Source organism: Paraburkholderia sp. DHOC27 (genome assembly GCF_003429005.1).
In the GTDB taxonomy this organism is placed as follows: Bacteria; Pseudomonadota; Gammaproteobacteria; order Burkholderiales; family Burkholderiaceae; genus Paraburkholderia.
Window position 1 is genome coordinate 56695 of sequence record NZ_QVQV01000004.1, and the last position, 57671, is coordinate 114365.

The window sequence follows — 57671 nt, forward strand, 5'->3', positions numbered from 1 at the left end:
AAGGAACTCAAATCGGAGACGCGTCCGCTCGATCTGGTCCGCCAGATGTCAGGCGGTCAGCGCCAGGCGGTGGCGATCGCCCGCACGCGCCTTTCCGAAGCGCGCCTCGTCATCATGGACGAACCCACTGCCGCGATCAGCGTGCGCCAGGTGGCCGAGGTGCTCGACCTCATCAAGCGTCTTTCCGAACATGGCATTGCCGTCATATTGATCAGCCACCGCATGCCCGACGTGTTCACCGTTGCCGACCGCGTGGTCGTGATGCGGCGTGGACGCAAGGTGGCGGACAAGAAGACCGAAGCATCCTCTCCGGAAGAAGTGACCGGCCTCATCACCGGAGCCATTGCCACTGCCTGAACCCGACTCGCAAGGGAGTCCCGAATTGAACGATCCGCAGGAAGGGCCCACGCCCATGTCGGCGCTGCTTGATAACCCGCAAGCCGCGCGCACCCACACCCGCTGGTCGGGTCTGCTCGCAAGCCAGGTGTTCTGGGTGGTGGCCGCCACGATCGTTGCCTGTGTCGTGCTCTCGTTCGTCACCTCCACCTTCGCGACGCCGCAGAACCTCTTCAACGTCACGCGTAATTTTGCGTTCGTCGCCATCGTCGCGCTCGGCATGATGGCCGTGATCGTGACGGGCGGCATCGATATTTCGGTGGGCTCGACAATCGGCCTGTCCGGCATCGTGCTCTCCGTCGTGATGAACGCCGGCTATCCGATCTGGGCCGGCATCGGCATGGGGCTGTTGACCGCCGGCATCGTCGGTCTGGTGAACGGCCTGCTGATCGCGTATCTCGACATGCAGCCGTTCGTCGTCACGCTCGGCATGCTGAGCGTGGGCCGCAGCCTCGCGCTGGTGTTCTCGGGCAGCCGGACCATCTTCGATTTCGGTCCCGACGGCAGCAAGCTGCTCGCGCTGGGCGGCGGCAAGACGCTCGGGCTTGCCAATCCCGTGTGGTTCCTGCTGGTGCTCGCCGTGCTGTTCTGGTTCGCCTTCGCATTGACGCGCTGGGGCCGCTACGTGTTCGCGGTGGGCGGCAACCGGCATGCGGCAAATCTCACCGGCGTACCGGTGCGCCGCATCGTCTGCTCGGTCTACGTGCTGGCCGGCCTGATGGCGGGCGTCGCCGCGATCCTCGAAGTCGGCTGGCTCGGCGCGGTGACCACAGGCCTCGGCACCGGCGACGAATTGCGCGTGATCGCCGCCACGGTGATTGGCGGCACCAACCTGATGGGCGGCGTGGGCAGCGCGTTCGGTACCGTGGTGGGCGCGGCGCTCATCGAAGTGATCCGCAACAGCCTGATCCTGCTCGGCGTGGATTCGTTCTGGCAAGGGACGGTGGTGGGCGCCTTCATTATCGTTGCCGTGCTGTTCAACCGGCTCGGCGGTGAGCGGTCGACGGATTGAGTGGGTGAAAGACGGAAGTCAAACGGGAGTCGACCGGAGCAGGGAGCGGGTGGTTCGGCGGGTGAGAAAGCTGGTGGTTGGCCGGGTGGATAGCGCGTGACTCACCGCGTGACGCAGCGAGTGACATAGCAGGTGAATAGCGGGTAGTTCAGCGGGTGTTCGGCGTATGCAAGTGCGGACGATTCAGCGTGCAAAGGAGCGGCTGGACAGCAGGCAGACGGGCAATCGCAACAACAGGCTTCAGGCGCACCGGCCATCTCGTGGACGGTGCGCGCGAAGGCGGCCGGAACGGCGCGGAACGGCCGGACGCAAGGCTTCACGAGCAGGCGCGAGGTTCCGCAGGAAGGCACAGGGCTGGGGCCCGACGGGCTTCACTTGGGGTTATCACGACAATCGTGCGAGCAGACAGGGCACCGCGTGGCCGGCGCCGCACCTTGCACGGACCGCATCTGGCGCTCCCGCGCTCACTGCGGTCGACACAGGAGGCGACAATGAAGAAAATGTGGATGTGTCTTGCTGCAGCCGGAGGGCTCGCCGTTTTCGGCTCTTCCGCCTTCGCAGCCGATAAGACCCTGGCGCTGGTCGTGAAGGGGCTCGACAACCCCTACTTCGACCTGATGCATCAGGGCTGCGATCGGGCCAACAAGGAGCTCAACAAGCAGGGCTACACCTGCTACTACACCGGCCCTGCCACAGCGGCGGACGAAAGCGCCGAAGTGCAGATCATCGACGACCTGTTGACCAAGGGCGTGGCCGGCATTGCGGTCTCGCCGGCCAACGCGCCGGCCGTGGCGGAAGAACTGCGCCGCCGCAACGTCCAGATTCCGGTCATCACCGCAGACGCCGACCTGCTGCCAAAGGACGCGTCGCTGCGCAAGAGCTATGTGGGCACGGACAACTACGAACTGGGCGTCAAGCTCGGTGAGCAGCTGAAGTCGCTCATGCCGAAGGGCGGCAATATCTGCCTCGTGATGGGCAATCCGGCAGCCGAGAACATCAACCAGCGCGCCGCCGGAACCCGCGATACGCTCGCCGGCAAGAAGGGCACCGAGAAGCTCAATGGTGAAAACGGCTGGAAGGAAATCAGCGCGTGTCCGCTGTACGTGAACGACGACGCGGCCAAAGCGAATCAGATGATGCAGGACACGCTGACCGCCAACGCCACCGGGCTCGATGCCTTCGTGCTCGAAGGCGGCTGGCCGCTGTTCGCGCCGCAGGCGTATTCGCAGGTGGTCGCGCCGATCATGGACAAGATCAACAGCGGCAAGTTCGTGATCGTGTCAGCCGATACGCTCGGACCCGAGCTGCAGGCGCTGAAGGATCACAAAGTGAACGTACTGGTCGGCCAGCGTCCGGAGGAAATGGGCTATCAGGCCGCGATGGTGATGCGCGATCTGGCGGAAGGCAAGACGGTGAAGCCGGTCATCCATACCGGCCTCGACACCTGCACCTGGAAGAACGCCGATACCTGTCTGAAGCATTGACGGACAGCGGCGTGCGTTGAGCGGTTGGCGGCGGGAGCGGCGGCAGGGTCTTGACCCCGCTGGCTCTCGCCGCGCTACGTCGCGGCTGCGATGGCGTTTGCGTTGCGCTCGTGCGGCGCCATTCACACGTTCAAGCCGCCACGCGTCGGCGATCGAACCAGAACGACAGCCCCACACTCGCCAGGATGACCACGGTTGCGATCACCGTGGCGTGCGTCACGGGCTCGCCCAGTAGCAGCGAACCGAGCGCCACCGCCACCACCGGATTGACGTACATGCAACTGCTGGCGATGATCGGACTGGTGTGCCGGATCAGATAGCCATAAGCGACATAAGCCGCCATCGTGCCCACGAACACCAGGTAGATGAACGCCAGCAGCGGCGCAAAGTGCAGGTCCAGCATGCGCTCGCCAGAGGCCAGTGCGACCAGCGTCGACATGGCGCCGCCCAGGCCGATCTGCAGCGCGGTGGAAAGAAACAGGTCGGATGGCAAAGCCAGACGCCCGGCCAGATGGGCGCCGCCGGCCCAGAACAGCGCGCCGCACAGAATGGCCAGACTGCCGCCCGCCGATCCCGCCGCGTCGCTGCCATGACTCAGGATGGCGATGCCGATGAGGCCGAGGCCCACGGCGAACCACTCCCCTCGCCCGATCTTGCGCCCGGCCACGGCGGCGATGACCGTCGCGAACAGCGGCACGGTGGCGACCATCACGGCCGCCGTCCCGGTGCCCACCGTACGCATGCCGTAGGCCAGCATGCCGCTCGACAGCCCCACCAGCATCGTGCCGACCAGGCCCGCGTTGCGGATTTCCGTCATGCTGGGCCGCACCGGATCGCGCCGGATCGCGAAGACGAACAAACCGATCCCCGCGAACAGGTTGCGCATGCCCGACATCAGCAGCGGCGGAAAGCTGCCGAGCGCGACGTGCACGGCGAGGTAGGTCGAGCCCCAGACCAGGTAGACCACGGCCAGCGCGAGCGCAATGCGGCCGTTGCGGGATTGGGGCAAACGCAGCGGAAGACGCGACGGAAGACGCAGCGACAGGCGGGAGAGGAACGGCAGCGCCATCGACTCAGCCCGCCCGGTCCGGTCGCGGCGTTGCCCGGCAGATGACCGGAAGGCCGGAGGGCGGACACCGCGTCACGGACGCGGTCAGGAGGGTAAGGCTGGAAGACATGGCGGTAGAACAGGCAGAAGAACGGGAACGGCAAATTCGGGCGGTGTGCAACGCAGCATTATGCAGGAACAGTGCGGGGCTTCTATGAAAGAATCGTAAATTCTGTGGTCAAAAACCACAGTCGACGCAGCGCGTGCCGCGGGTACGGCGAAGCCGTGTGTACGCGCGATCGCCTGGACGAAACAAGTCCGGCATTTTCCAGTAACGCACAACTTGAACGAACTTGTCGTGGAGTCCTGAATGGATGACTGCGCTTGACTCTCGCGCTTGTGTCCCCCGCTTGCATCCCCCGCTTGCCTCCCCCGCTCCACTTCTCGATTCGTCGCCACCTGATCTCGTGCCATCGTCAGAACTGAAGCGAAAAATTGCCCGGGCGTGAGCGTGCTAACATGGACTGTGCGCTTCGTTGCGCCTGTCGTCGCATCTCATCGTTCCCTCCTTCTCACTGCTTTCCAGGTCATCCTCCGACACGCCATGCATCACGCTCTGTCCCGTACACCGAATCGTCCGCGCCTGCATGGCGCGGCGGCGTGTACACGCGCGTGGGCATCGTGCAAACGGATCGGCCAGCACGCTGGCCACTATCCGCACCCGCTTTCCGCCGCCCGGCGTCCGCACTGAACGAACCTCCATGCCGGGGCCGCGTCAGGCGGGCTCCGGGCCGATCTCATCCGCACGCTGTTCCTGTCATGCAGATCGAAATGGAGAACCGTCATGAAGAAGACCAAAACCTGTTACCTCACCGAACTCGACGTCGCCCGTCTGGAAAAACACGTCGCCATGCGCGGCACCGATGCACGCTTCCAGGACATGCTGGACGATCTGTTGCTGCGCGCGGTGATCGTGGATGCGCATGACATCCCGGCAGACGTCGTGACGATGAATTCGCGCGCCACGCTTGCCGATGAAGCCAGCGGCGAACACGTGACGTGGACCGTCGTGTATCCGCCGAATGCGGATTTCGCCAGCGGCCGCCTCAACGTATTTTCGCCGGCGGGTCTCGCGCTGCTCGGCGCGAAACGCGGCGAGAAGATTCGGTTCGTGCCGCCGAGCGGCGCGCAGCAGACCCTGAAAATCGAGCAGATCCTGTTTCAACCGGAAGCCGCCGACGACTTCACGTTATAAAAATCCGCGCGCTGCAACGCTTCGCATCTAGCACAGCATGAGCGACACATAAGCGACGCATAAGCGCCATCACGCAGCTTACATGCTGCGTCGCAACATCCCGCACAGGCCTTTTCGGGACATGCGTTCCCGGCCGTAAGCCGACCCATAAACCGGCAGCGTCGTTTTTAAGACCGGTTGCAAAGCAGCGCGCGGGCGGTGTATTGTGTGCGCTGCTAACGCGGGGGTCCTGCGTCGCACAGGGGTTGGAGGTCTGTGCTGCGTGGGTGAGAAATACCCTTTGAACCTGATCTGGATAATGCCAGCGCAGGGAAGCGTACGGAATTCACCACAGCAGCACCATCGCCACATCCTCCGGCGAATTCCGACAACTTCCATCTCGTCTCCTGCTTAGCCGCCCCACATCAGGAGAAATGCATGAACGCCAATCCGAAGTTTATTTCCGCGGACGCTCACGTCGATGCTGCCGCCGTCGCCCCTCTGCCGAATTCCCGCAAGATCTACGTGACGGGCTCACGCCCGGACATTCGCGTGCCGATGCGCGAGATCACCCAGTCGGATACGCCGGACAGTTTCGGCGGCGAAAAGAATCCGCCCGTGTTTGTCTACGATACGTCGGGGCCCTACTCCGATCCTGATGCGCACATCGATATTCGCGCGGGTCTGCCGGCGCTGCGTCAACGCTGGATCGAAGAGCGCGGCGACACGGAAGCGTTGAGCGGTCTGACGAGCGAATACGGCCGCGAACGCGCCGCCGACGCAGCGACCGCGGACCTGCGTTTTCAGGGCCTACACCGCACGCCGCGCCGCGCGAAAGCGGGCGCCAACGTTTCGCAGATGCACTACGCTAAGCGCGGCATTATCACGCCGGAGATGGAATACATCGCGATCCGCGAGAACCAGCAGCGCGCTGCGTACCTGGAGTCGCTCAAGACGAGCGGCCCGAATGGCGAAAAGCTCGCCGCGATGATGGGCCGCCAGCATCCGGGGCAGGCGTTCGGCGCAAGTGCGTTCGGTCCGAATGGCCTGACGGCGATCACGGCTGAATTCGTGCGCGAAGAAGTGGCGCGCGGCCGCGCGATCATCCCGAACAACATCAATCACCCGGAAAGCGAGCCGATGATCATCGGGCGTAACTTCCTCGTGAAGGTGAACGCGAATATCGGCAACTCGGCGGTGACGTCGTCGATTGGCGAGGAAGTCGACAAGATGACGTGGGCGATCCGCTGGGGCGGCGACACGGTGATGGATCTCTCGACCGGCAAGCACATCCACGAAACGCGCGAGTGGATCATCCGCAATTCGCCGGTGCCGATCGGCACGGTGCCGATTTACCAGGCGCTGGAAAAGGTGAACGGCAAGGCCGAGGACCTGACGTGGGAAATCTTCCGCGATACGCTGATCGAGCAGGCCGAACAAGGCGTGGATTACTTCACGATTCACGCGGGCGTGCGTTTGCAATACGTGCCGCTGACGGCAAAGCGTATGACGGGCATCGTCTCGCGCGGCGGCTCGATCATGGCGAAGTGGTGCCTCGCGCATCACAAGGAAAGCTTTCTGTACGAGCACTTCGAGGACATCTGCGAAATCATGAAGGCCTACGACGTGGCGTTTTCGCTCGGCGATGGCCTGCGTCCGGGCTCGATCTACGACGCGAACGACGAAGCACAACTCGGCGAACTGAAGACGCTTGGCGAGTTGACGCAGATTGCGTGGAAGCACGACGTGCAGACGATGATCGAAGGACCGGGTCACGTGCCGATGCAACTGATCAAGGAAAACATGGACCTGCAACTGGAGTGGTGCGACGAAGCGCCGTTCTACACGCTGGGACCGTTGACCACGGATATTGCGCCGGGCTACGACCACATCACTTCGGGGATTGGGGCGGCGATGATCGGCTGGTTCGGCACGGCGATGCTGTGCTATGTGACGCCGAAGGAACACTTAGGTTTGCCGAACAAGGACGACGTGAAGACAGGGATCATCACGTACAAGCTGGCCGCGCATGCCGCCGATCTGGCGAAAGGGCACCCGGGGGCGCAGGTGCGGGACAATGCGTTGTCGAAGGCACGCTTTGAATTCCGTTGGGAGGATCAGTTCAATCTTGGGCTGGATCCGGACAAGGCGCGTGAGTTCCATGATGAGACGTTGCCGAAGGATTCGGCGAAGGTTGCGCATTTTTGCTCGATGTGCGGGCCGCATTTCTGCTCGATGAAGATTACCCAGGATGTGAGGGAGTTTGCTGCGCAGCAGGGAGTGTCGGATGACGAGGCGCTGAAGAAGGGGATGGAGGTGAAGTCGATTGAGTTTATGAAGAAGGGGGCGGAGATTTATCAACGGCAATAAAGGTTTTTTGCGGCGTGGCGCTGTGGGGGTTTTTTGCCTGCGGCGCTCGTTGGTGATTTGGCCTTTTCTTGCATTGTTTTTTGGCCTTTCCTTGATTTGTTATTGGTCTATTTGTGTTGCCCCTGTGCGGGGCAGCACCTACTTTTCTTTGCCGCCGCAAAGAAAAGTAGGCAAAAGAAAGCGGGCTCACACCGCCAGCCAGTAGGTGTCCACCTCGCCACGTTCGCGGCATTGGTCCGAGACGAGATCAGCCCTCGCATTTCCTCCCTTTGTGACCAAGCCGTCATCCGCTCCAGCGTTGCGCTTCGCGCCCCGCCGTTGGGCATAACCACTTGCCGCGCCGGGGTCTGCACGGCGCCTGCAACACGCAGAAGTCTCTGAACCCTCGCGCCACTTCGTTCGGATTACGAATTATATTGGTGAGAATACACGAGACGGACCTTAGCGCCTCCGCTTTCCAATGCAAGCCGGTCCGCGACGCACGCAGTGCGGAGTGGGATGGATGATTGCCTTGTCACGAACGGGGAAGGTGCGAGAGCACGTCTCGTCTCGGACCAACGCCGCGGGAGCGGCGAGGGAGACACCTACAAGCTGGCGGTGTGAGCCGCTTTCTTTTGCCTACTTTTCTTTGCGGCAGGCAAAGAAAAGTAGGTGCCGCCCCGCACAGGGGCAACGCAAATAGACCAATAAGAAATCAAGGAAAGGCCAAAAAGAATGCAAGGAAAGGCCAAAGAGAAAGCAAGGAAAGGCCAAAAACAAAAGAAGAAAAAGCCAAAAACCAAAACAACCCCAGCGCGCCGCAGGCAAAAAAAATCAAGAAATACACGGTAACCACTTTGCAACCTGCAACCCACCACTCCAGCGTAAGCTAAGCAGATCATCGAGGAGCCTGCCATGAGTCCCCTTTCGGCCATCACCCGCTTTGCCAGCGCCGCTGCCGCGCTCGCCCTGTCTGGCTGTTACTACCCCTACGGATACTACCCCTACGGCGCCGGCGGCTATTACGCTACCGTGCCGACGGCATCCGCCCAGTCCGCGGTGCCCGTTACAGCAAGCGGCGAGCCCGCTCCCGCTCTCGATCAGCACAACCCCATCCCCGCGCCACCTCCGCCGTCGGTCACGACGTCAGGCTCGTACACGGTGCCGTCCATGAACGCTCAGGTCGCTGCGCCCTCGGCCTCATATTCCACGCAGCAAGTCTATGTGCCCGCGCCCGCGCCGGCCTACCCCGCGTACTATCCGTACGCCTACCCGCCCTACTATGGATACGGCTATGGCGGCTACCCTGCCTACTGGGGCCCATCGGTGTCCATCGGCTTCGGTGGATACTGGGGCGGTGGCTGCTGCTGGGGTGGCGGCTGGCACGGCGGCGGTGGATGGCACGGTGGCGGCGGTGGACACTGGCATTGATCGGCCCCGCGACGCGTCGCATCGGCGCAGTCGCGGCGCGTAACTGAAATCACCCCGCGCGTACCATCCTGGTCTATCCCCAAGTTGCGATAACGTGAATCTCTTCTGAAGCTCAGGCCGCCTGGACGAGGCGCCTGCATCAGCCGCACGTCTTCGCGCTGGCAGCTTGAAGCGGCTCAGATCCGCCCGAATCACCTGCCTCGTTTCCAGCTTGCCGCGCGCGCGTCCTCATGCGCACCCGTAGCTCCTGGCCCGCTCCCCGCCGCATCCAGCTCTCCCACCTGACCGCGACGCCATACCGGCGTCACCTTGTTGTCATCTCCCGGCTACCTGCACGCCATCGCGCTGTCTCCCATACGCCAGCGGAGCGCCGAACAGGCTCTCCGCAGCCTCTCGCCCGTAGTTTCCCCGTCTTGACTGCGCCAGCGCGCGTCCTATGCTGGGAGCTGCCGCATACATTACCTGTTTAATTAGCGAGCCCGCGCTGTTGGACCAGCAGCGCTGCCGCCATCCGTCCTGCTACGCCCGACGCGTCGTCTGCCTCGCAGTCTGCGCGCCGATTCGAACAACAATGAAGGAGACGTGATGTTTCACCAACTGTTGACCCCCATCGGCAATTCGCTCTTGCCATCCTTCCTCGTCGCCGCGCTGCCCATCCTCACGGTGCTGGTGCTGCTCGGCCTGGCGCGGCGCCCTGCATGGCAGGCCAGTCTCGCCGGGCTCGTGGTGGGGTTGCTCGTGGCCATCTTCGGCTGGCAGTTTCCGGCCGGGCTCGCCATCAATTCGGTGATCGCGGGCGCGGTGTTCGCCTGCTGGCCGATCATGTGGATCGTCGTCACCGCGATCCTGCTTTACAACATCGCACAGCGTTCGGGCCGCTTCGCCGCCTTTCGCATGTGGATGATCGACAATCTGCCGAACGACCGGCGCATCGTGCTGGTGGTGATCGGCTTCTCGTTCGGCGCGCTGCTCGAAGGCATCTCGGGCTTCGGCACGCCGGTCGCCATCACCAGTTCGCTGCTCATCATGCTCGGCTTTCCGACGCTCGAAGCGCTCACCTTCACGCTCATCTTCGATACCGCGCCGGTCGCCTTCGGCGCGCTCGGTGTGCCGATCACCGTGCTGGCCGCGGTCACCCATCTGCCGGCGGACAGTCTCGCCAAGATGGTCGGCCGTCAACTGCCGTTCTTCGCTTTCCTGCTGCCTTTCTACGTAATCGCCGTGTACGCGGGCTTTCGCAACATGCTGCGCATCTGGCCGGTGCTGCTGGTGGCGGGCGGCAGCTTCGCCATTACGCAGTTCGTCGCCTCGAACTACGTGAACTACAGCCTCACCGACGTGCTCTCCTCGCTCGTTTCGCTGATCGTCACGGTGTCGTTCCTGAAGATCTGGAAGCCCGCTGCCGATCCGCGCTTCGCGGTCAACGTGGATCGCGTCAACGAGGTCCGCGGCAAGATTGGCGGCGCGCAGGGCTGGTACCCGTGGATCATCGTCTCGGTGGTCGTGATCGTCTGGACCATCGCCAAGGTGTTCACGATCGGCGACGTCAAGGTGCCGTGGCCGGGTCTCGACAAGGCTGTCTACATCACGCTGTACAAAACGCCGTACGGCGCCATCTGGGACTTCCAGCCGCTTGCCACCGGCACGGCGATTCTGGTCGCGGCGATCATCACCGCGTTTCTGGTGCGCATTTCGCTGCGCGAATTTGGTTGCGCGATCATCGATACCTGGGTGCAGACGCGCATCGCCATCTTGACGGTGGCGACCATCGTCGGGCTCGCGTATCTGATGAACTATTCGGGGCTCACCTACACGCTCGGCCTGGGGGTTGCGTCGGTGGGCGCGTTTTTCCCGCTCGTGTCGGCGTTCCTCGGCTGGATCGCGGTGTTCCTGTCCGGCAGCGATACCTCGGGTAACGCGCTGTTCGGCAACCTGCAGGTGGTGGCCGCCAATCAGCTCAACCTGAACCCGGTGCTGATGGCCGCGACCAATTCGTCCGGCGGCGTGATGGGCAAGATGATTTCACCGCAGAACATCTCGACCGGCGTCGCGACCACCGAACTCAAGGGCAAGGAAGGCGTGGTGTTCGCCAAGACCTTCAAGCACTCGTTGATCCTGACGGTCGTGCTCGGCATCCTCGTGTGGCTGCAGCAGAACTATCTGCAGGGCATGATTCCGCATTGAGTGCGTATGCCTGATTGACGAGAAGGGCGCGCCGCTGGCGCGCCCTTCTCGTTTTACGGCCCGGTTTCCTTTTCAGCGTGTCAGCACGTTACTTTTTCTCACATCGCCGTGAGAATTGCTCGTTTTACGCCACCGCGCGCTACGTCTACGCTGTAGGGCATTCAGACGGGCCGGCAAGGTGACCTTGCTGTTTCATTCCAGCCTGAACCATTTCGCGAAGCTGCGCTGCTACCATCCTTGCACGTCCCGACTCAACCGCGCGGGACGCGCCTTCCATGACTTCCAGAAATCTCATCCAACTCGTGATTCTCGCCGCCCTGTGGGGCGCGTCGTTCCTGTTCATTCGCATCGGTGTCGCCGAGTTTGGCGTCGCGCCGCTGATGGCACTGCGGGTCGGCATCGGCGCACTGTTTCTCGTCATCGTGCTGCTCGCGCGGCGTCCGCTGCGCCAGTCGGCGACGATCCTGCGCACGCGAGCCCTGCCGCTGCTGATGGTGGGCATCCTCAACTCGGCGGCGCCGTTCTGCCTGCTCGCGTACGCCGAGTTGACGCTGCCGGCGGGCGTCTCGTCCGTAATCAATGCGACCGCGCCGCTGTGGGGTGCGCTGGTCGCCTTCCTGTGGCTGAAGGATCGCTTGACGGCGCTGCGTACGCTTGGGCTCGTGGTGGGTTTCATTGGCGTGTTGCTGCTGGTCTGGGACCAGATCGCGGCACCCACCGCCAGCGGCGCAACGGTCATGGGCACGACGCTCGCCGCGGGGGCCGCTCTCGGCATGACGCTGCTGTATGGTATCGCCGCCAACTATACGAAGCGCTATCTCACCGGCGTCGACGCGCTCACGGTCGCAGCCGGCAGCATGATCGGCGCGACCATCGTCCTCTTGCCGCTTGCCGTGATCTACTGGCCGTCGACGACCGTGTCACTGCATGCATGGAGCGCCGTGCTCGCGCTCGGCATCATTTGTACGGGCGTGGCCTACATGCTGTATTTCCATCTGATCGCGGTTGCCGGTCCTGCGCGCGCCATCACCGTGACGTTCATCCTGCCGATCTTCGGTATTTTGTGGGGCGCGCTGTTTCTCCACGAATCCGTGTCCGCCGGTATGCTCGAAGGCTGCGCGGTGATCCTGATCGGCACGGCGCTCGCCACGGGGGTGATCAAGCGGCTGCCGTGGATGGGGACGCGCAAGCATTCGCACGCGGATACCTGAATGCCGGCGCGGCTCGACCGCCGCCATGACAGCGCGTCGCCATCAATGACCTGCAGTGAGCTGAACTGGCTTCAGAAAAAAAATAGCCCGCGCTCCGATGGGGAGCGCGGGCGAAACCGTCGCCCTACGAGGATAGGCGACGGGGCCACCGGGGCCGCGCGAAACGCGCAGGCCGAGTTAGGTCACGCCGGTTGTTCGACCGGCGCCATTGCTGACTGATGTGAGTCGGATACAGCGGCGCTCGCCGTTACCTCTGGCGGTTGCCACTTGCGGCTGCCTGCTGCGGTCTGACTACTCTTCGCAGCAATGCCTGCATCCGTCCCCTTGATTACTTATAAGCAGCTTGCGTGCCAAGCTATGACAATCGACACGCCGCTCGCTAAATCATTGATTCGTCGATATTTTATTTTTCAATCTGATGCGCGGCGGCGTGTTTCGCTGCTCGTTACGCCGTAACGTCACGTTACGCGGCCTTGCGCGGGAGGGTGACATCGCCCTCACCGAACCCGCCATTTCACACGCGGTTCGGCGCGCGTGACACGCGACGAGTCGTGCACGGAAAGCGCTGCGCCGCAGAGAATTGCGAGCACGACGAGGCTCGCGGCCCACATCCAGTAGGGAATGACGTCGAACATGGCCGGTCTCCAATCGTGTGGTTGATTCGACCGGTCAAGCAAACTCCGTGCGCGCATGCGCGAAAGCTGGCGGTGGGCCGGCAAAGGCCGTCGCCACGCGGCGCGCGCATAAAAAAACGCGCCTGAGAGCGACTCAGGCGCGTTTTTTCTACAGCTTTCTTTACAGCGGCAGCAACCCGATCAGCGCAATTGATCGACCACCAGCCCCATGATTTCCTTGGCCGGACGCGAGGTGTCGATATTGCCCTTGTCGTCGACCACGGCCACGCGCGTCTGATCCGGCGTAACCGCGCGTACGTTCAGCAGATACGGCTTCGCGACCTTCTCGGTCTTGCCGTGGAACACCTGGCTCCAGAAACCCTGCTCGGCGGAGCTCATGTCTTTCGGATCCACGTAGCTGACGGTGTACAGCCCGCGCGTACGGTCGCGGCTCGCCACCGTGAAGTTGCTGCGATCCAGCGCGATGCCCACCCGCACCCACGCGCGATCATATGGCTCGCTGAGCGTGAGTTCGTTGGCCGTGAACTGGCCCGAGGTGTTCTGGACGTCGGTCTGATCCGGCGTCGGCGATTGAACGGACATCGCGACGTTTTCGGCGGCCGTCTTGGCTGCGGCGGTGTTGGCACCGGCAGTAGCGGCAGCCGGCGCGGCCTGCGCACCAGCCGGCGACAGCGGCGCACCCGAGGTATCGCCCGCGGTACGCGTATCCGACGCTGCCAGCGAGGCCATCAGGCGCTTCAGGTATTCGGTTTCGAGGCCCGGGTCATTAGGCTTCGGTTTCCACGTGGTAGTGTCGTTGTTGGCGCCGGACAGGGCTTCCTGCATGCCCTTCTGGCTGATGAACACGTACGTGCCGCCATTCGGCGCTGCTTCGAGGCGGGTGCGGTACTTGTTGCGCTCCGATGCCACGTACGAGTTGCCCATTGCCTTGGACAGCGTGTCGCGGATCAGGCCGTCGTTGATCGAGGCGTGCGTCTCGTTCCAGTCGGTCTCCATCACGCCCTTGTCGCGCTGGTCGACCACCAGCAGGAAACCCTGCTCCTGCCAGAAACGGCGGATCTGTGCCCAGGCCTGATCGGGCGTCTTGTTGTCGATGACGAGCCAGCTCTCCGAGCCGTCACGCTGGATATGCATGCCATTCACGGGCGGCAGCACGCTCAGATCGGTAGTGGGCGCCTTCGCCTGCACTTGCTGGAGCGTGGACAACGAGGTTGCGCCGCTTTGAGGCGGTAGCGAACGCTGATCGGACGTCTCATCGATCAGGTTTGGCGGGACTGCCAGTGACACTTGCTTCGATTTCGAATCGCTCTTGTAGTCAATCTGGGTCGGCGACGAGGTACCACAGCCGGCGACCAGCCCGCCCGCCATCAGCAATGCAGCATACCGCTTGGTAAGACGAAGATCAGTCATGTTCGGGGAATCCTTCCGCTACGCCACGGCAAGTTTCCGTGGATCAACCCGTCATTTTACCGATCCCGGACGCGCCTGTGCAAAAAGCCGGTTTACGGCCCATTCGGACGGGCGGAAGTTGCATGAAAAAGAGATGCCGCGGCGGCGCGCTGTGCAAGCGCCGTCCGGGGAGTTTGAAGGCAGCTCCGGCCACGCCGTTTTGATATGCCAAAAATGTTTTTCCGAGGACCGTTGAAGACCCGTATTTAACAATTGGCAACCTTCTTGGGGGCCTCGCCCCGCGCCGCGAACCGGCAACTATCTCATTGTTTTTCCAGGCCGTTTTTGCGTTTGATCAGAACCTTGCTGGGTCTTTGCAGGCCTCGCTCCGGCGACTTGCCCGGCAGCCCGGACAAACCCCGGTGATATCTTGAAATGGTCGTCTTAAAAAAATAACCAGCCATTCCGAGGTACGCATCATGATCAATCGTCATCGCAGTCAGCGCGTCGCACTTTGGACCGCGCTCGCGAGTGCGTCAGGCACCGCGCTACTGGTCGCACTTCCCGCGGCCTCCGCCTACGCGGAACTCGGCGGCACGATGCCGGGCAGCCCGGCAAGCGCTGCCCCCGGCACGTCCGCGGGCAACCCCGTGCCGTTATTGAACGGCGCCGTGCTGAAACGGACCAGCCTCGACGCGGGCGGCACCACCGTCAACGAATACGCGTCGAACAGCGGCCAGATTTTCGCCTATACGTGGCAGGGGCCCACCATGCCGGATCTGCCAGCGCTGCTCGGCGCCTACGCACCCTCATGGCGGGCCGGCGCGATCGCGGCCAACGACGCCGTCGGCTTGGGCGGCGCCGGTCTGCACGAATCGCGTGTGACCCGCTCCGACGTGGTCGTCGAAGCGGGCGGCCAGATGCGCAGCTACGTGGGACGGGCGTGGCTGCCCGCCGCCCTGCCGCCAGGCGTCACCCCCGACGCGTTGCAGTAAGGAGGCCGCCATGTCAATTCACATCTCGCGGCTGGGTTTGATGGCTGGCCTGCTCTGCGTTGCGCTCTCGGGCTGCGGCGGAGGCGGCGGCGGAGGCGGAAGTAGCGCCGGCAGCAGCGCTGCCGCGCCGGCAAGCGCCGCGTCGGGCGCATCCGGTACATCTACCGCATCCGGTACATCTACCGCATCCGGTTCGTCCATTCCGCAGGCAGCTTCCGCCCCTGCGGCCAACAACGTCTCGACGGTCCCGCAGTCGACCACGCCCAACACGCAGCCCATCCAGGTGGCGAGCGCCCCCGGCCTGACGCGCAATATGCTGACGACGAGCGTCACGGTTTGCGCCGCCGGTACATCCAACTGCGCGACCATCGACAACGTCCAGGTCGACACCGGCTCGCAAGGCTTGCGCATTCTCGCCTCGGCCCTACCGTCCAGCCTGCAGCTCGCAGCACTGCCCTCGGGCAGCGGCACGACCGGCGAGTGCGCGGTGTTCGGCGGCGGCTATACATGGGGTGCCGTACGCATCGCCGATATCAAGATGGCCGGCCAGGTGGCCGCCGCCTTGCCGATTCAGGTCATCGCCGATCCGGCTACGCCAGACGTGCCCGCGGACTGCACCGGCACGGGCCTCGCCATGCAGACCAGCACTGCGCTGCGCAGCAACGGCATTCTCGGCGTCGGGCTGTTTGCGGCGGATTGCGGCAGCGGCTGCACCACCTCGGCCCTGCCGCGCTGGTACTACGGTTGCAACGCAAGCGGCGCATGTGCGTCGACCGTGCAACCGCTCGCCCAGCAGGTCACGAACCCGGTGAGCGCGTTCCCACTGGATAACAACGGCATCGTCATTGATCTGCCCTCGGTGCCTGACGCGGGCGCGCCGACGATCACCGGGTCGATGATCTTCGGCATCGGCACACAAGCCGATAACGTGCTGGGCGCCGCCACCGTGCTGCGCGCCAATCCGCAAAGTGGGTACGTCAGTACCACGAGCAACGGCCAGATCTATTCGTTCAGTTATCTGGACAGCGGGTCGAACGCGCTGTTCATCGCCAATGCCGGCATGCCGGAATGCGGTCTCTGGTATTGCCCGGCGGCGATCCAGGCCGCCAATGCGACGATCGCCGGCGCGGACGGCACGGATGTCGCGGTGGCGTTTTCGGTGGGCAATGCGACGTCGTTGTTCGACTCGTCGAACAACGCGTTCGATAATCTCGCCGGCATTGCCAGCAACAGCTTCGGCTGGGGACTACCGTTCTTCTATGGACGGCGCGTCTATACCGCCATCGAAGCGCGCCTCACCTCGGCGGGGAACGGGCCGTATTACGCGTTTTGAGGGGGCGAGGCAGACACCGCTTGTCACGCGGCGCTTCCCAACTCCCTACGAACAGACCTCACTACCCCACGCATCACTTCATACTTTCCGCTTCGACTGCGGAAAAATCCGAAATCCAGCCGGTGCGCGAATTTGATACAGCGCACCGGCGATAATCCGATTCTGGACTGACGGTATCCCAATATTGTTAGTCATGCCTATCTTCAAGAATCGGAATCATGGCCTTCACCTTTTCGCTCGATGAGTTCGAGCAACTCGTCTACCGGCAAGAGCATCACGTTGCGTCCTACAGGCTCATCGGCGCGCTCGCACTGCTCTCCCACAACTACGGCGAACTGGATGAGAATTTTCTGGCTTCGGACCTCGGCGCGTTGCCGCCCGCGCAGCGCCGCGAACGGTATTGCGCACGTCTGACCAGCGCGATCGCCACACTCTTTTCGCAACCCGGTTTCACGCCGGATGACGCCTGCTACCGTGTGCTGCTGACGCTGCATCAATGGATGGGTGTGCTGTTCGCGGCCAGCGCCACCGGCAACGCCGATCACGTGATCCGGAATCTGAACCCGCGCGGCAGTGCCGACACGCAATTCTTGCCCGGCGATCGTTTCATTGAAAAACTCACTCTGCTTTACTCCACTGAATCGGAACTGGAGGTCAATCTCGCCGCGTTGTGGGCGCATGACAAGACCGCGGCGGCGCGTCTGGCTCTGGTGATGCTCGCGCCGACTTTCCAGGGCTCGGCCGACGCTCACGGCAAACGTGAAGCGCTGCTGCAATGGCTGCCCGGCAAGCTGCGCCAGATCGACGATCTGGACGACCTGCCCAGCGCCGTGCTGCATCACGCGTACATGTTCTGCAGCTACGCGGACACGCCGCAGCGCCACGCCATCAAGCAGGACATCAATCTGCTGGTGCGGCGCAAGCTGGCCCAATTGGGGCGGCGTGATCTGGTGGATGGGCCGCTGCCGGAAGGCACGCCGGGTGCGTTGACGCCGGCCGTGACGCAGCCGCTGACCAAGGGAACCGTGCTAGCGCAGGCATCTCCTGCCAGCCGTCAGTCAACTGGCCGCAAGCCTCTGATGATGGTCGTGCTGGAATGGTTCGGCGGCACACATTCCATCTACCGCACTCACTCCCGCACCATCGAAGCCGCACGCGAACACTTCGAAGTCGTTGGCTTCGGCTTCAATTCCGCGATCGACGATGCTGGTCGGGCGATTTTCGACCGCTTCATCGAGCTCGAACAGCCCGACTATGTCGGCGAGTCCCTGAAGACCCTGCGCGACTTCGCCGAGGCCGAACGGCCCGACGTGCTGTATATGCCAAGCGTCGGCATGTTCGTGCAGACCATCTTCCTGTCGAATCTGCGGCTCGCACCCTTGCAGATTGCGGCGCTGGGCCACCCAGCGACCACTCACTCCGACAAGATCGACTACCTCAGCGTCGAGGAAGACTACGTCGGCGATCCGGCATGCTTCAGCGAACGCCTGCTGCGGCTACCCAAGGATGGCCAGCCCTACCGCGCATCACGTGCGTTGCCCGAGATCACGCATCGCAAACTGGAGCAGCGTGAGGTAATCAAGATCATCGTCACGGCGAGCGCGATGAAGGTCAACCCGGCATTTCTCGATGCGTGCCGGGCAATTCAGGAACGCGCCGACGTGCCGGTGCAATTTGCGTTTATGGCGGGGATGATATTGGGCCTGCCGCTTCAGCATATGCGCGATGTCATCAAGCGCGCGGTGCCGGGCGCGGAGGTACATGGCCTGCTCGAGTACGCCGACTATCTGGCGCACGTCGACGACGCGGACCTGTTTCTCAGTCCGTTTCCGTTCGGCAATACGAACGGCATCGTCGATGCCTTTACGCTCGGCTTGCCGGGTGTGTGCAAGAGCGGCCCGGAGGTGTTCGAGCATATCGACGGCGCGCTGTTCGCTCGCGCCGGCATGCCCTCGTGGACCGTAGCGGAGACCGTCGAAGATTACATCGCAGCGGCCTTGCGCATGATTGCCCAGCGCAAGGAACGCGAGTCGCTGCGCCGGCAGTTGATCGAAACGAAGGCTGTCGAACGGTTCTTCGAAGGACGACCGGAAGCGTTCGGCGAGCGGGTGCTCGAACTGGTTCACGCGCATCGAACGGATCGGACCACCCAAGGCGCCGAACACATCGCGTGAGCGCAGACCGTTCACGCTAACGCGGACCAGACCCAGATGCTTCCCATCCGCGGAAAAGCACAATATTCATATCGTTAGCATTACTTATATTAAAGTCATTCAGCCGATGCAAGCCACTTTCTCGCTCGACGATTTCGAGCAACTCGCCTACTCACAATCGGACGATCAAGCGCACGAGCAAGCCGCGCTCAAGCTCATCGAAGTCCTGGCGCTGCTGCATCAAAAGCGCGGCCAACTGGATGCCGACTTCCGCGCTTCGGGCATGATCGATCTTTCGCCGGACGAGCAACAGGTGCGCTTTTGCACCCGGTTGGCCACGGCCGTCACGACGCTGTTTTCGAACCCGGATTTCCGGTTGCCCGACCCTTGCTATCGCCTGCTTCTCACCTTGCATGAGTGGCTCGGTGCGGTCTTTGCGACGACCGCGCTCGGCCATGCCGATCATGTCGTCCGCCATCTGAATCCGCGCGGCCCTTTAGACGGACAGTTTTTGCCCGGCGACACGTTTATCGACAAGCTATGCGTACTCTACTCGGGCGAGTCGGACCTGGAACTGGATTTCGCAGCACTCTGGCGGCACGACAAGGTCAAGGCGGCCTGCCTCGCATTGGTTTTGCTGGCCCCCGTATTCAAGGGGTCGCCGAACGCGCATAGCAAACGCGAAGCGCTCCTGCAGTGGCTGCCCGGCAAGCTCAGCCAGATCGACGATCTGGACGATCTGCCCACCGCGTTGCTGCACAACAGCTATATGTTTTGCAGCTACGCAGACACCCCGCAGCGGCACGCAATCAAACAGGACATCAATGTGCTGGTGCGGCGCAAACTGGACCAACTGGGCATTACCGATCTGCCTGCGCCGATTGCCGCGCCGGGCAACCTAGACATGCCGCCCGCTGCGGCGCGCACGCGGCGCGGCAAGAAACCGTTGATGATCGTCGTGCTGGAGTGGTTCAGCGGCGCGCATTCCATCTACCGTACGCATTCGCGCACCATCGAAGCCGCGCGCGAGCATTTCGAGGTGGTGGGGTTCGGCTTCGGCTACGCGGTCGACGACGCTGGCCGGGCGATTTTTGACCGCTTCATCGAACTGGAGCAGCCCGACTATGTTGGCGACTGTCTGCGCACGGTGCGCGCGTTTGCCGAAGCAGAGCAGGCCGACGTGCTGTATATGCCGAGCGTGGGCATGTTCGTGCTGACCGTGTTCATGTCGAACCTGCGCGTGGCGCCCCTGCAGATCGCGGCGCTCGGTCACCCGGCGACCACCCATTCCGACAAGATCGACTACATCAGCGTCGAGGAAGATTACGTCGGCGATCCGAAATGCTTCAGCGAACGGCTGCTGCGCTTGCCGAAAGACGGCCAGCCCTACCGAGCATCACGTGCGTTGCCGGAGATCACGCATCGCAAACTGGAGCGGCGCGACACCGTCGAGATCATCGTGACCGCGAGTCCGATGAAACTGAACCCCGTCTTCCTCGATGTCTGCGGCCACATTCAGGCACGCGCGGAGGTTCCCGTCGAGTTTCATTTCATGACGGGTAACAGTAACGGCTTGCCGCTGACGCAAATGCAGCGCGTCATCGGCGAATCGGTACCCGGCGCGATCATTCACGGTTTTCACCAGTACGCAGGCTATCTGGCGCGCGTCGACGACGCCGACCTGTTCCTGAGTCCCTTCCCGTTTGGGAACACCAACGGCATCGTCGATGCGTTCACGCTCGGTCTGCCTGGCGTATGCAAGAGCGGGCCCGAAGTATTCGAGCATATCGACGGCGCATTGTTCGCCCGTGCCGGCATGCCTGCGTGGACGGTGGCGCAGACGGTCGAAGATTACATCGCAGCCGCCTTGCGCATGATTGCCCAGCACGACGAGCGCGAGGCATTGCGCCGGCAACTGATCGACACCCAAGCTGTTGAACGATTCTTCGAAGGTTGCCCGGAGGTGTTCGGCGAACGGGTCTTACGCCTCGTGCGCGAAACCCGCCGGCGTCAGGCGGCGGCGCTGCGGGCGCAGGGAATGAATGAGGAGAAGGCGTCAACGGCGCTCTAAGCGCCCGCTTGATGACGGAAACGAGAGCGCGCGCCTGACAAAACAGCGCGCCTCACCCGGCCCACCCTCTCGCAGCGGATTTGCTTCGCGCCTTATTCGGTGGTGTCGCTTTTGTCCGTTTCATTGGTCTTGACCAGTTCGGCCGGCGAGAGCCAGCGGAACGAGGTCAAGCTGGGGCCACTGAAGGTGCATTCGACCGCCACGCCCTTGATGACCTTCTTCGGCTTGATGGGCTTGGCCGGTTTTGCGTCCGCCACCGTGGTCGCAGACGCGGCTGAAGCAGCCGAGGCATTCGCCACAGCCGCTCCTGAAGCGGTCACATCTGACGCTGCCACATCCGTGGCGGCTACATCTGAAGCAACGCCCCCTGAAGCAACGACGCCTGCCACTGCGGTTCCCGACGCAGCGCTAGCCACACCGGCGCCCGAGGCGGCCGCAGTCGCTGATGCCCCCGACGCCCCTTTCGGTGCATTGGCCTTGGCCACTTCCGCGGCAGTCTGCATGCGCGAGAGACTGCCCTCCACCACCACACGCGAGCCGGCTATGCCCGTGCCGGTATGGCTGGTGGACAACTTGTACAGCGAGGCGTAAGGCAACTGCTCCGACGTCACGTCCGCGAGTTTGCTGCGCATCAACTGCTCGCACGCGCTCGAATTCTTGTAGTCGGAGTAGACGCTCGTGCACCCCGCGAGCAACACGGCCACGGTCGTTCCGCATGCGATGGATAAAGTCCGGATCTTCATTGATGTTCCGAGTTTCAGGCTGTCGGCATTGTAGCGTACGGGCTGCGCCGCCACTAACCACAAGGCCAGCGCGTAAGTCGGACGGCCGCTGGCGGCTTTACTGGCAAAATGCCGGGGCTGTCAGCCGTTCATCACGCGAGCGTGACAGTTGACCTGTCCGCGGTGAGTCCGCTGCTCAACCTGCTGTGAACCCTTTACTCTTTACCCTTTACCCTCCAGTCACTCTGCCGCTCACTCGCCGCCGCTACGCCCCTAACGCATGCTCAGTCTCGTCGCCCTCGCTATCGCCGCCTTCGCTGCCACCAACGTCGATAATCTTTTCGTCCTGCTCGCCTTCGTGGCGGAGGCACGCGGGCATGTCGGGCGGGTCGTGTTCGGTCAATACGCGGGGTCGCTCGCCCTCATCGTGATCGCGATGGGACTGGCGGCGCTGCTACGCAGTCTGCCGCCGGGCTATGTGGGATTGCTCGGTGTCTTGCCGATCGGCGTTGGCTTGAGCAAGGGGTGGGCGCGTTTCGGTCCGCGTCGCGCGACGCCGGACGATACCGGCGCGCAAGCTGTCCCGCCAGCGAAGCCCGGTTCGGCGTGGTGGACCGTGGCGGGCGTCGCGATCGCCAACGGCTCGGACAACATCGCCGTCTACGTGCCGCTGTATGCCGGGCACTCGCGCCTCGACTGCGGGGTGATTTCGCTGGTGTTCGTCGTGATGATCGCTCTGTGGTGCGCCGGAGCGGTGTGGCTCGTCAACCACCCGCTGCTGGGCGCGCCCATCCGGCGGTACGGCACTGCGCTACTACCGGTGATTCTGCTCGTGGTCGGATTTTCGGTGATCGCGGAGAACGACACGCTGCGACTGGTGTTTGGGCTTTGAAAGGATATCCGACGGCGTAAGAAGTCTAGGCCGAGCCGCACGTGCAGCCGGCGTGGCCCAGACTTCGTCAACAACCCTCTCTACTTACGCCCCACCAGCGCCCCAACCAGAAACGCGACACCCGCAACCACGCCAATCGCCTGCCACGGACGCTCACGCGCGAATTCCGCCGCCATCGCAACCGTCTCGCGCACCTGATCGACGGTGCTGTCCGCTGCGTCGCCGAAGCTGCCACGCGCATCGTTTAACTGCGCCTGCAGGCGTTTGCGCAACGCAGCGACGTCGACATCGCTATTGTCGCGCAGCGACTTGTCGAGGCGGTCGAGCAGCGCCCGCGCTTCGCTGGCTGCATCGTCCTGGAGATCGCGCGCGCCGACGCGTACGTTACGGGCCGCGCGGCGACCGGTCCGTTTAGCTTCGGAGAAACCGCGGTCCAGCTTGCGTTGGGCGTCATCGGTGAAAGCCATGATGGTCTGCTCCTTCGAGGCAAAGAGTAATAAGTGACGGACGAGTCATCTGCGCACCCTTCCGCCCGGCTAACCCCAGTCGACGCAATCGCCGTGCCCGATGGCAACGCTGGCTGGCTCCACACCCCAAATGAAGCTAGAAACCTCCACCCAAAAACGTTCGCCATTCGGCCAACAATCGTATAAGCCAACGCAACTTCGACTCATCGCAGCATAAAACAATTAGCCCAGTACTACTGATCATTCAAATCAGCGCAAGAATCACCCGGCCTCGAATCCCTCGCCTTCCCGCACCGCGATCAACTAGTTGGTCGGCGTCGGTTGCACATAGGTCCGCACACCCGCCAGCGGCGATCCATATCCGCCCGCCTGCGTATTGTTCGGCAGCCCGTTGACGAGTTGCGCGCGTGGGTCGGTTGGATTGAGGTTCATCTCCCCCGCCTGCTGATTACCGTGCGACGGGTACTCGCTGCCGCGCGCCGCATTCGGCATCAGTTGCGTGCTGTTCTGCGGCGCATTCACATCATCCTGCGGCGAAAGTCCTTGTGCACCCGCCTGCGCCGCTACCCCCAGCGCCACCGCACACAAACAGGCCTTGATCTGCTTCGACATCGTTTTCATATTGCCTCCGACAAATGGATGAGCCGCTACGGCCGGCGCATTGCCAGCCGCGTATCGACCGGACATGAATCAAGCATAGACGAGCCGCCGCAGTCTTGCCCAACGCCGCTGCCATACTCGCCCGGATGCCGACGGAAGATATACGCAGGCCGCCGCCAACTGGTTTCATCTGACATGGGATGACGCCGCGAGCATCTCGCACATGGGTGGCGATCTGCGTTTCACCCCCGTTTCAGGGGAAATATCAGCCGGCCACGTGCAAAGCTTGCCGCAAGCGCTTATCGTTACGCCTGTTGCCGCTTACCATGCGGTTCACGTCATCCTTTTTCGTGCCATGACCTTCTACGCTACTCCGCTGCTTCGCAATCTGCGATTCGCCGTTGCCGGCCTCGCCGCCGCACTCGTGTTGACGGCCTGCGCTACCTCCGCGGCCGGACCGAACGCGGATTCGCTCGCAGCCGCAGTGGCCGGGCCGCAGCGCGGCGACGCCGCCAAAGCGCGCGACGTGTACCGGCATCCGCAGGCCACGCTGCAATTCTTCGAACTCGCGCCAACGCAAACCGTGCTCGAGATCGCACCCGGCGGCGGCTGGTACACGGACATCCTCGCGCCCTACCTGCGCGATCACGGCACGCTTTACGAGGCGCAATACAATGGCCCGTCAGCCGGCGCGGCGGCGGAAGAACAGTCGGGCCGCGCGGCATTCACGCGCAAGCTCGCGGCCAATCCCGCCATCTACGGAACTGTGCTGGTCGGCACGCTGCATGACGGCCAGTTCAATGGCTTCCCCGCCAACGGCAACGTCGACCGCGTACTGACGTTCCGCAACATCCATAACTGGATCAAGGACGGCCAGATCGACGCCAACCTGCAGGCGTTTTACCGCGCGTTGAAACCGGGTGGCATGCTCGGCGTGGAGGAGCATCGTGCCGCACCCGGAACGTCGTTGCAGCAGATGATCGACAGTGGATACGTGACCGAAGCCTATGTGATCGAGCATGCGCAGGCAGCCGGCTTTCAGCTCGACGGCCGCAGCGAGATCAACAGCAATCCGCGCGACACCAAAGATTATCCGCATGGCGTGTGGTCGTTGCCGCCCACCTACGAAGGCGGCGACGTCGACAGGGCGCGCTATGCGGCAATTGGCGAATCCGATCGCATGACGCTGCGGTTCATCAAGCCTCGATAAAGCCCTCAAAAAAGCACGCAAGCACCCATTCGCACCCTTTCGCGTCCAGTAATAGCCGCACGGTAGAGCCAACAGAGAAACGCAGCCGCAACGTCAGACTCACGAGCCGGAGGATGTATGTTCGACAACGTTTTCCGTATCGTGACCGACGCGAACGGACACCGTCACATCTACGCCTATACCGACAGTGTCGTCGTCGCAACCGTGCTCGTCGCGGGACTGCTGCTCGGCATCGTGCTATGTAGTGCGCTCTGTTACTACATCACCCGTTTCGTTCTGCTGAGGATCGTCGGCCGTTTTGCACGCGGTGAGGGCCATTCGTGGTTGCGCGCCGCCGTGCATTGCAAGGTGTTCGACCGTCTCGCGCCGCTCGTGCCGGCGTATATCGTCTGCCTGTCCGCACCGCTGCTGTCGGGCCTGACCATTCCGGTGATTGCCGCGCTCGGCCAGCCAGTCGAAACGCTGGCCGCCTGCTATATGGTGGTCACGGCGTTGCGCGCCGCATTCGCGTTTCTGCGCGCCATCGAAGATCGTTACCGGCATTTTCCATACGCGAGCGAGAAGCCCATCAAGAGCTTTTTGCAGGTGGCAACCATCGTGCTGTATCTGGTCGCGCTCATCACCGGCGTCTCGATCCTGCTGCATCGCTCACCCACGTACTTTCTCACCGGCGTGAGCGCGATGACGGCGCTGCTCATCATCATCTTTCGCGATTCGCTGCTGGGATTCGTGGCGAGCATTCAACTCGCGGCCTACGACATGCTGCGCGTCGGCGACTGGGTAGAAGTGCCGGGATTCGTGGCGGATGGCACGGTGATTGATATCGCGCTAAACACGATCACGGTGCGCAACTTCGACAACACCATTGTCACGATGCCGAGTCACGTCATCCTGACCAACGGCGTGAAAAACTGGCGCGGCATGACCGAGTCCGGTGGACGACGCATCAAGCACGCCATCTATATGGACACCGACCACGTCCGCTTTTGCGACGATGCGTTGCTCACGAACCTGCGAGCGAGCCTCGATCTTGCCGTACCCATCGCCGCACCTGTCGCCGCGCGCGAGGAAACGCAGCGGTTAACCAATCTCGGCATGTTCCGGCTGTATCTGGTGGCCTATTTTCGCCAGCATCCGGCTATCCGCCCGGACATGCCGCTCGTCGTGCGACTGCTGGAAGCCACGCAGCAAGGCCTGCCCATCGAGATATTCGCTTACATCAACGAGGTGGACTGGGAAGCGTACGAGCATACCCAGTCCACCATGATGGACCACGTCTACGGCGTGCTACCGCAATTCGGTCTGCGCGTCTGGCAAAAACGCTGAAGCAATGCCAAGCCCTTAGCGTTCTACTGCATGGGGTTCCTTCAGCTTGTTAGCCACACGAATCGCATCGAAGTAAGCGGAATTGGGCGGCCGTTTCAGATACTGCCCGGCCCCGCGCACGGCGCGCAAATCACCATCGGTCCATGCAAGAAAACCGCGCGTGAGCGTATGCATCGCCACGCCCTGCACCGTCATGCCTTCGAACACGTTGAAATCCACCTTCTGATGATGGGTCTTGACCGAGATGGTTTTCGTCGCAGCGGGATCCCACACCACCAGGTCCGCATCCGCGCCCACCTGCACCGCGCCTTTGCGTGGATAGAGGTTGAAGATCTGCGCGGCATTGGTGGAGGTGATACGCACGAACTCGTTCGGCGTGAGACGGCCCGAATTCACACCGTGATGCCACAACACCGACATGCGGTCTTCCACGCCACCGCAACCGTTGGGAATCTTCGTGAAGTCCTCGCGGCCCATCGCCTTTTGCGACGCGCAAAATACGCAGTGGTCGGTAGCCGTGGTGTGCAACTGTCCTGCCTGCAAACCGCTCCACAATGCCTCGCGATGCTCGGCCGAGCGGAACGGCGGGCTCATCACGTGGGCCGCCGCGCGATTCCAGTCGGGATCGCGATAGACCGCTTCGTCGATCACGAGATGGCCCGGCAACACCTCACCGAACACCCGCAGGCCTTCGCTGCGCGCACGCGCAATTGCATCCGCGGCATCCTTTGACGACACGTGGACGATATACACCGGCACGCCCAGCACCTGGGCAATGCGAATGGCGCGGTTGGCCGCTTCGCCTTCCACTTCCGGCGGCCGTGACAACGGATGCGCCTCCGGGCCCGTGATGCCGCGCGCCAGCAGTTGACGCTGCAACTGGAACACCAGTTCGCCGTTTTCCGCATGCACAGTAGGCAACGCGCCGAGTTCGAGCGAACGCGCGAAGCTGTTCACCAGCACTTCATCGTCCGCCATGATGGCGTTTTTGTAGGCCATGAAATGCTTGAAACTCGACACGCCGTGCTCATGCACGAGCGTGCCCATGTCGCGATACACCGACTCGTCCCACCATGTCACCGCAACGTGGAAGCCGTAATCGGAGGAAGCCTTTTCGGCCCACCCCCGCCACGCCTTGAACGCCTCCATGAGCGATTGCTTCGGGCTCGGAATCACGAAGTCGATGATGCTCGTGGTGCCGCCGGAGAGCCCCGCAGCCGTGCCGGTGTAGAAATCGTCGCTCGCCGTGGTGCCCATGAAGGGCAGTTCCATATGCGTGTGCGGATCGATGCCGCCCGGCATCACGTATTGCCCATGTGCATCGACGATCGTCGCGCCCGCCGGCGCCTCCAGGTCCGGCCCAACCTGCAGGATCGTGCCACCGTCCTGCGGATCTGCGCACAACACGTCCGCCCGCCAGCTACGGTCCGCATCGACTACCGTGCCGCCGCGAATCAGGGTCGTCATCTTGCTGCCTCCTCATTGACTGCTACGTTCGTTGCTTCAGATTCACTTACCGTTCAACTAACCGCTTCCACATCACGCACTTGCCACGCGCGCGCTCGGTCCCTTGCTCAACTTCATCCACGCGCTGTACACAATCGAAGCGAGCGCAAGCCCGACGAACCACGCATACGTGTAGAGCGTATTGAAGATCGCGGGCACATTCGGAAACGCGGCCGGAAACGCCGTGTGCAGAAAACCGGGCAGATTCGGCAGCACGCCGACCAGCAACGCCACCACTGCGCCGATATTCCAGCCACCCGTGTAGCTGTATTCGCCGTTTTCGTCGAACAGTTCGCGCGCGTCGAGGCGCGTGCCGCGAATCAGGAAGTAGTCCACCATCAGAATGCCTGCCACGGGCCCGAGCAGTGCCGAGTAACCCACCAGCCACGTGAAGATGTAGCCCTGGGTGGTAGCGAGAATCTTCCACGGCATCATCACAATGGCAATGGTCGCGGTAATCATGCCGCCCGTGCGATACGAAATGCCCTTTGGCCAGAGGCTCGAAAAGTCATAGGCCGGTCCCACCAGATTGGCCGCCAGGTTGCAGCACATCGTATCGAGCGTCAGGATGATGAGCGCGACGCCTACGCCAATGCCCGTCATGCGGCTCGTCAGATCAATCGGGTCCCAGATCGCCTGACCGTAGATCACGACTGTCGCTGACGTCACCACCACGGAGATCACGGACAACAGCGCCATCGGCACCGGCAAGCCGATCGACTGCCCGACCATCTGATCGCGCTGTGAGCGCGCAAAACGCGTGAAGTCGGGAATGTTCAACGCGAGCGTGGCCCAGAATCCCACCATTGCGGTGAGGCCTGGCCAGAAGGTGACCCAGAACAAGCCTTCTTTCTTGCCGCCTGCCACGAATTGCGACGGCGCCGACAGCATCGAACCAATTCCGCCGGCTTTCGATGTCGCCCACCACACGAGCGCGAGACACATCACCACCTTGATCGGAGCGGACCAGCTTTCCAGCCAGCGGATTGCATCCGTACCGTGCACGATGAAGTAAATCTGCAGAGCCCAGAACACCAGAAAACACGCGAGCTGTCCGAGCGAAATATCCAGGAACGGCAGCGCGCTGCCATGCAACGCATTCCCCGTGAGGATATTGAGCAAGGTGTAGATCGCGCTGCCGCCCAGCCAGGTTTGAATGCCATACCAGCCGCACGCCACGATGGCGCGCAGCATGGCCGGCAGTTTCGCCCCTTGCGTGCCGAACGACGAACGCACCAGTACCGCATACGGAATGCCGTGCTTCGCGCCCGCATGGCCGATCAACAGCATGGGCACCAGCACGATCAGGTTGCCGAGTAACACGGTGACGACCGCCTGCCAGGGCGACATGCCCTGCTCGGTCAAGCCAGCCGCCAGCATGTAGGAAGCGATATTCATCACCATGCCCACCCACAGCGCGGCGAAGTGATACCACTTCCACGTACGCTGCGCGACGCCGGTGGGTGCCAGGTCGTCGTTGTAAAGACTGCTGCCCTGCGCGCCGGCCCCTAGCTGCGGATCGACACCTTGCGTTGTCTGCTTCATCGAAGAATCTCCACTTGTGCGTTAAGGCCCGCGCATCTTCTGGGGATGCTGCGGGCCGGGTCGGAACAGACTTCACTTACAGGCGCTGCGGCTGCTTTTCTCTTCTATGTGCTTCTCAGGCCGCTTTTGCGGCGGCTTGCGTTTCGACATGCGATTCGGTTTCAGCTTGCGGCGCATCCACACGGGCCGGGTTGTTCGGATGGGTGGTCCAGTTGGCGTATTCGCCCGCATCCACCCGCTCCATCGTGATGCACTGATCCACCGGGCACACGTGCATGCACAGGTTGCAGCCCACACATTCAGAGTCCACCACTTCAAAATGCCGGACGCCATCTTTTTCGCGCGTAATGGCCTGATGCGAGGTGTCCTCGCAAGCGATATGACACAGGCCGCACTGAATGCACTTGTCCTGATCGATGCGGGCCTTGATGTCGTACTTGAGGTTCAGGTACTGCCAGTCGGTGACGTTCGGCACGGCGCGGCCGCGGAAATCATCGAGCGTCGCGTAGCCTTTTTCGTCCATCCAGTTCGACAGGCCGTCCGCGAGATCCGCCACGATCCGAAAGCCGTAGTGCATCGCCGCCGTACACACCTGCACGCTGCCCGCGCCCAGCACGATGAATTCCGCCGCGTCGCGCCATGTGGAAATGCCGCCAATGCCGGAGATGGGCAGACCCGGCGTGGCCACGTCGCGCGCAATTTCCGCGACCATGTTCAGCGCAATCGGTTTGACCGCCGGTCCGCAATAGCCGCCGTGCGTACCCTTGCCATCCACCATCGGCAGCGGCGCCATCGCATCGAGGTCCACGCCGACAATCGAGTTGATGGTGTTGATCAGCGACACGCCATCTGCCCCGCCTTTGTACGCGGCCCGCGAGCCCAGCCGGATATCGCTGATGTTCGGCGTGAGCTTGACGAGGCACGGCAGCTTCGTGCCCTCCTTCACCCAGCGAGTGACCATCTCCACGTATTCGGGCACCTGTCCCACGGCAGCGCCCATCCCGCGTTCACTCATGCCGTGCGGACAGCCGAAATTCAGTTCCACCGCATCGGCGCCGGTGTCTTCGACGAGCGGCAAAATCCACTTCCAGTCGCGCTCGTTGCACGGCACCATCAACGAGACGATCAGTGCGCGGTCCGGCCAGTCGCGCTTCACCTGGGCAATCTCGCGCAGGTTGATGTCGAGCGGCCGGTCCGTGATCAGTTCGATATTATTCAGGCCTGCGATGCGTTGGCCGTTCCATTGCACCGCGCCATAACGCGAGCTGACGTTGACCACGTGGGGATCGAGGCCGAGGGTTTTCCACACCACCCCGCCCCAGCCCGCTTCGAAGGCGCGATTGACGTTGTAGGCCTTGTCGGTCGGCGGTGCGGAGGCAAGCCAGAAAGGATTCGGCGAAGTGATGCCGGCAATCGTGCAGCGTAGATCGGCCATGTTCGGCTCCTTGGGGATTCTGTTTTATCTTTATCGCTCGTGATAGACGCTAGGCGGCCTTGACCGCCGTCACGGCGAAATGCGCGTCGATCGCGGCTGCGGCAAGCTTGCCGTCCTGCACCGCCTGCACGGTCAAATCCATGCCGCCCGTGGCCGCGCAATCGCCGCCCGCCCACACATCGGGCAACGAAGTCTGCCGGTTGGCATCCACGGCAATGCGGCTGTTATCCAGCGTCAGCAACGCGTGCTCGATGCCCACCGGCACCAGCGTCTGACCGATCGCCTTGAGCACCATGTCCGCTTCGAGCGAGAAACGCTCGCTGCCTTGCGCGGAAGTCCGTTCGAACTCGACACCCGTCACCGTGCCATCACTGCCCAGCAAACGCAGTGGCTTCGCGTGCGTGATGAGCGTCACACCCTGGCTTTGCGCGAAATCGCGCTCGGCCCACGTTGCGCCCATCGTTTCCACGCCCCGGCGATACACCATCGTGACGGTCGTCGCGCCGAGCTTGCGGCTTTGCACTGCAGCATCCACGGCAGTATTGCCGCCGCCAATCACGACCACGCGTCTGCCGACTGGCACAGTGGCGAGATCACTTGCCTCACGCACCTGCTCGATGAAATCCACCGCGTTCATCACGCCGCCGAGCGCCTCGCCTTCGAGTTGCAACTCGCGCACGCCAGTGAGACCGATAGCGAGAAACACCGCGTCATGCTGTTGACGCAACGTGTCGAGTTGCACGTCGCGCCCGAGTGCGACACCGGTCTTCACTTCGATGCCGCCTACCGAACAAAGCCAGGCCACTTCACGCTGCGCGTAATCGTCGACTGTCTTATAGGCCGCGATACCGTATTCGTTCAGGCCGCCTGCTTTGGCGTGGGCATCGAAAATGGTCACACGGTGCCCCGCCAGCGCGAGACGATGGGCGCAGGCGAGTCCCGCCGGCCCCGCGCCGACCACGGCAACATGGCGTCCCGTATCCGGTGCCCGCTTGAAGAGCGCTTCGCCGCGCGCCATCGCCCAATCCGTCGCATGACGTTGCAGCGCGCCAATCGCCACCGGCTTCTCATCCTGATGGTTGCGCACACATGCGCCCTCGCAAAGAATCTCCGTGGGGCACACGCGCGCGCACATGCCGCCCAAAGGATTCGCCGAGAGAATATCCACGGCCGCGCCCTTCAGATTGCCGTTGCCGATCTTGCGAATAAAACTGGGGATGTCGATTTGCGTGGGACAGGCATTGACGCACGGCGCGTCGTAACAGTAATGGCAGCGGCTCGCGGCCACCGCGGCAGCGCCTGCATCGAGCAGAGGCGCGATGTCGCTGAATTCACATGAAAGCTGCTCGGGCGCGAGACGATGCGAGGCGATATCGCCGGTTTGCTTGATAGCCATACCCGTTCCTTGCTGAATGTGGAGACATAGCCGCACTCGGCGGCTGCATGATTCATGCAGCCGGGACGGCCTGTTTTATGCGCCTGCTGTTCGTTTTACAGTGGAGAGTTCAAGCAACCGGCTCGCACGCTCGCTCCAGCATGGCGTGCAGCAAAACATTCGCCCCCGCCTCGATCCATTCGAGCGTGGCGTCTTCGATCTCGTTGTGACTGATGCCGTCGACGCAAGGCACGAACACCATCGACGTGGGCGCCACTTGCGACAGATAGCAGGCATCGTGTCCCGCGCCCGACACCATGTCGCGATGCGGGTAGCCAAAGCGCTGCGCGGCGGCGCGCACCGACTTCACACAGGCGGCGTCGAAGGCCACCGGCGCGTAATAGAAAATCTGTTCGAGCTGGGTTTCGAGGCCAATCGCGCTCGTAATCCGCTCGACGCCCGCGCGCAGTTCGGCGTCCATCTTCGCCAGCACCGCATCGTCGGGATGGCGAAAATCCACCGTGAAAAACACGCGCCCCGGAATCACGTTGCGCGAGTTGGGATACACCTGCATCATGCCCACCGTCGCACAGCCGAAGGGCGCATGATCGAGCCCGATGCGGTTGACCAGATCGACCACGCGCGCCGCACCCAGCAGCGCATCGCGGCGGCGCGGCATCGGCGTCGGCCCTGCGTGCGCTTCCTGACCCGTCAGCGTGATCTCGTACCAGCGTTGCCCCTGCGCGTCTGTCACGACGCCGATGGTCTTGTGCTCCGCTTCGAGAATCGGCCCCTGTTCGATATGCAGTTCGAACGCCGCATGCAGCGGGCGTCCGCCACACGGCAGATCGCCCGCATAGCCGATGCGCTTGAGTTCTTCGCCGATCGTTTTGCCGTCCACGTCCTTGCGCGATAACCCGTAGTCGAGCGTGAACACGCCTGCAAACACGCCCGAGGCCACCATCGCGGGCGCGAAACGCGAGCCTTCCTCGTTGGTCCAGATCACGACTTCGACGGGGTGTTCCGTTTCGATGCCGTGATCGTTGAGGCTGCGAATCACTTCGAGGCCGCCCAGCACGCCGTAAATGCCGTCGAAACGGCCACCCGTGGGCTGCGAATCGGCGTGCGAGCCAGTCATCACCGGCAGCGCATCGGGATTGCGTCCGGCGCGGCGCATGAACACGTTACCCATCTGATCGACCGTCACGGTGCAACCCGCTTCCTTAGCCCAGCTAACGATCAGGTCGCGTCCCTGCTTGTCGAGATCGGTCAGGGCCAGCCGGCAGACTCCGCCTTTGGGCGTGGCGCCAATCTTCGCCATCGTCATCAGGCTGTCCCACAGACGCTTGCCGTCGATCTTGATCGACACGTCGGGTTCAGCATGCTTTAGCGCTTCGGATACCACGTTCATTCGTCTCACTCCTTTCGAAGAACCGACCTTGCAACGACTGGCCAATCCGCGCGAACCTCGTCAGCGCCACCTGAAACTGGTGCAGCGCTGCCGGATCGTGGGGCGTTTTCGCACGCCTGCGGTGCACAGCATGGCGCACATTTCTCTACTTTGAATACAGGGCTAACCCTGGGGATTCGCCGCTCTTCCAATCCTGTCCGAATGGACAGGTTGTAGCCGATTAACCCCGCCAAATCAACACCTTTTGTACGGCCGGAAACAGAGCGAGAAGCGTGCCATTGCGATGCACCATGACGGTAGAAGGGAGAGCCACTGCGTACGCGACGGGACGCGCAAGCTGCGCGCAAACCGCTAGAATGAAGCGCGACGCGGCATGCGCGCCGCGCGAGGCCAACAATGAGACATGACGAAACGGCAGTGGATCCAGCGGAAAACGACGCAGCACCGCCACCTATGCGGCGGCGCAAGGCGCACATCCGCGAGTCGAACGAAGCGCACCTGCTGGCCTGCGCGGAGGCCGTCTTCGCCGAGCGCGGCCTCGAAGGCGCCAGTACCGCGATGATCGCCGAACGGGCCGGTCTGCCGAAAGCCAATCTGCACTACTACTTCCCGACCAAACTCGCGCTGTATCGCCGGGTGCTCGAAGATCTGTTCGAAGACTGGCACCGCGCGGCCGATACGTTCGAAGGCAGCGACGATCCGGTGGCCGCGATCAGCGGCTATGTGCGCGCAAAAATGGAACTGTCGCGACGCCGCCCGTTTGGTTCGAAGGTGTGGGCCAACGAGATCATCCACGGCGCCGAGCACATGCAGGACATTCTCACGCAGCGCGTCAAGCCCTGGCTCGACAGCCGCGTCACGGTGATCGACGACTGGATCGCACGTGGCCTGCTCGCGCCCGTCAATGCGCAAACGCTGCTGTACATGATCTGGGCCACCACGCAACACTATGCGGATTTCGACGCACAGATCGTCGCCCTGAGCGGCAAACGGGCGCTCACGCAGAAGGCCTTCGACGCATCCACAGAGCAGGTCGTGCAACTGGTGATTCGAGCGTGCGGTGCGGTGTCGCCGCAACGCGATCGTTAGGAATACGACACGTGCAGAAGACTGCGAGCGGTTTCGCAACACTCCCTGCCACCACGACACGGGGCCCGCTGAGTATCGAGTACGCGTGGCTCAATGCAGAACGCAGAGACGCGCCCATCGCCCTGTTCCTGCATGAAGGGCTCGGCTCGATTGCCATGTGGCGCGACTGGCCCCAGCAACTGTGCAATCAACTCGGCATGCGTGGCCTCGTCTATTCTCGCCCCGGCTATGGACGCTCCACGCCACGTCCTCACACCGAACGGTGGCAACCCGATTACATGCACGTCCAGGCGCGGGACGTGTTGCCAGCCTTGCTCGACGTGTTGAACGTCGACGCTGCACAACGCTCGCGGATGTGGGTGATCGGTCATAGCGATGGCGGCTCGATTGCACTGCTCTACGCGGCAGCGTTTCCGCTGGCATTAGCTGGAGCGGTCGTCGTGGCGCCTCATGTTTTCGTCGAAGAGATCTCACTGCAAGGCATCGAGCAGACGCGACTCGATTATCGACAAACGGCGCTGCGTGATCGCCTCAGCCGCTATCACGCGGATGTCGATTCAGCCTTCTACGGCTGGAGCGACGCGTGGTTAAACCCCGCGTTTCTGACGTGGTCCATCGTGGATGCATTGCCTGCCATACGTTGCCCATTGCTCGCCGTGCAGGGACACGACGATCACTACGGCACGATGGCTCATCTCGACACCATTGCTCGCGCCGTGCCACACGCGCAACTAGTCAAACTCGCCGCATGCGGACACTCGCCACATCGCGACGCGCCGCTTGCATTGAATGCCGCCATCGACGCCTTCGTCACGCAGCACATCGACTAGCGCGCACCTGCGCATCACGACAAATCACGCCGAATCGGTAAGAACACCCCGCGTGGAAATTTTTGCGTGAATTACGCAAAGATGCACAAGCGCAACTTATTACCAGGTGTTCATAAATCTTACACAGGTAACTCGTTATGCTTCGGCCTAGCTGAGCCGGGGCCAAAGTACGCCTCGCCGGTCTCCCCCTGACACCGTGAAAGGCTACCTATGTCCGCCAGATTCGCGCATAGCGTCATGTTTGCCGGCAAACGTTTGGCCGTTCGCTGGGGCTCGCATGGTGTCGTGAGATTGAAAGATGCAGCACGCGCTCTCTGTACGTTTTTCATCATCCTGTCTTGCAGTTTTCTCATCACCGCGTGCAGCGATGACAGCAACGCTTCGAATAACGCGAGCGCCAACCCGGACACGAACACCGCCGACAACTATCGCAACGGCAACAACAGCGGCAACGCAACGTCACCGCCCCTCGCGCAGCAGTTCAATCAAAGCCCCGCCGCATTGCCTGCGCAAAGTTTGCAGACGCCGCCGCCCGCCGCGCAACTCGGCGCGGCAACGGCCGCGTCCGAAAGTCTTGCACCACCCGTGATTCACACCGTTGATTGAGTTCACCCCTGAGTTCGCTTGAGTCTGTTTAAGCCCCGCGACGGTGTTGTGTCCCGTTGACCGTCGCGCATATTCCATCTCCTGAAGATCGAAGCCAACATGACCTCTAAAAACCGCCGTGAGTTTCTGCGCGCAGCCGCTCAGGCTGCCGGTTCTGCCACCGCACTGAGCATGCTTCCGCTCGGCATCCGCAACGCCCTTGCGATTCCTGCTCACAACGCCACCGGCACCATTCGTGACGTCGAGCACATCATCATCCTGATGCAGGAAAACCGCTCGTTCGACCATTACTTTGGCTCGCTGCGCGGCGTGCGCGGCTTCGGCGATACGCGCGCCATCACGCTGCCGTCCGGCAATCCGGTGTGGTATCAACCGCTCACGGCGATTCCGGACGCAGGCTACGTGCTGCCGTTCCGCCCGAACGTGTCGAATCTGGGTCTGCAATTCCTGCAGGATCTGGCGCATGACTGGAACACCACGCACACGGCATGGAACGGCGGCATCTACGACCAGTGGGTGCCGGCCAAGGGCACCACGACGATGGCGTACATGACGCGCGAGGACATTCCGTTTCACTACGCGCTCGCCGACGCATTCACCATTTGCGACGCGTACCACTGCTCGATCATGGCGCCGACCGATCCGAACCGCTACTACATGTGGACCGGCTGGGTGGGCAACGACGGCAGCGGCGGCGGCCCGGTGATCGACAACTCCGAACTCGGCTATGGCTGGTCCACCTACCCGGAAGTGCTGCAAAACGCCGGCATTTCGTGGAAGATCTATCAGGACATGGGCACTGGCCTGAACGCGAGCGGTTCGTGGGGCTGGACTTCCGACGCGTACATTGGCAACTACGGCGACAACTCGCTGCTTTACTTCAACCAGTATCGCAACGCGCAGCCCGGCAACCCCCTTTACGACAACGCACGCACGGGCACGAATGTCGCGGCAGGCGGCACGTATTTCGACGTCCTGAAGCAGGACGTGACGAACAACACGCTGCCGCAGGTCTCGTGGATCGTCGCGCCGGAAGCCTATTCCGAGCACCCGAACTGGCCGGCCAACTACGGCGCGTGGTACGTCGATCAGGTCTTGCAGATCCTGACGTCCAATCCGGAAGTCTGGAGCAAGACCGTGCTGCTGGTGAACTACGACGAGAACGACGGCTTCTTCGATCACATGGCGCCGCCGTTTGCGCCTGCCTCGAACGCGAACGGCCTCTCGACCGTTGCGCTCACCAACGAACTGTACGAAGGCAATGGCCAGTACCCGGCCGGCTCGAATTCGATTGGCCCCTATGGCCTCGGACCGCGTGTGCCGATGCTCGTCGTGTCGCCGTGGTCGAAAGGCGGCTACGTCTGCTCGGAAATGTTCGATCACACCTCCGTGATCCGCTTCATCGAAAAGCGCTTTGGCGAGCATCACAATCTGGGCGAGTCGAATATCACGCCGTGGCGCCGTGCGATCTGCGGCGATCTGATGTCCGCCTTCAACTTCGTCAATCCGAATGATGCAGTGCCCGCGCTGCCCAGCACGGCCGCCTATGCACCGCCGGACCAGCAACGTCACGCTGACTACGTGCCGCTGCCGCCGCTCGTGCAAGCGGTGCCGAAACAGGAACCGGGGGTGCGTCCTGCGCGTGCGTTGCCGTACGAGCTGTTCGTGCGGGTGCGTGGCGAAACGGCCCAGGGCAAGCTGGGGATGAGCTTCGTCAACACCGGCCGCGCTGGTGCTGCGTTCCTCGTCTACGCGACCAACAGCGGCCAGGCACCGCGTTCGTACACCGTGGAAGCGGGCAAGCGCCTTGAAGACCAGCTGCCGCTGAACGTCAACGGCACGTACGACTACACCGTGTATGGACCGAATGGTTTTCTGCGCCGTTTTGCAGGCAAGCCGGTGCCGGCGTCGAACTGGTGGGAGCGCTCGGAAGTGGCACGTCCGGAAGTGGCAGACGGCTACGATGTCGCCAACGGCAACCTGCAATTGCGACTGGAAAACCCGGGCACGGCAAGCTGCGAGTTCATCATCACCAACGCCTACGAACCGGGCTCGGTGATCAAGCAGACGGTGCGCGGCGGCCAGACCGACGAGGTCTACCTCGATCTGCGTAACGTGTATGGCTGGTATGACCTCACCATCACCGTGAACACGGATTCGACGTTCACGCGCCGTTTTGGTGGACACGTTGAAACGGGCCGCAGCAGCATGAGCGATCCCGCGCTGGGTGCTTGAGTCTTAACGCCGTTCGCCTGGCGTTTGCACGATTTGCGTCATGTGCGTCATGTGCAGCGCGCTTAGGCAACGGCGGTAGCAAACGCCAGGGAGCGTTCGCGCTCTCTGGCGAGTATGGCCTGCACGACGTGGTCGGCATCGCGCGCGATGCCGGAAAAACGCCCCGAGCCCCACGTATGCAACCACGGCAGGCCAATGAAATACAGCCCTTCCACCGGCGTAATGCCGCGCGTATGCGCGGGATACCCGCGTCCATTGAAGACCGGCGCGTCGATCCAGCTAAAGTCCGGCGTAAAGCCAATGCACCAGACAATCGCGGCAATGCCACTGCTCGCCAGTTCCAGCATGGCTCGCTCCTCAGACGGTTGCCACACAGGTTCATACGGCGCACCCGGCGGCGCCTCGATGCGATTCTTCGTAATGAAGCCGTCGATGCTCGCGTTGATGCGGTTATAGGTATCGTCCGCGCTGTCGAGATTCATCGTCAGATTAGGGGCGAAGTGCAGATGCCCGTCGCGCAGATCTTCGAGCCGTCCATACAGTTCCATGCCCTCGGCGGCGAAGCGGCGCAGGTCGATGTCGCGACCGGCATCGCGGCCCGTCACATAGTGATTGGTGTTGTCGCGCACGCCTTCACGGAGCGGATGCTTTTCCACCGGCATGTCGTAGTACTGCATGTCGGCGAGCCAGTCCACCACGTCACGTCCGCGGTAAAAACGCGCGCAGCGTGGCGCCTCACCCACGGCAAGCACGACCTTGCGACCGGCCAGATGCAGATCTTCCGCAATCTGTGCGCCGGACTGACCTGAACCCACCACCAGCACTGCACCTTCGGGCAGCGCCTGTGGATTGCGATATTCGGAAGATTGCAGCTGCATGATCTGTGCGGGCAAACGCTCGGCCATGCGCGGCACGATGGGCGTGTGATAGCCACCCGAAGCCACGACGACGTGATCCGCGGTGAACTCGCCCTGGCTCGTCGCCACGCCATAGCGGCCATCGTCGAGACGCTTTACGCGTTTCACCTGCGTATGTTCCATCACGGGGGCCTCCACCATCGCAATGAAGCCGTCCAGATACGCGATGATTTCGTCTTTCTTCATGAAGCCGTGCGGGTCATTGCCCGGATACGGATAGCCCGGCAACGCGCATTGCCAGTTCGGCGTGACGAGACAGAACGCATCCCAGCGTTGATTGCGCCACGTGTGCGTGACGGTGTTTTTCTCGAACACCAGATGATCGACACCCGCCTGCTTCAGGTAGTAACTGATCGACAGGCCCGCCTGTCCTCCGCCCACGACGAGCACGCTATAGTGCCCATTTTCATGCTGTGCGCTGCGATCGGAATGTGCTGTGTTCGACATGATGCGTCCTTGCGAATGAAAATCTGGCGTGACGTGGCGGCGTCGCTTGCGGCACCCGTTTCAAACCAGTTCGATGACCTTGACGGTGGCATTGGGATCGCCGCGATAGCGGTCCGCGTCTTCTTCGATCTGCGCAAGCTGATCGAGCGCTGCGGAACAGGCGAAACCATATTTTTCCCGCACACGTTCAGAAGCGATGTTGAGCGCTTCGCGCGAGCGGCTGACGAAATCGTCGAGCGGGTACGCGTGACCGGGGGTGAAAAAGTCCTTGACCACTTGCGACGGCGAATAGCAGTTCGCCTCGTCGCCATCGGGCCATTGAATTCGAAAGTGCATGACAGGCATGGCAAAAATCCTCGTGCGGGTTGCGCGAATCTATTGAATGCTGAGGGGCTCGCTGCGCGATTGAATGAGCAGCAACGCACGATAGGCATCGAGATGACGACACGTACTCGACGCCCAGCTAAAGCGCGCCAGCAGCGCGGGAACCGCTTGAGCGAAATCGGTACGACAGTCGCCACGCAACACCCGTAGCAGCGCCGCTGCGATCGAAGCGGCGTCCGTGGGGACGGCCCAGCAGCAGGTGGTTTCGTCGAGATATTCGGTGAACGGCGCAATGGCCGATGCGACCACCGGCGTGCCACAGGCAAGCGCCTCCAGCACCACGAGCCCGAAGCCCTCGCGCAGCGAGACCATCGCCAGCACATCGGCGCTGCGAAACAGCGCGGGCATCACGGCATCGTCGAGCGGGCCGGTGATGATTACGCTTTCATCGGGCCCGATGCTCAGGCCGAGTGCCGCGGCGCGTTCGACGAAGCGATGCGTGTAGGCATCGTGATCGAGCAGACTCGCGCCGCCTGCGATCACCAGTTGAGCCGTCGGCATGACCGCTCGCACCGAGGCAAACGCATCGAGCAGCGCAAGCGTGTTCTTGCGCGCTTCAATGCCGCCCACGGCGAGCACGAGCGGACCGTCGACGAGTCCAAGACGTTGCCTGAGAGACGCGTCCATCGCCGTGGGACACGTATCAAAGCGCGTGGTATCCACACCATTCGGCACGGTGACAGCCTCGACGCCGTGCTGAAGCTGCATCTCACGCGTCCATGTTGCGCTGACACACAACACCTGATCGGCTTCACGCCAGGCGCGCGTCTGCCATTTGGCGAGTTGCGCGTCATCGAAATGATCCAGATGGTGGACCGTCCGCACGAAGTGGCGAATGATGCCCTCCTGCTTCAATTCGGCTAGCGCGTTGCCGCTGATACTGTCCTGCGCGTGCAGAATGTCGAATGCGCCGGCGTGTTCTTCGCGCAAGCTCTGTTTGAATGCGTGGATGCGTGCCGCCACCATCGCGACCGTGCCCTTTTGCGACGCCGTGATCGGCGCATACACCACACGGCACGACGGCAGCCGGAACAGGTGTTCACCGGCAGACGCCGGCACGAATACCGTCACGTCGTGCCCAGCAGCAGTCAGCGCATTGGCAAGCTCGAGTGTGTGCACCACGCCCCCACGCGGATTGACCGAGTGCGTCAGTAACGCAATCCGCAAGGCGTTTGCGCTCATGGCGCGACCTCGGCGGCTGCAATCGCCTCTGCCGCATCCGTTGCAACAATAAACGCTTCGTCGCTGAAGTCCCACAGCAACGCCGCGTCGCCGTCCTGTTCGACAAACACCTTGCGCGAGGCGTCCACCGTGCCGATCGCCGCACATGCGAGAGCACGTTCGGCGAACTGCGCCTGGACCTGTTCGACGTGCTCTTCACGCACCGACAGCAGAAAGCCGAAGCTCGGAAACGCGCTGAGCCAGCGTTCGAAAGGAACACCCGTTGGCCGGGGAATGCGCGCAAGGTCGATGCGTGCACCCACGCCCGAACATTCGAGCAGCATCAGCGCGGTGCCCAACGTGCCCGCCATGCTGATGTCCTTGGCTGCGTCGCAAAGGCCGCTTTCCGCGAGTTGCGGCAACAGTTCCAGATCGCCACGCAGACGCGCAGCCGGTGCGCCAACCGACGCATTCCAGAACGAATACGGTTCCTCGAAGCGGCCACGCAGATCGACCGCCATCAACAGACGATCGCCAGGCTTCGCGTTGAAGCTCGACAGTAGCTTGTTCGCTCGTCCGAGGATCGACACGGCAAGTTGCGCCTGATCGCTGCGGGCGTTCGTATGGCCGCCCACGATCGGCACCCCGTACGCGACGGAAGCTGCGGCCATGCCCGCCAGCACTTCGTGCGCGGCATCGACGCCGCTGCTCCACAGCGCATCCACGACAGCGAGCGGGCGGCCGCCCATCGCGTAGATATCGCTGATGTTGACCATCACACTGCTGTAGCCCGCGAACCACGGCATCGCATGCACGAAGTCGCTCACCATGCCTTCGATCGCAAACAGCAGATAGCCGTCGCCATCCGCGAGCGCGGCGCAATCGTCGCCAAGCGCCACGGCTTGAGCCATTTCGCTCGCACCGCCTGGTAAGCGCCGCGCCAATGACGACACCACGCCCGCAATATCCGTCTTGTGACGAAAGCCACGGCTTTCGCGCAGGCCGGCAACCAGCGACGCCACACTCACGATGTGCTCCGCGACTGCGTGACAAAGCCGCTACGCGGGCTCGTGCACGGCGGATAGTGATCGAGCTGCGCCTGCATCAGATGATGCGAGCGGCCCAGCAGCATCTCCTGTGACAGCGCATCCCAATGCAACGCGCGAAAGAGCGGCACATTCTGGCTCTGCACGTGCGCGAGAAACGTGTGGCATCCCAACGCATGCGCGCTCGTCACGGCAAGACGGATCAGCGTTGCGCCGATCTTGCTGTGCCGTCGAAACGCGGCGTGCACCGCAAGCCGCGAACCGAACCACACGCCGGGCTCCTCCTGATGAATCCGCACGGTGCCCACCACCTGCTCCGGCATCCCGGCAATGCAACTCACGGCAACGAGTTGCTGCGCACGCTCGTCGATCTCATCACGATCGTCGCCGACGAAAATACCCTGCTCGATACAGAACACCGCGCGCCGCAGCTTGTACGCTTCCTCGGCTTCCCATTGCAGCGTGGTCCATTTGATGCGGTATTCGGTCGGCGTGTACAACGCCGTTTCGAGGCCGCTGTCGAGCAGTTCGTCCGTATTCGATATCCCTGCAATCGCTTCACCAAACATGATCACACCTCGTACGATGACAGCGACGAACACGCGCCACACTTGCCGCAGCCCGCCTTGATTTCGCTGGATCGCAAATTAGCGGCCGAGAGCATCGCGCCAAGCGGTTGCAGCACCGACTTCATGAATTCAGGCGTGGGTGCCGGATGATCTTCGAGCGGTGTGCCGCTGATCGGCACGAACGGCACCACGAACGGATACACGCCCAGTTCGATCAGCTCGCGTGAAATGGCAAGGATGGCCTCGGCCGTGTCCCCGAGTCCTGCCAGGATATACGTGCTCACCTGGCCGCGCCCAAACACCGCGACCGCCGCCTTGAAGGCTTCCATGTAGCGCGACAGCGGCACACTCGACTTGCCAGGCATGATGCGTTCGCGCAAGGCAGGCGTGACCACTTCGAGATGCATCCCCAACGTATCGACGCCGCTCGCTTTCATGCGCGCAAACCAGCGGTCGTCGTCGGGAGGTTCGCATTGCGCCTGGATCGGCAGATCCACGGCGGCCTTGATCGCAAACGCGCTTTCGCACAGGATCTGCGCGCCGCGATCGCTGCCCGGCGGCGTGCCGGTGGTCAGCACCATATGCTTGACGCCATCGAGCAGCACGGCGGCGCGTGCGACTTCGGCGAGTTGCTCCGGGGTCTTGCGCGCAATCGTGCGGCCTGCCGCGAGCGACTGCCCGATCGCGCAGAACTTGCAGGTCTTGCGACGGCTCTCGTAACGGATGCAGGTTTGCAGCACGGTCGTCGCCAGCACGTCGGCGCTATGCAGCGTGGCGATATGCGAGTACGGCACGCCGTCGAGCGTTTGCATGCCGTAGAAACGCGGCGCCTTGGGAAAGCTGATATTCGCAATCGGAATCGTGCCGCGCAACAGCGCGCTGGTGCCGCTCGCGTTAGCCGGCCCCGCCACGAACGGCGAATGCCACGCGGTACTCGTATGCACGGGCACCATGATGGTCACGCCATCCACGATCACGGCCTTGTGATCCGACGGACCCGCGCCGCCACGCCGGCTTGCGACGCCCGCGCCCGGATCTTCCAGCCGCAGCCCCGCCGACTGCAATTCAGTCATCAATTGCCGGCTCGCGGCTGGCAAAGTCTCGCTGGAGTTCATCGCGGCATCCCACGGTTGAGTTGAAATCGGTGCTGGCCGTCGCGCTCCACGAAGGCATGGGCGTGACGGTCGCGGCGGGTCGTTCGTTGATGGCGAGGCTGAGCAGTTCGGGCCGCGCGTAATGGCCGACCGAATCCATCATGCGTTTGCGCTTGGTGATCAACGCCATGTCGAGATCGGCGATCACCATGCCCTCGCCCTCGCGCAACGGCTGCGCAAGATGTTGTCCTTCGGGCGACACGATGGCGGTGTTGCAGCCGCCACGCAGCGCTTTTTGCAGATTCGTGTCGGAGGTGATCGACGCAATCTGCGTTTCCGTCAGCCATCCGGTTGCATTGACAACGAAACAACCGGACTCCAGCGCGTGATGACGGATCGTCACTTCAATCTGTTCTGCGAAAATCGGCCCCACCAGCGAACCTGGAAACTGGCTGCAATGAATCTCTTCGTGCTGCGTCATCAACGCATAACGCGCGAGCGGGTTGTAGTGCTCCCAGCACGCCAGCGCGCCCACCCGTGCGATGCCGGTTTGCGCGACCTTCAGACCGGCGGCATCGCCTTGCCCCCAGATCATCCGTTCGTGAAAAGTCGGCGTGATCTTGCGGCGCTTGAGCAGCAACTGACCGTCCACGTCGAAGATCAGTTGCGTGTTGTAGAGGCTGCCGTGATCGCGCTCGTTCACGCCAAGCACGACCACCATGTGATGAAGGCGGGCCCGTTCGGCGACCGCCTGCGTCACCGGACCGGGCACCACGACCGCTTCCTCGTAGAGCCGCATGTGATCCGCACCGGAAGCCACCGGCGGGCGCACGAAAGAAAAGTACGGGTAGTACGGCACGAACGTCTCGGGGAAGACGATCAGTTGCACGCCTTCGCGTGCCGCCTGATCGATTGCCTCGCAGACCTTGTCGAGAGTGCCGTTGCTGCGCTCGAAGTCCGGTGCAATCTGGACTGCGGCGGCGCGCACGATGCGTTTATCGGACATGGTGATAGCCGCCTGTGCTCAGACCGTCCAGGTGTGGATGATCAGTGCGTTGTCCTTGCGATGGAGAAGCTGGATGTCCAGCACGTCGAGCGGGCTGATCGGACGAATGCCTTCGATCAGCGAGGCTTCGCCGTGGCCATACAGCGCCTGCAACGCGAAACGGCACGCGTATACCTTGCCGCCTTCTTCCATGAACTTCATCAGTTGCTTGTTGAAGTTCAGGTGACCCGGAAACGCTTCGTCGCCGAGCGTGGGGAAGCCGCGCTGCAAGCCGAGCGTGACGCCCGGGCCGTACAGCAGTACCGATGTCTCGAAGCCCTTGCGTTGCAAACGGGTGGCCTGCAGCAGATTGACGAAGCCGATCGAGCCTTCGAAGGCGACCGTATGGAACGTGACGAGCGCTTTTTCACCGGGCTCCGCCTTCACGTCCTCGAACACTTTCTCTTCGTAATCGACGAGGTAATCGCCCTTCTTGTGTAGCGGTTTGTCGACGGCTGGCATGGCACTCTCCAATGAGGTTCGCGTGAATGGAAACGGGCTGAAAAACGGGCTTGAAAACAGGACGCCGCGTGACATACGGGACGTCCGCGCCGAACTCTATAAGGCAACAGCCGTGCCACTCGCAGCGGTTGCAAATGCAATCACTTTCCAATCAAACAGACGATCATTCGTTAAGCGCCCCGAAAAAATTTTTGGCCCGAAGGTTGCGTTAAGCGAGCGTTGCCGTTGCAAACCGCCATCCAGCCGCGAATCGCACCAGCCGGGTGCGATGAACGTGTGGCGATGCGCCGGGCAGGTGCAGTCATTCACCACATACGATCAATCCGATCATTGCAGGCGATCACTTTGTCGCGCTGAAAAACCATGTACGTCGTGCCGCGTTTCCCTTCACATTCGTCTCGCGCGGCGCGGTTTTCAACCGTCTTCTATCCGCACAAAAAACAATGAGTAGCCCGACACATCACTGGATCAAACGCCTCGCCGAAATCCGCAAGCCCGCTTACCTGGCGATTCCCGACCTGATCGAAGAGGACCTCGCTACGGGCCGCCTCAGGCCGCGCGACCGCTTGCCGGGTCTGCGCGATCTGGCCGACGAACTGGCGTTGAACTACACGACGGTGGCGCGCGCCTATGCCGAAGCAAAGAAACGCGGCCTGCTCGATTCACGCGCGGGCAGCGGCACATTCGTGCGCGGACGTACCGCGACACTGCCGCTCTCGGGCGGCAGCAGCATTGAAATGACCATGAACACGCCGCCGGAGCCGGCGGACTATGCGGCGCGTCTGCGCGAATCCGCCGCGCGTTTGATGGCCGACAGCGATCCGTACCAGTTGTTGCGCTACCAGGACTTCGGCGGTTCGCTCGCCGACCGCGTGGCCGGCGCCGAATGGCTCAAGCGGCGGCTACCGGAGGTGACGTCGGACACCGTGCTCGTCTGCCCCGGCATTCACAGCGCACTGGTCGCGCTGGTGTCGCAACTGGCTCGGCCCGGCGCGATGATCTGTCTCGACACGCTCGCTTACCCAGGCATCAAGGCGATTGCCGCGCAACTCGGGGTGCGCTTGCAGGCGCTGGCACGCGACGACGAAGGACCGCTCGCGCATGCGTTCGAAGCGCTCTGCAAGACCGACAAGCCGAGCGCGTTCTATTGCAATCCGACGCTGCAAAATCCCAGCACCCTCACCCTCACGCACAAACGCCGCGAAGCGCTTGCAGATGTCGCGCTGCGCTACAACGTGCCGATCATCGAAGACGACGCCTATGCGATGCTGCCGCAGCAGACGCCCGACGCGCTCGCGAGCTTCGCGCCGGAGTTGACCTACTACGTGACGGGCTTATCGAAGAGTTTCGGCGCGGGCTTGCGGGTGGCGTATCTGCGTGCGCCGACACCGCGTCAAACGCAGCGGCTCGCCGGCGCGTTGCGCGCCACGACCGTGATGGCGAGTCCCTTCACGGTGGCGCTGGCGACGCAATGGGTGGTCGACGGCACGGCGCTCGACATGCTCAACGCCATTCGCGGCGAAGCGAGAGCGCGTCAGACGATTGCCACGCGCGTGCTCGGCGAGTGGACCTACGACGCGCATCCCGATGGCTTTCATCTATGGTTGCCGATTGCCGGCGAAGGCGGCTGGAGCGCTTCGGAACTCGCGCTGCAACTGCGCAATCAGGGCATTGCCGCGGTCGCGAGTGCCGCCTTCTCGACCGACGGCAATCCGCCCAACGCGTTGCGCATCTGCCTGGGCGGTTCGAAAAACCGCGACGAGTGCGAAGAGGCCTTGCGCATCATCGCGGATACGCTGGAGCATCCGCACCATCTGCATTCGGCGATCATGTGAAACCGGACGTCAGTGATCACGACTCGAAGTCCAGACCGCCGAGCAGCATCTCAGGCTCTCCTTGCGAGTGCGAACGGAAGTCGATTTCGCGGGCATTGCGCCACGCGTCGAGCTTGCGGGGGATCGCCTGCAGATAGCTGTCGAAGCGCGCGGCGCCGCCCTCGCCCATCAAGCGTTCGATCTCGTCGGTGTCCCAGGTCAGATGCACGTTCAGAGCATGCGGATAATGCCGCAGCGCTTCGCTCGGCGCCGCGAAAATCCGCACGCGGGTGGGATGGCCATGTCCCTGGTAAGGCAGCACCTCGACACGCACGGCGGGATCGAGACCGGCAATCGTGGCCGCGATGCGCGGCGCGAATTCCGTGTCGAACCTGATTATCGTCTCTGGATTCATACGAGCTCCTTCCTCGATCGTTGCGCGGTCTTGCTGCCCGCTACAACGCGTTGCAGCACGCGGAACAACCCTTCGCCGTGGGGACGAGGGGCCATTGTGTTGCGCCGCAATGACACTCGCGCCGCCTTGCAGGGTTGAGCGCATGATTTCGTAAGCATCATTTATGATACGGGCCGTTATGAGGTCGCGACAGATAAAAACCGGAGGTAGACTACCGGCAGCGTCAATCCATCCCTAAACCATGCGAACCATGTCGAATCCTGATGCCCCGCACCCCGGCGTCCGCCGCCCTCGTGCCGACACCTGCGACAGGTCGCAAGCGTCACCCGCGGCGACGGTGGATGGATACCACGCGAACACCCGTGCCACGTAACCCATGATTTACCCCTCACTGCGTGACTGGCTGTTTTCGGTCAAGACCTTCGCTGCGGCCATGCTCGCCCTCTATATCGGGCTCGCGTTCCAGTTGCCGCGTCCCTACTGGGCGATGGCGTCGGTCTACATCGTGTCGAACCCATTTGTCGGCGCAACCCGTTCCAAGGCGCTGTACCGGGCGCTGGGCACCGCGCTCGGCGCTTCGGCGGCCATCCTGCTGGTGCCGCCGTTCGTCGAATCACCGTATCTTTTCAGCGTCATCGTCGCGGTCTGGACCGGCACGTGTCTCTATCGCGCCATCTCCGACCGTACCGCGCGCAGCTACGTGTTCCTGCTCGCCGGCTACACCATGCCGCTAATCGCGCTGCCCGCCGTGTTCAGCCCCACTAACGTATTCGATCTCGCGATCACGCGAACCGAAGAGATCACGGTGGGCATCGTCTGCGCCAGTATCGTCGGCAGCGTGGTGTTGCCGAACCGGCTGGCCTCCACCATCATCGAACGCACCGATAGCTGGTTCCGCGATGCCGCGCTGTACGCCAGCCTGACGCTTTCGGGCACCATCGCCGGCGCGCATGTGTCGGCATGCCGCCAGCGGCTCGCGGCCACGGTCAACGGCCTTGAACTGTTGCTGAGCCAGCTCGCCTACGACCACACCCGCCCCGACGTGCTGGCGCGCGCCCATTCGCTGCGCGAGCGCATGCAGTTGCTGCTGCCCATCATGTCGTCGCTGGCCGATCCGCTGATGGCGCTGCTCGGCGGCGCCCCCCAGGTGCGCCCCGCCGGTCTCGAGGCGCTGCTCGCCGAGGTCGTCAAATGGTTCGAGACACCCATCCGCACGGCCCGCAACGACGCCGCCGCTGCCGTTGAAGCCGATACCCTGCGGGCCCGCATCGAGGCCTTGCAGCCGGCGGCGGCCGCGCTGGCGAGCTGGGAAGGCGCGCTGCTGTCAAACGCGCTGTGGCGTTTGAAACAACTGGTGGACGTGTGGCAGGACTGCCGCACGCTGCGCATCATCATCCGTGACGAACAAGGCAACTGGCAGCCACGTTTCAGGCACTGGCGCGTAGGCGGCACGGAGCGCTACTTCGATCGCGGCATCATGCTGTTTTCCGTGTGCTCGGCGGTGGGCGCGATCATCGTGGCCTGCTTCCTGTGGATCAGTTCCGGCTGGAACGACGGCGCGGGCGCCGTGACGCTGGCGGCGGTGGCGTGCTGCTTTTTCGCCGCGCTCGACGACCCCGCGCCCCAGGTGTTCCGCTTTTTCACCGCCACGGCGGCCAGCGTCGCACTGGCGGGTTTGTACTTATTCGTCGTACTGCCTAACGTGCACGACTTCCCGATGCTGGTGATCCTGTTCGCCGGGCCGTTCATCCTGGTGGGCACCCTGATTCCGCGTCCGCAGTTCAATCTCGCCACCATGCTGGTGGCCGTCAATACCGCCACTTTCATCAGCATTCAGGATGCTTACGACGCCAACTTCCTGGTGTTCATCAACAGCAATACGGCGGGGCTGGCCGGGTTGCTCTACGCGTATCTCTGGACCCGCGTAACGCGGCCGTTCGGCGCCGAACTGGCGGCGTCGCGCCTGATGCGTTCGAGCTGGGCGGACGTGGTGCTGAGCGCGTCCACCCGGCCCATTGAAGATCAGCGCAATCTCGCCGCGCGCATGCTCGACCGTCTGATGCAACTGATCCCGCGCCTCGCCGCCACGGACGACCAGCGCCATCCTTCCATTGAAAGCTTCCGCGATCTGCGCATTGCCTTCAACGCGCTCGACCTGCGCCGTCTGCGCCCGCGCCTGAATGGCGAGACGCCCGCCGCCATTGACCACGTGCTGGACGGCATTCGCCACTACTTCGAAACCTGCATCGACCGGCGCGGCCGCCAGCCCGTGCCGCCCGCCCTGATGTCGGACATCGACGCCGCGCTCGCGCGCGTCAACGCGCAAGGGCTCGCCAACGCCCAGGACGGCACACCGGTCTACGCGCGGCAATTGCGCGAGGCGATTCATGCGCTGGTTGGGCTGCGGCTTTCGCTGTTTCCTGCCACCATCGCCCCACTGCCAACGCCTAACCAGGAACCCGCCGCGTGATGCGTCCAGCGAGCCCACCGCCCTTTCTCGAGTGCAACCTGCGATGATCGGCGAAATCGACATCTTCGGCGTGTTCGTGCCTGCCATACTCGTGCTGATGCTGATCGCCTATCTGATCAATCTGGTGATCCGCAAACTGCTGGGGCGTACCGGCTTTTACCGGCTCGTGTGGCACCGCTCCATTTTCGATCTCGGCATCTATGTGCTGGTGCTGGGTCTGGTCGTGATTGTTTCGCACCACTTCATAACGTAAATAACGTGAATTTAACGTGAAAAAAACCTGGTTCTCCGTTGGTCAGATCCTGCTGACCCTGGTCGTCGTGGTGATTGCGGGCTTTGCGCTGTGGAAAATGGTCGACTACTACATGTTCTCGCCGTGGACGCGCGACGGGCGTATCCGCGCCGACATCATCCAGGTGGCGCCCGATATTTCCGGGCTGATTACCGAGGTGGACGTCAACGACAACCAGCAGGTAAAAGCCGGCGAAACGCTGTTCGTGATCGACCAGGCGCGCTACACGCTGGCGCTGCGCACGGCCGAAGCCACGGTGCAGCAGCGCCGTGCCACGCTCGATCAGGCGCGCCGCGAAGACGTGCGCAATCATCAACTGGGCGACCTCGTGGCGCGTGAAATCGCGGAAGAAAGCCGCTCGCGCGTCGAGCAGGGCGAAGCGGCACTGGCCGACGCGCTGGTGGCCGTGGATACGGCAAAACTCAACCTGCAGCGCACCAACATCGTCAGTCCGGTGGACGGCTATCTGAACGACCGCGCGCCGCGCGTGGGCGAATTCGCGGCGGCCGGGCGCGCGGTGCTGTCGGTGGTGGACATGCACTCGTTCCGCGTGGATGGCTACTTCGAGGAAACCAAGCTGAGCGGCATCGACATCGGCCAGGGCGTGGATATCAAGGTGATGGGCGAGCCCGGCGTTTTGCGCGGGCACGTGCAAAGCATCGTGGCCGGCATCGAGGACCGCGACCGCACGCCGAGTTCGAACCTGCTGCCGAACGTGAACCCGGCGTTTAGCTGGGTGCGGCTCGCGCAACGCATCCCGGTGCGGGTTGCGCTCGACGATATTCCGAAGGATTTCCGCATGATTGCCGGACGCACGGCGACGGTCTCGGTGCGCGGGCTTGCGCCGTCCATTGGACCGGGCTTCACGTCGGATCGTAGTTCGGCCTCGGGCGTGACAGCGGCTTCGGCACCGGCAGCGAGTGTGCAGTCCAGTGCTACGGTGGCCAATGCTTCCGGTACGGCGGTCATGCCGGTGACGTCTGCCGCTTCTGCTGCGCCCGCTGAGGGCAAAGCGGCGTCACAGCCGATGGCGAGCACGGCACGATGAAAACCTCACGCGCCTCCGTTCTCTCGCGACAGCGGCCCGCATTGCGATGCTCGCCTCGCTCGCCGCGGCTGCCGAAGCTGCCGCTCATGCTCGCGCTCAGCGCCTGTCTGCTGAGTGCCTGCGTGGTCGGGCCGAACTACAAGCTGCCCGACACGGCGGTGGTCAACGCGCCACTCGCCAACTCCGCGCTGCCGGACGTGGACGGCCAGCACATCTCGCAGGACGCGGTGCCGATCAAATGGTGGCATCTGTACGACGATCCGGTGCTCGAACAACTGGTGGACCAGGCGATGGCGTCGAATACCGACCTGCGGGTCGCCGCCGCCAACCTCGCGCGGTCGCAGGAGGCGCTGGGCGTCGCGCAGGCGCAGGGCGGATTTTCCGGCCACGCTACGGCAGCGTTCGCACGGGCTCAGGAATCCGCCGAACAATATCTGCTGTTCAGCAAGGTGCCGGTCGCGAACGAAGGCGATGTCGGCATCGCCATCTCGTACGAGTTCGATCTGTTCGGCAAGCTCAAGCGTGGCGTCGAAGCGGCCGACGCCGATAGCGAAGCCACCCAGGCCGCCGCTGATCTCGCGCGTATCACGGTGGTCGCCAATGTCGTGCGCGCGTATATCGAAGCCTGTTCGTCCGGCGACGAACTTGCGGTCGCGCAACAGTCGCTCGCGTTGCAGAAGCAGCGCGTCGACATTTCACGGCGGCTGCTCGCGGCGGGCCGCGGCAATCAGCCGGACGTGACGAGCGGCCAGACCCAGGTGGAGTCGCTCACGGCTGACATCCCCCGCTACACCGCGCGTCGCAAGATTGCCCAGTACCAGCTTGCGATGCTGCTGGCGCGCGCACCGTCCGACCTGCCGCCGGCGGTGAAGACCTGCGACAAGGTTCCGCAGATCGCCCAGCCGATCCCGGTCGGCGACGGCGCCGCACTGCTGCGGCGTCGTCCGGATGTGCGCGAAGCCGAACGGCAACTGGCGGCATCGACGGCGCGCATCGGCGTGGCGACCGGCGCGCTGTATCCCACCGTGAGCTTCGGCGCGGGCGCCGGGATGACGGGTGTGCTCGAAGACCTCGGCACCCAGCCTACCGATTACTGGCGTTTCGGACCGCTGATCAGTTGGACCTTCCCGACTAACGGCGCGCGCGGCCGGGTGCGGGAAGCACAGGATGCGAGCACGGCCGCGCTCGCGCGTTTCGACGGTGTCGTGCTGAATGCACTGCGCGAAACGCAGTCGAGCCTCGCCACGTATGTGTCGGACTACAGCCGCGCCGAGGCCTTGCGGGCGGCGCTGAAATCGGCCAGCGCGTCGGCCAGTGAAACGCATCGACTGTATGTGGGTGGGCGGCTCTCGTATATTGCGGACCTGGATGCCACGCGAACGCTGACGGCGACACACGCCCAGGTAGCCGCCGCCGAAGGTCAGGTCGCACTCGATCAGGCGAACCTGTTCCTTGCACTGGGCGGAGGCTGGGAGACGGAGGGAGACGGCAAGACGCCAGCTGACCCATCCAACCCGGCGAAGCCTGCAAACGCTGCGCCGCAAACCACTTCCACGACGTCGGCGCCGGCCACGCAATAAGCTGCGCAACAGCGGGCTCGACAAGACGCTCAGCCGCAGCAAACACCGCCATCGAAACATCCACAGAGGCCGCTGCCCTTGTCCAGGGGCACGCCTCTCAGCGCATCGCGCCCTTGCGCCCTTCCGCGTTGGTCGCCTGTGCAATGGCATCGAGATTCTGCGGGTACGGGAAATTCAGACCCAGCAGTTGCCGCATGGTCGGACTCGCCTTGCGCACGAACGCCTCGCCCACCATCGCGCGCAAATCCTCCATTGGCTTCACGAACTTCGGCAGATACTGGATCAGCACGGCGCTGCGATCCTGCGCGCTGTGGTTCGGCATGGCGCAATGCCACGTGGCGCCAAAGAACAGAATCGCGTCGCCGGGATCGGCTTCCATGCGCTCGCAGCGCTCGTAGAAACGGTCGGCCTCGGCGGGATAGCGCAGTTCATGCTGCGTGTGCGGAATGAAAGCCGTCGCGCCCGTCTGCGGCGTAAACGGGTCCAACGGAATCGTCACCTGCGCGTTGAGCGGAAAGCTGCTGTTGATGCCGAGCGGAAAGGTATCCGGCGCATGAAAGTCCCAATACGGGTAGTCGATATGCGGCTCCTGCCCCGGACCATCGGGCAGGATGCGGTTCGCCGCAATCGAGCCCATGATGAAGTCTTCGCCGAGAAAACGCTGCATGGCCGCGACGATAGCGGGCTGCTCGGCCATCTGCGCGAACACCTCGCCCTTCGCCAATAGATTCCAGACCCGGCGTTGCAGATGCAGACGCTGGTCCTGTGCGGCCTCCCCCTGAAAATGCGTGACTGTTTGCGCGCGGTCTTCGGAATGCGCCATCACGATACGGCGCGCCTCGGCGACTTGCTCGGGGCTGAACAGGCCCCGAATGCGGATGGCGCCCGGTCCGCGCAGCAGGGCTTCGACGGCAATCTCCGGGGTGAAGGCCTCGGGGGTAACGCTTTGCATGACTGTCTCCATGAGGTCGACGGTTCGTGGACCGCCTTGTTGCCAAGGATAGGACCGCCAGCACCCGGATGCAAGATTTATTGCAATTAAAAATGGATTGGAATAATCTTTCCAACAGCGGAACGGCGCAACGCGCGTGGCCCGCGTGCTTCTTGATGGAAGTCCATCAGTGTTCTATGTGAAGAATGCGGCGCGATCCTTTAGCATCGTGGCGGTCGAGGCGTGTGGGTGTGGTGGGGTTATCGGGCTCGTGGCTCGTGGCTCGTGGCTTGTGGCTTGTGGCTTGAGGCTCTTACCCGTCGCTCGTCCTGCGCCGCAGATCGCAAGCGAGTCATCTCATTCCTCTGTCATCCTAAGCAATTTCAAGGCAACGCGTTACCACGAAGAAAGATGCTTTACGCCGCGCTGACGGCTCACGCAATGCAGACACTCAATGGAGACAATCATGCAGCCATTCGAATCAAAGGTCGCCGTCATCACCGGCGGCTCGCAGGGACTGGGAGCGGCGATTGCCACCCTGTTTGCCGAGCGTGGCGCGCGCGGCATCGTGATCTGTGGACGTTCGCGCGAGAAGGGTGAAGCGAAGGCGTGTGAACTCAGCGAAGCGAGCGGCGCCGACGTGCGTTTCGTGCAGACCGATCTGGAAGACGTCGACGCCTGCCGCAAGCTGATTGCCTGCACGGATTGCCGCTTCGGGCGCGTCGACGTGCTGGTGAATGCCGCCGCCATGACCGACCGCGGCACGATCCTCGACACCGACCCGGCCCTCTTCGACCGCATGTTCGCCACCAACGTGCGCGCGCCCTTCTTCCTGATGCAGGACGCGATTAAGGTGATGCGCCGCGAAGGCATAGCGGGGAGCATCGTCAACGTCTGCTCGATGTCGGCTATGGCCGGTCAGCCGTTTATCGCCGCTTATTGCGCGTCGAAGGGTGCGCTCGCGACGCTCACGCAAAACACGGCCTACGCGTTATTGCGCAACCGGATTCGCGTGAATGGGTTGAATCTGGGCTGGATGGCATCGGACGGCGAGGACCGCATCCAGCGTGAATACCACGGCGCCGCGGCCAACTGGCTGGAACAGGCAGGTGCCGCGCAGCCGTTCGGCCGCCTGATCGATCCCAAAGAAGCGGCGCGCGCGGTGGCGTTTCTGGCGAGTGACGAATCGGGCATGATGACCGGTTCGATGGTCAACTTCGATCAATCGGTATGGGGCGCATTCGACGACGCGCCGCATCCGGCCCATCCGCTTTGAAATTCACGCGCGCCCGCTCCTGAAAGCAAAGCGGGTTGGCGCTCACGTAGCCGCCAACCCGCTTTCAACTTACGCGTTGCGTCAGGACTGCAGGAACTCGAGCAGATCGGCGCATACCTTCGCCGACTCGGTCGTGCACATGCCGTGCGAGGCGCCCGGGTAGACCTTGAGCGTCGCGTTCTTCACGATCTGTGCGGACTTGCGGCCGGAGTTCTCGAGCGGCACGATCTGGTCGTCGTCGCCTTGCAGGATCAAGGTGGGCACGTCGATCTTCTCGAGATCGGCGGTGTAGTCCACTTCCGAGAACTGCTTCACGCATTCGTAGAGACCGAGGATGGAGCCCATCATCCCTTCGCGCCAGAACTCATCGATCACGCCCTGCTCGACCTTCGCGTTGGGACGGTTGTAGCCATAGAACGGCATGGCCAGGTCCTTGAAGAACTGCGAGCGGTCGTTGGCCGTGCTGTTGCGGATGCCGTCGAACACTTCCATCGGCACGCCTCCGGGATTTCCCTCGGTCTTTAGCATCAACGGCGGCACGGCGCTGATCAGCACCATCTTCGAGACGCGTTTCGTACCGTGACGTCCGACATAGTGGGAGATTTCGCCGCCGCCCGTGGAGTGCCCCACCAGCATCGCATCTTTCAGGTCGAGTGATTCGATCAGCGCGGCGAGGTCGTCGGCATATGTGTCCATTTCATTGCCGGTGCCGGTTTGACTGGAACGGCCGTGGCTGCGGCGGTCATGCGCGATCACCCGGTAACCCTTTTGCAGCAGAAACAGCATCTGCACGTCCCAGGCGTCCGCGCACAGCGGCCAGCCATGAGAGAACACGACCGGCTGGCCGGTGCCCCAATCCTTGTAGAAGATCTTTGCGCCGTCCTGAGTGGTCACGTAGTTCATAAAACACGCTCCTGTCTGTGCGAAACGAAGGCCGGCGCAACTGCGACTGCAGCGCCGGAGGTGGGGAAAGCGGGGAGGACAAGATGAGAAGCCGCGAGCAATCGTGCGTTGCTACACGACTGAGCTTAGATGATGAAGCAAAAACTTGAAAGCTGAATAAAAGCGCGCTGCGCTCATGCTCTAACTGTTGGCGTCACTTCATCGCTGCCACTCGCGAATCGTCACGGAGCCGCTGTATCATTGGCCTGCGCGCCATGTCGACGCCCGCGCGCGTCGCATCGTCTCGCGCAACAGCAAAGGAAGCCAATGGTACAGAAGACACGCCGACGCGTGCTGGTGGCCGGTGTACTCGCAAGCGCCGGTCTGATGAATTCGAGAATCGCGAATGCCGCTTTGAATGGCAAGGCCACGATCGCCCTGGTCATGAAGTCCCCTGCCGATCCGTTCACGATGGCCATGTTGAGCGCGGCACAGAACTATCAAAAGCATTTCGCCTCGCAGTTCGACCTCGTGGTGCGCAGCAGCGACGCGCAGCCGGATACGGCGGCGCAGATCCGCATCGTCGAGGACCTGATTGCCTCGCACATCAACGCGATCGTGCTGGTGCCCACCGATTCGAAAGCACTGGTGCCGGTGGTGGCGCGTGCCATCGACGCGGGCATCATCGTGACCACCATCGACAACCCGCTCGATGAAGCCGCGCTGCAGGCCGCGCATATCGCCGTGCCGTTCATCGGACCGGACAATCTCAAGGGCGCGCGGCTGGTGGCGAACTATCTGGCGAGCAAGCTCAAGCCGGGCGACGAAGTCGGCATCATCGAAGGGGTCGTCACCGACCGCAATGCACAACAGCGCACCGACGGCTTCCGCGAAGCGATGAACGCCGCGCACATCAAGATCGCGGCCATCGCACCGGGCGACTGGGTCTACAGCAAGGCCAAGGCAGCAGCCAGCGTGATGCTCGACCAGCATCCGCACATCCGCGGCCTGCTGTGCGCCAACGACAGCATGGCGACCGGCGCGGTGGACGCCGTGCGCATTGCGCATCGCACCGGCAATGTCTACATCACCGGCTACAACAACGACGCGTCCATCACGTCGTTCATCGACTCCGGCCGCATCCTCGCCACGGTCGATCAGTTCGCCGCGCGTCAGGCCGTGTTCGGGGTGGATGTCGCGCTCAAGGCACTCGACGAGCACACGCGCGAACAGGACCTGTCGCCGTTCATCGAAACGCCGCTGCAACTGGTGACGGGCAAGACGCGCTAAGAGTTGTTCTGCACCAGCAGACGCCGCAGATGCGCTACCTGATTGACTGCGTCCGCTTCGACCAGTGACAGATGCTCGCGGGCAAACACGGCTGCGGCCGGTGTGAGTGCCGTGTCGCGTAGATGCGCGTCGATCTCGCCACTCACCGCGTCGATCCAGCCGGCCAGTTCACGGTCCACCGGTTCGCGCTGCGCCGTCAGCCGTAGCCGCGTGGCGGTGCCGGCCAGCCGGCGCAGGAGTGCGAGCGCCGTGATCGCAGCGCGGTCGGCCACCGAACTGTCGAGCCGTTCCAGCCGCTGACGGTTGAACGATTCTTCCGCGTTGTTGCTGGCGAGACCCGCGGCACGCCGCTGCAGTTCGACCTCGTGCTCCGC

49 protein-coding genes, 1 pseudogene and 1 riboswitch (2 of these 51 only partly in view) are annotated in these 57671 nt (G+C 62.9%); of the genes and pseudogenes, 27 read left to right on the forward strand and 23 right to left on the reverse strand.

Translation table 11 applies throughout. The features are described 5' to 3' along the window. The 3 genes from D0B32_RS15820 to D0B32_RS15830 form a co-directional block, all read left to right on the forward strand. Window positions 1–357 carry the 3' portion of an ATP-binding cassette domain-containing protein gene (locus tag D0B32_RS15820; protein WP_117334940.1) on the forward strand. It extends 384 nt beyond the left edge of the window, so 357 of the gene's 741 nt are visible here — the last part of the coding sequence; the start codon falls outside the window, past its left edge; it ends in the stop codon at window positions 355–357. 25 nt (window positions 358–382) lie between these two features. After that, complete coding sequence (locus D0B32_RS15825) at window positions 383–1408, forward strand: ABC transporter permease (RefSeq protein WP_259295023.1); 1026 nt, start codon at window positions 383–385, stop codon at window positions 1406–1408. A 491-nt stretch (window positions 1409–1899) separates the two neighbouring features. Continuing rightward, entirely contained in the window at window positions 1900–2892 is a 993-nt protein-coding gene (locus D0B32_RS15830; protein WP_117334941.1) for a sugar-binding protein, read from the forward strand. A 130-nt stretch (window positions 2893–3022) separates the two neighbouring features. On the opposite strand, the gene D0B32_RS15835 is transcribed toward D0B32_RS15830, so the two are convergent. After that, window positions 3023–3961, reverse strand: a complete 939-nt coding sequence (locus D0B32_RS15835) for an EamA family transporter (RefSeq protein WP_117334942.1) — start codon at window positions 3959–3961, stop codon at window positions 3023–3025. A gap of 823 nt (window positions 3962–4784) precedes the next feature. Here D0B32_RS15835 and D0B32_RS15840 point away from each other — a divergent pair. The 6 genes from D0B32_RS15840 to D0B32_RS15860 all read left to right on the forward strand — a co-directional run bounded on the left by D0B32_RS15840 (window position 4785) and on the right by D0B32_RS15860 (window position 12349). Beyond that, entirely contained in the window at window positions 4785–5195 is a 411-nt protein-coding gene (locus D0B32_RS15840) for a GreA/GreB family elongation factor (protein ID WP_117334943.1), read from the forward strand. Between the two features lie 212 nt (window positions 5196–5407). Beyond that, a riboswitch (TPP riboswitch) is annotated at window positions 5408–5526 on the forward strand. A gap of 86 nt (window positions 5527–5612) precedes the next feature. After that, window positions 5613–7544, forward strand: coding sequence for a phosphomethylpyrimidine synthase ThiC (gene thiC, locus D0B32_RS15845; protein WP_117334944.1), 1932 nt, complete (start codon window positions 5613–5615; stop codon window positions 7542–7544). 599 nt (window positions 7545–8143) lie between these two features. Further along, window positions 8144–8416, forward strand: a complete 273-nt coding sequence (locus tag D0B32_RS32290; RefSeq protein ID WP_147329533.1) for a hypothetical protein — start codon at window positions 8144–8146, stop codon at window positions 8414–8416. A 22-nt stretch (window positions 8417–8438) separates the two neighbouring features. Next, a complete protein-coding gene (locus D0B32_RS15850; RefSeq protein WP_117334945.1) occupies window positions 8439–8954 on the forward strand; it encodes a hypothetical protein in 516 nt (171 codons plus the stop codon). A 585-nt stretch (window positions 8955–9539) separates the two neighbouring features. After that, complete coding sequence (locus tag D0B32_RS15855; RefSeq protein WP_117334946.1) at window positions 9540–11138, forward strand: L-lactate permease; 1599 nt, start codon at window positions 9540–9542, stop codon at window positions 11136–11138. 275 nt (window positions 11139–11413) lie between these two features. Then, the gene (locus tag D0B32_RS15860) at window positions 11414–12349 is read left to right on the forward strand and encodes a DMT family transporter (RefSeq protein WP_117334947.1); all 936 of its coding nucleotides are present in this window, start codon (window positions 11414–11416) and stop codon (window positions 12347–12349) included. Between the two features lie 497 nt (window positions 12350–12846). Here D0B32_RS15860 and D0B32_RS32565 read toward each other — a convergent pair whose 3' ends face one another. Together D0B32_RS32565 and bamC are read right to left on the reverse strand one after the other, a co-directional pair. Continuing rightward, window positions 12847–12984 carry a hypothetical protein gene (locus D0B32_RS32565; RefSeq protein ID WP_181969824.1) on the reverse strand — a complete coding sequence of 46 codons (138 nt, stop codon included), beginning with the start codon at window positions 12982–12984 and terminating at the stop codon, window positions 12847–12849. 180 nt (window positions 12985–13164) lie between these two features. After that, the gene (gene bamC, locus D0B32_RS15865; RefSeq protein WP_117334948.1) at window positions 13165–14394 is read right to left on the reverse strand and encodes an outer membrane protein assembly factor BamC; all 1230 of its coding nucleotides are present in this window, start codon (window positions 14392–14394) and stop codon (window positions 13165–13167) included. 458 nt (window positions 14395–14852) lie between these two features. On the opposite strand from bamC, the gene D0B32_RS15870 reads away from it, so the two are divergent. The 4 genes from D0B32_RS15870 to D0B32_RS15885 all read left to right on the forward strand — a co-directional run bounded on the left by D0B32_RS15870 (window position 14853) and on the right by D0B32_RS15885 (window position 20925). After that, window positions 14853–15368: a DUF2844 domain-containing protein gene (locus D0B32_RS15870; protein WP_117334949.1), complete on the forward strand. Its 516-nt coding sequence runs from the start codon at window positions 14853–14855 to the stop codon at window positions 15366–15368. Window positions 15369–15378: 10 nt separating this feature from the next. Further along, window positions 15379–16701 (forward strand): DUF3443 domain-containing protein, encoded by a 1323-nt coding sequence (locus D0B32_RS15875; protein ID WP_117334950.1) that lies wholly within the window; start codon window positions 15379–15381, stop codon window positions 16699–16701. Window positions 16702–16919: 218 nt separating this feature from the next. Continuing rightward, window positions 16920–18875 (forward strand): glycosyl transferase family 1, encoded by a 1956-nt coding sequence (locus D0B32_RS15880; RefSeq protein ID WP_404935556.1) that lies wholly within the window; start codon window positions 16920–16922, stop codon window positions 18873–18875. Window positions 18876–18981: 106 nt separating this feature from the next. Further along, on the forward strand, window positions 18982–20925 hold the full coding sequence (locus D0B32_RS15885) for a glycosyl transferase family 1 (RefSeq protein ID WP_117334952.1): 1944 nt from the start codon (window positions 18982–18984) through the stop codon (window positions 20923–20925). 92 nt (window positions 20926–21017) lie between these two features. On the opposite strand, the gene D0B32_RS15890 is transcribed toward D0B32_RS15885, so the two are convergent. Next, the gene (locus D0B32_RS15890; protein WP_117334953.1) at window positions 21018–21668 is read right to left on the reverse strand and encodes a hypothetical protein; all 651 of its coding nucleotides are present in this window, start codon (window positions 21666–21668) and stop codon (window positions 21018–21020) included. Between the two features lie 259 nt (window positions 21669–21927). Between D0B32_RS15890 and D0B32_RS15895 the strand changes: the two genes are divergently transcribed. Continuing rightward, window positions 21928–22539, forward strand: a complete 612-nt coding sequence (locus D0B32_RS15895; protein WP_117334954.1) for a cadmium resistance transporter — start codon at window positions 21928–21930, stop codon at window positions 22537–22539. 80 nt (window positions 22540–22619) lie between these two features. Here D0B32_RS15895 and D0B32_RS15900 read toward each other — a convergent pair whose 3' ends face one another. Next, window positions 22620–23006 (reverse strand): YqjD family protein, encoded by a 387-nt coding sequence (locus D0B32_RS15900; protein WP_117334955.1) that lies wholly within the window; start codon window positions 23004–23006, stop codon window positions 22620–22622. 303 nt (window positions 23007–23309) lie between these two features. After that, window positions 23310–23627, reverse strand: coding sequence for a hypothetical protein (locus D0B32_RS15905; RefSeq protein ID WP_117334956.1), 318 nt, complete (start codon window positions 23625–23627; stop codon window positions 23310–23312). 334 nt (window positions 23628–23961) lie between these two features. Between D0B32_RS15905 and D0B32_RS15910 the strand changes: the two genes are divergently transcribed. Next, window positions 23962–24816, forward strand: coding sequence for a class I SAM-dependent methyltransferase (locus D0B32_RS15910; protein WP_117334957.1), 855 nt, complete (start codon window positions 23962–23964; stop codon window positions 24814–24816). A gap of 117 nt (window positions 24817–24933) precedes the next feature. Further along, window positions 24934–26142, forward strand: coding sequence for a mechanosensitive ion channel family protein (locus D0B32_RS15915; protein ID WP_117334958.1), 1209 nt, complete (start codon window positions 24934–24936; stop codon window positions 26140–26142). A gap of 15 nt (window positions 26143–26157) precedes the next feature. On the opposite strand, the gene hydA is transcribed toward D0B32_RS15915, so the two are convergent. From hydA to D0B32_RS15940, 5 genes are all read right to left on the reverse strand, one after another. After that, window positions 26158–27609 (reverse strand): dihydropyrimidinase, encoded by a 1452-nt coding sequence (gene hydA / locus D0B32_RS15920; RefSeq protein WP_117334959.1) that lies wholly within the window; start codon window positions 27607–27609, stop codon window positions 26158–26160. A gap of 72 nt (window positions 27610–27681) precedes the next feature. Beyond that, complete coding sequence (locus D0B32_RS15925; protein ID WP_117334960.1) at window positions 27682–29193, reverse strand: NCS1 family nucleobase:cation symporter-1; 1512 nt, start codon at window positions 29191–29193, stop codon at window positions 27682–27684. Window positions 29194–29308: 115 nt separating this feature from the next. Continuing rightward, window positions 29309–30628: an NAD-dependent dihydropyrimidine dehydrogenase subunit PreA gene (gene preA, locus D0B32_RS15930; protein ID WP_117334961.1), complete on the reverse strand. Its 1320-nt coding sequence runs from the start codon at window positions 30626–30628 to the stop codon at window positions 29309–29311. A 49-nt stretch (window positions 30629–30677) separates the two neighbouring features. Next, window positions 30678–32024 (reverse strand): NAD(P)-dependent oxidoreductase, encoded by a 1347-nt coding sequence (locus tag D0B32_RS15935; RefSeq protein WP_117334962.1) that lies wholly within the window; start codon window positions 32022–32024, stop codon window positions 30678–30680. Window positions 32025–32133: 109 nt separating this feature from the next. Beyond that, window positions 32134–33414, reverse strand: coding sequence for a Zn-dependent hydrolase (locus tag D0B32_RS15940; RefSeq protein WP_117334963.1), 1281 nt, complete (start codon window positions 33412–33414; stop codon window positions 32134–32136). Between the two features lie 356 nt (window positions 33415–33770). Between D0B32_RS15940 and D0B32_RS15945 the strand changes: the two are divergent. From D0B32_RS15945 to D0B32_RS15960, 4 genes and pseudogenes are all read left to right on the forward strand, one after another. Next, window positions 33771–34503, forward strand: a pseudogene (locus D0B32_RS15945) (TetR/AcrR family transcriptional regulator). A gap of 11 nt (window positions 34504–34514) precedes the next feature. Further along, window positions 34515–35333, forward strand: a complete 819-nt coding sequence (locus D0B32_RS15950; protein WP_259295024.1) for an alpha/beta fold hydrolase — start codon at window positions 34515–34517, stop codon at window positions 35331–35333. Between the two features lie 291 nt (window positions 35334–35624). After that, a complete protein-coding gene (locus D0B32_RS15955) occupies window positions 35625–35939 on the forward strand; it encodes a hypothetical protein (RefSeq protein WP_147329534.1) in 315 nt (104 codons plus the stop codon). Window positions 35940–36038: 99 nt separating this feature from the next. Continuing rightward, entirely contained in the window at window positions 36039–38174 is a 2136-nt protein-coding gene (locus D0B32_RS15960; protein ID WP_117334966.1) for a phosphocholine-specific phospholipase C, read from the forward strand. A gap of 62 nt (window positions 38175–38236) precedes the next feature. Here D0B32_RS15960 and D0B32_RS15965 read toward each other — a convergent pair whose 3' ends face one another. The 8 genes from D0B32_RS15965 to D0B32_RS16000 are packed head-to-tail and all read right to left on the reverse strand — an operon-like array spanning window position 38237 to window position 45299. Next, window positions 38237–39538, reverse strand: coding sequence for an MSMEG_0569 family flavin-dependent oxidoreductase (locus D0B32_RS15965; protein WP_117334967.1), 1302 nt, complete (start codon window positions 39536–39538; stop codon window positions 38237–38239). A 60-nt stretch (window positions 39539–39598) separates the two neighbouring features. Beyond that, window positions 39599–39883 carry an MSMEG_0570 family nitrogen starvation response protein gene (locus tag D0B32_RS15970; protein ID WP_117334968.1) on the reverse strand — a complete coding sequence of 95 codons (285 nt, stop codon included), beginning with the start codon at window positions 39881–39883 and terminating at the stop codon, window positions 39599–39601. Between the two features lie 30 nt (window positions 39884–39913). Continuing rightward, window positions 39914–41104 carry an MSMEG_0565 family glycosyltransferase gene (locus D0B32_RS15975; protein WP_117334969.1) on the reverse strand — a complete coding sequence of 397 codons (1191 nt, stop codon included), beginning with the start codon at window positions 41102–41104 and terminating at the stop codon, window positions 39914–39916. Further along, complete coding sequence (locus D0B32_RS15980) at window positions 41101–42111, reverse strand: sll0787 family AIR synthase-like protein (RefSeq protein WP_117334970.1); 1011 nt, start codon at window positions 42109–42111, stop codon at window positions 41101–41103. Before D0B32_RS15980 ends, D0B32_RS15975 begins: the two co-directional genes overlap by 4 nt. Next, on the reverse strand, window positions 42108–42698 hold the full coding sequence (locus D0B32_RS15985; RefSeq protein WP_117334971.1) for an MSMEG_0567/Sll0786 family nitrogen starvation N-acetyltransferase: 591 nt from the start codon (window positions 42696–42698) through the stop codon (window positions 42108–42110). The genes D0B32_RS15980 and D0B32_RS15985 overlap by 4 nt, the downstream gene beginning before the upstream one ends. A 2-nt stretch (window positions 42699–42700) precedes the next feature. Then, entirely contained in the window at window positions 42701–43771 is a 1071-nt protein-coding gene (locus D0B32_RS15990; protein ID WP_117334972.1) for an MSMEG_0568 family radical SAM protein, read from the reverse strand. After that, window positions 43764–44798 carry a Nit6803 family nitrilase gene (locus D0B32_RS15995; RefSeq protein ID WP_117334973.1) on the reverse strand — a complete coding sequence of 345 codons (1035 nt, stop codon included), beginning with the start codon at window positions 44796–44798 and terminating at the stop codon, window positions 43764–43766. The genes D0B32_RS15990 and D0B32_RS15995 overlap by 8 nt, the downstream gene beginning before the upstream one ends. Before the next feature lie 18 nt (window positions 44799–44816). Continuing rightward, window positions 44817–45299, reverse strand: a complete 483-nt coding sequence (locus D0B32_RS16000; RefSeq protein ID WP_117334974.1) for an MSMEG_0572/Sll0783 family nitrogen starvation response protein — start codon at window positions 45297–45299, stop codon at window positions 44817–44819. Between the two features lie 443 nt (window positions 45300–45742). Here D0B32_RS16000 and D0B32_RS16005 point away from each other — a divergent pair, with 443 nt between their 5' ends. Beyond that, a complete protein-coding gene (locus D0B32_RS16005) occupies window positions 45743–47134 on the forward strand; it encodes a PLP-dependent aminotransferase family protein (RefSeq protein ID WP_117334975.1) in 1392 nt (463 codons plus the stop codon). A gap of 16 nt (window positions 47135–47150) precedes the next feature. Here D0B32_RS16005 and D0B32_RS16010 read toward each other — a convergent pair whose 3' ends face one another. Beyond that, window positions 47151–47528 carry a DUF5594 family protein gene (locus tag D0B32_RS16010; protein ID WP_117334976.1) on the reverse strand — a complete coding sequence of 126 codons (378 nt, stop codon included), beginning with the start codon at window positions 47526–47528 and terminating at the stop codon, window positions 47151–47153. A gap of 376 nt (window positions 47529–47904) precedes the next feature. Between D0B32_RS16010 and D0B32_RS16015 the strand changes: the two genes are divergently transcribed. From D0B32_RS16015 to D0B32_RS16030, 4 genes are read left to right on the forward strand one after another with little or no spacing between them, the layout of a single operon-like run. After that, window positions 47905–49998, forward strand: coding sequence for an FUSC family protein (locus D0B32_RS16015; RefSeq protein ID WP_117334977.1), 2094 nt, complete (start codon window positions 47905–47907; stop codon window positions 49996–49998). 43 nt (window positions 49999–50041) lie between these two features. Next, window positions 50042–50251: a DUF1656 domain-containing protein gene (locus tag D0B32_RS16020; protein ID WP_117334978.1), complete on the forward strand. Its 210-nt coding sequence runs from the start codon at window positions 50042–50044 to the stop codon at window positions 50249–50251. A gap of 16 nt (window positions 50252–50267) precedes the next feature. Beyond that, window positions 50268–51338, forward strand: coding sequence for an efflux RND transporter periplasmic adaptor subunit (locus tag D0B32_RS16025; RefSeq protein ID WP_117334979.1), 1071 nt, complete (start codon window positions 50268–50270; stop codon window positions 51336–51338). After that, window positions 51335–52918, forward strand: a complete 1584-nt coding sequence (locus D0B32_RS16030) for an efflux transporter outer membrane subunit (protein WP_181969825.1) — start codon at window positions 51335–51337, stop codon at window positions 52916–52918. Before D0B32_RS16025 ends, D0B32_RS16030 begins: the two co-directional genes overlap by 4 nt. Before the next feature lie 97 nt (window positions 52919–53015). On the opposite strand, the gene D0B32_RS16035 is transcribed toward D0B32_RS16030, so the two are convergent. After that, complete coding sequence (locus D0B32_RS16035) at window positions 53016–53870, reverse strand: phytanoyl-CoA dioxygenase family protein (RefSeq protein WP_117334980.1); 855 nt, start codon at window positions 53868–53870, stop codon at window positions 53016–53018. A 445-nt stretch (window positions 53871–54315) separates the two neighbouring features. Here D0B32_RS16035 and D0B32_RS16040 point away from each other — a divergent pair, with 445 nt between their 5' ends. Next, window positions 54316–55125 (forward strand): SDR family oxidoreductase, encoded by an 810-nt coding sequence (locus tag D0B32_RS16040; protein WP_117334981.1) that lies wholly within the window; start codon window positions 54316–54318, stop codon window positions 55123–55125. Between the two features lie 81 nt (window positions 55126–55206). Here D0B32_RS16040 and D0B32_RS16045 read toward each other — a convergent pair whose 3' ends face one another. After that, window positions 55207–56028 (reverse strand): alpha/beta fold hydrolase, encoded by an 822-nt coding sequence (locus D0B32_RS16045; RefSeq protein WP_117334982.1) that lies wholly within the window; start codon window positions 56026–56028, stop codon window positions 55207–55209. A 306-nt stretch (window positions 56029–56334) separates the two neighbouring features. Between D0B32_RS16045 and D0B32_RS16050 the strand changes: the two genes are divergently transcribed. Next, complete coding sequence (locus D0B32_RS16050; protein ID WP_117334983.1) at window positions 56335–57297, forward strand: substrate-binding domain-containing protein; 963 nt, start codon at window positions 56335–56337, stop codon at window positions 57295–57297. Here D0B32_RS16050 and D0B32_RS16055 read toward each other — a convergent pair. After that, window positions 57294–57671: the end of an FUSC family protein gene (locus D0B32_RS16055; protein ID WP_117334984.1), read on the reverse strand. Its footprint extends 1809 nt past the window's final position; only the last 378 of its 2187 coding nucleotides appear in the window; the start codon falls outside the window, past its right edge — the gene reads right to left on this strand; it ends in the stop codon at window positions 57294–57296. The genes D0B32_RS16050 and D0B32_RS16055 overlap by 4 nt on opposite strands.

What these genes read in the sequence shown, in the direction of transcription:
- D0B32_RS15895 (WP_117334954.1), top strand. Translation starts at nt 21,928, where the DNA reads ATGCTCAGTCTCGTCGCCCTCGCTATCGCCGCCTTCGCTGCCACCAAC.
- D0B32_RS15875 (WP_117334950.1), top strand. Translation starts at nt 15,379, where the DNA reads ATGTCAATTCACATCTCGCGGCTGGGTTTGATGGCTGGCCTGCTCTGC.
- D0B32_RS15885 (WP_117334952.1), top strand. Translation starts at nt 18,982, where the DNA reads ATGCAAGCCACTTTCTCGCTCGACGATTTCGAGCAACTCGCCTACTCA.
- D0B32_RS16050 (WP_117334983.1), top strand. Translation starts at nt 56,335, where the DNA reads ATGGTACAGAAGACACGCCGACGCGTGCTGGTGGCCGGTGTACTCGCA.
- D0B32_RS15990 (WP_117334972.1), bottom strand. Translation starts at nt 43,771, where the DNA reads ATGACTGAATTGCAGTCGGCGGGGCTGCGGCTGGAAGATCCGGGCGCG.
- preA (WP_117334961.1), bottom strand. Translation starts at nt 30,628, where the DNA reads ATGGCCGATCTACGCTGCACGATTGCCGGCATCACTTCGCCGAATCCT.
- D0B32_RS15970 (WP_117334968.1), bottom strand. Translation starts at nt 39,883, where the DNA reads ATGCCTGTCATGCACTTTCGAATTCAATGGCCCGATGGCGACGAGGCG.
- D0B32_RS15995 (WP_117334973.1), bottom strand. Translation starts at nt 44,798, where the DNA reads ATGTCCGATAAACGCATCGTGCGCGCCGCCGCAGTCCAGATTGCACCG.
- D0B32_RS16030 (WP_181969825.1), top strand. Translation starts at nt 51,335, where the DNA reads ATGAAAACCTCACGCGCCTCCGTTCTCTCGCGACAGCGGCCCGCATTG.
- D0B32_RS15880 (WP_404935556.1), top strand. Translation starts at nt 16,920, where the DNA reads ATGGCCTTCACCTTTTCGCTCGATGAGTTCGAGCAACTCGTCTACCGG.
- D0B32_RS15940 (WP_117334963.1), bottom strand. Translation starts at nt 33,414, where the DNA reads ATGAACGTGGTATCCGAAGCGCTAAAGCATGCTGAACCCGACGTGTCG.
- D0B32_RS16015 (WP_117334977.1), top strand. Translation starts at nt 47,905, where the DNA reads ATGATTTACCCCTCACTGCGTGACTGGCTGTTTTCGGTCAAGACCTTC.
- D0B32_RS15975 (WP_117334969.1), bottom strand. Translation starts at nt 41,104, where the DNA reads ATGAGCGCAAACGCCTTGCGGATTGCGTTACTGACGCACTCGGTCAAT.
- D0B32_RS32565 (WP_181969824.1), bottom strand. Translation starts at nt 12,984, where the DNA reads ATGTTCGACGTCATTCCCTACTGGATGTGGGCCGCGAGCCTCGTCGTG.
- D0B32_RS15835 (WP_117334942.1), bottom strand. Translation starts at nt 3,961, where the DNA reads ATGGCGCTGCCGTTCCTCTCCCGCCTGTCGCTGCGTCTTCCGTCGCGT.
- D0B32_RS15840 (WP_117334943.1), top strand. Translation starts at nt 4,785, where the DNA reads ATGAAGAAGACCAAAACCTGTTACCTCACCGAACTCGACGTCGCCCGT.
- thiC (WP_117334944.1), top strand. Translation starts at nt 5,613, where the DNA reads ATGAACGCCAATCCGAAGTTTATTTCCGCGGACGCTCACGTCGATGCT.
- D0B32_RS15890 (WP_117334953.1), bottom strand. Translation starts at nt 21,668, where the DNA reads ATGAAGATCCGGACTTTATCCATCGCATGCGGAACGACCGTGGCCGTG.
- D0B32_RS15860 (WP_117334947.1), top strand. Translation starts at nt 11,414, where the DNA reads ATGACTTCCAGAAATCTCATCCAACTCGTGATTCTCGCCGCCCTGTGG.
- D0B32_RS16035 (WP_117334980.1), bottom strand. Translation starts at nt 53,870, where the DNA reads ATGCAAAGCGTTACCCCCGAGGCCTTCACCCCGGAGATTGCCGTCGAA.
- D0B32_RS15900 (WP_117334955.1), bottom strand. Translation starts at nt 23,006, where the DNA reads ATGGCTTTCACCGATGACGCCCAACGCAAGCTGGACCGCGGTTTCTCC.
- D0B32_RS15905 (WP_117334956.1), bottom strand. Translation starts at nt 23,627, where the DNA reads ATGAAAACGATGTCGAAGCAGATCAAGGCCTGTTTGTGTGCGGTGGCG.
- D0B32_RS15965 (WP_117334967.1), bottom strand. Translation starts at nt 39,538, where the DNA reads ATGTCGAACACAGCACATTCCGATCGCAGCGCACAGCATGAAAATGGG.
- D0B32_RS16010 (WP_117334976.1), bottom strand. Translation starts at nt 47,528, where the DNA reads ATGAATCCAGAGACGATAATCAGGTTCGACACGGAATTCGCGCCGCGC.
- bamC (WP_117334948.1), bottom strand. Translation starts at nt 14,394, where the DNA reads ATGACTGATCTTCGTCTTACCAAGCGGTATGCTGCATTGCTGATGGCG.
- D0B32_RS15915 (WP_117334958.1), top strand. Translation starts at nt 24,934, where the DNA reads ATGTTCGACAACGTTTTCCGTATCGTGACCGACGCGAACGGACACCGT.
- D0B32_RS15855 (WP_117334946.1), top strand. Translation starts at nt 9,540, where the DNA reads ATGTTTCACCAACTGTTGACCCCCATCGGCAATTCGCTCTTGCCATCC.
- D0B32_RS15935 (WP_117334962.1), bottom strand. Translation starts at nt 32,024, where the DNA reads ATGGCTATCAAGCAAACCGGCGATATCGCCTCGCATCGTCTCGCGCCC.
- D0B32_RS16045 (WP_117334982.1), bottom strand. Translation starts at nt 56,028, where the DNA reads ATGAACTACGTGACCACTCAGGACGGCGCAAAGATCTTCTACAAGGAT.
- D0B32_RS15830 (WP_117334941.1), top strand. Translation starts at nt 1,900, where the DNA reads ATGAAGAAAATGTGGATGTGTCTTGCTGCAGCCGGAGGGCTCGCCGTT.
- hydA (WP_117334959.1), bottom strand. Translation starts at nt 27,609, where the DNA reads ATGACGACCCTGATTCGCGGCGGCACGGTAGTCGATGCGGACCGTAGC.
- D0B32_RS16020 (WP_117334978.1), top strand. Translation starts at nt 50,042, where the DNA reads ATGATCGGCGAAATCGACATCTTCGGCGTGTTCGTGCCTGCCATACTC.
- D0B32_RS15925 (WP_117334960.1), bottom strand. Translation starts at nt 29,193, where the DNA reads ATGAAGCAGACAACGCAAGGTGTCGATCCGCAGCTAGGGGCCGGCGCG.
- D0B32_RS15910 (WP_117334957.1), top strand. Translation starts at nt 23,962, where the DNA reads ATGACCTTCTACGCTACTCCGCTGCTTCGCAATCTGCGATTCGCCGTT.
- D0B32_RS16000 (WP_117334974.1), bottom strand. Translation starts at nt 45,299, where the DNA reads ATGCCAGCCGTCGACAAACCGCTACACAAGAAGGGCGATTACCTCGTC.
- D0B32_RS16005 (WP_117334975.1), top strand. Translation starts at nt 45,743, where the DNA reads ATGAGTAGCCCGACACATCACTGGATCAAACGCCTCGCCGAAATCCGC.
- D0B32_RS15960 (WP_117334966.1), top strand. Translation starts at nt 36,039, where the DNA reads ATGACCTCTAAAAACCGCCGTGAGTTTCTGCGCGCAGCCGCTCAGGCT.
- D0B32_RS15985 (WP_117334971.1), bottom strand. Translation starts at nt 42,698, where the DNA reads ATGTTTGGTGAAGCGATTGCAGGGATATCGAATACGGACGAACTGCTC.
- D0B32_RS15850 (WP_117334945.1), top strand. Translation starts at nt 8,439, where the DNA reads ATGAGTCCCCTTTCGGCCATCACCCGCTTTGCCAGCGCCGCTGCCGCG.
- D0B32_RS15870 (WP_117334949.1), top strand. Translation starts at nt 14,853, where the DNA reads ATGATCAATCGTCATCGCAGTCAGCGCGTCGCACTTTGGACCGCGCTC.
- D0B32_RS16040 (WP_117334981.1), top strand. Translation starts at nt 54,316, where the DNA reads ATGCAGCCATTCGAATCAAAGGTCGCCGTCATCACCGGCGGCTCGCAG.